51 protein-coding genes and 1 riboswitch (1 of these 52 running past the window's edge) are annotated in these 57,671 nt (G+C 62.3%); of the genes, 28 read left to right on the plus strand and 23 right to left on the minus strand.

What is annotated here, in order from left to right:
• Positions 1-2 precede the first annotated feature (2 nt).
• Positions 3-1,328, minus strand: a complete 1,326-nt coding sequence (locus HJ536_RS16855) for a sigma-54-dependent transcriptional regulator (RefSeq protein ID WP_177158624.1) — start codon at positions 1,326-1,328, stop codon at positions 3-5.
• The gene (locus tag HJ536_RS16860; protein WP_177158625.1) at positions 1,325-2,917 is read right to left on the minus strand and encodes a sensor histidine kinase; all 1,593 of its coding nucleotides are present in this window, start codon (positions 2,915-2,917) and stop codon (positions 1,325-1,327) included. Before HJ536_RS16860 ends, HJ536_RS16855 begins: the two co-directional genes overlap by 4 nt.
• Before the next feature lie 233 nt (positions 2,918-3,150).
• On the opposite strand from HJ536_RS16860, the gene HJ536_RS16865 reads away from it, so the two are divergent.
• From HJ536_RS16865 to HJ536_RS16875, 3 genes are all read left to right on the plus strand, one after another.
• Positions 3,151-4,482 (plus strand): dicarboxylate/amino acid:cation symporter, encoded by a 1,332-nt coding sequence (locus HJ536_RS16865; RefSeq protein ID WP_177158626.1) that lies wholly within the window; start codon positions 3,151-3,153, stop codon positions 4,480-4,482.
• 114 nt (positions 4,483-4,596) lie between these two features.
• Positions 4,597-4,893, plus strand: coding sequence for a hypothetical protein (locus HJ536_RS16870; protein ID WP_177158627.1), 297 nt, complete (start codon positions 4,597-4,599; stop codon positions 4,891-4,893).
• 39 nt (positions 4,894-4,932) lie between these two features.
• A complete protein-coding gene (locus tag HJ536_RS16875; protein WP_228028772.1) occupies positions 4,933-5,652 on the plus strand; it encodes a phosphatase PAP2 family protein in 720 nt (239 codons plus the stop codon).
• Positions 5,653-5,706: 54 nt separating this feature from the next.
• On the opposite strand, the gene katG is transcribed toward HJ536_RS16875, so the two are convergent.
• The 8 genes from katG to HJ536_RS16915 form a co-directional block, all read right to left on the minus strand.
• Positions 5,707-7,875 carry a catalase/peroxidase HPI gene (gene katG / locus HJ536_RS16880; RefSeq protein WP_177158628.1) on the minus strand — a complete coding sequence of 723 codons (2,169 nt, stop codon included), beginning with the start codon at positions 7,873-7,875 and terminating at the stop codon, positions 5,707-5,709.
• A 247-nt stretch (positions 7,876-8,122) separates the two neighbouring features.
• A complete protein-coding gene (locus HJ536_RS16885) occupies positions 8,123-9,076 on the minus strand; it encodes a dipeptide ABC transporter ATP-binding protein (protein ID WP_177158629.1) in 954 nt (317 codons plus the stop codon).
• Positions 9,073-10,050, minus strand: a complete 978-nt coding sequence (locus HJ536_RS16890; RefSeq protein WP_176856116.1) for an ABC transporter ATP-binding protein — start codon at positions 10,048-10,050, stop codon at positions 9,073-9,075. Before HJ536_RS16890 ends, HJ536_RS16885 begins: the two co-directional genes overlap by 4 nt.
• A gap of 3 nt (positions 10,051-10,053) precedes the next feature.
• Entirely contained in the window at positions 10,054-10,944 is an 891-nt protein-coding gene (locus tag HJ536_RS16895) for an ABC transporter permease subunit (RefSeq protein ID WP_177158630.1), read from the minus strand.
• Positions 10,944-11,951 carry an ABC transporter permease subunit gene (locus tag HJ536_RS16900; RefSeq protein WP_177158631.1) on the minus strand — a complete coding sequence of 336 codons (1,008 nt, stop codon included), beginning with the start codon at positions 11,949-11,951 and terminating at the stop codon, positions 10,944-10,946. Before HJ536_RS16900 ends, HJ536_RS16895 begins: the two co-directional genes overlap by 1 nt.
• Entirely contained in the window at positions 11,945-13,051 is a 1,107-nt protein-coding gene (locus HJ536_RS16905) for a M24 family metallopeptidase (RefSeq protein ID WP_177158632.1), read from the minus strand. Before HJ536_RS16905 ends, HJ536_RS16900 begins: the two co-directional genes overlap by 7 nt.
• Before the next feature lie 72 nt (positions 13,052-13,123).
• On the minus strand, positions 13,124-14,713 hold the full coding sequence (locus HJ536_RS16910; RefSeq protein ID WP_177158633.1) for an ABC transporter substrate-binding protein: 1,590 nt from the start codon (positions 14,711-14,713) through the stop codon (positions 13,124-13,126).
• Between the two features lie 103 nt (positions 14,714-14,816).
• A complete protein-coding gene (locus tag HJ536_RS16915; protein ID WP_177158634.1) occupies positions 14,817-15,446 on the minus strand; it encodes a helix-turn-helix domain-containing protein in 630 nt (209 codons plus the stop codon).
• Positions 15,447-15,625: 179 nt separating this feature from the next.
• On the opposite strand from HJ536_RS16915, the gene HJ536_RS16920 reads away from it, so the two are divergent.
• Complete coding sequence (locus tag HJ536_RS16920; RefSeq protein WP_177158635.1) at positions 15,626-16,453, plus strand: Rossmann-like and DUF2520 domain-containing protein; 828 nt, start codon at positions 15,626-15,628, stop codon at positions 16,451-16,453.
• On the opposite strand, the gene HJ536_RS16925 is transcribed toward HJ536_RS16920, so the two are convergent.
• The 6 genes from HJ536_RS16925 to HJ536_RS16950 form a co-directional block, all read right to left on the minus strand.
• Entirely contained in the window at positions 16,454-17,887 is a 1,434-nt protein-coding gene (locus HJ536_RS16925; protein ID WP_177158636.1) for a chemotaxis protein CheW, read from the minus strand. It abuts the gene before it with no gap.
• A gap of 9 nt (positions 17,888-17,896) precedes the next feature.
• Positions 17,897-20,659 (minus strand): methyl-accepting chemotaxis protein, encoded by a 2,763-nt coding sequence (locus HJ536_RS16930; protein WP_177158637.1) that lies wholly within the window; start codon positions 20,657-20,659, stop codon positions 17,897-17,899.
• Positions 20,660-21,150: 491 nt separating this feature from the next.
• Positions 21,151-22,098, minus strand: a complete 948-nt coding sequence (locus tag HJ536_RS16935) for a D-ribose ABC transporter substrate-binding protein (protein WP_177158638.1) — start codon at positions 22,096-22,098, stop codon at positions 21,151-21,153.
• Between the two features lie 106 nt (positions 22,099-22,204).
• Entirely contained in the window at positions 22,205-23,257 is a 1,053-nt protein-coding gene (locus HJ536_RS16940; protein WP_177158639.1) for an ABC transporter permease, read from the minus strand.
• Positions 23,258-23,278: 21 nt separating this feature from the next.
• Positions 23,279-24,820 carry a sugar ABC transporter ATP-binding protein gene (locus HJ536_RS16945; protein WP_177158640.1) on the minus strand — a complete coding sequence of 514 codons (1,542 nt, stop codon included), beginning with the start codon at positions 24,818-24,820 and terminating at the stop codon, positions 23,279-23,281.
• Positions 24,817-25,470 (minus strand): DUF2291 family protein, encoded by a 654-nt coding sequence (locus tag HJ536_RS16950; protein ID WP_177158641.1) that lies wholly within the window; start codon positions 25,468-25,470, stop codon positions 24,817-24,819. The genes HJ536_RS16945 and HJ536_RS16950 overlap by 4 nt, the downstream gene beginning before the upstream one ends.
• A gap of 632 nt (positions 25,471-26,102) precedes the next feature.
• On the opposite strand from HJ536_RS16950, the gene HJ536_RS16955 reads away from it, so the two are divergent.
• From HJ536_RS16955 to HJ536_RS16975, 5 genes are all read left to right on the plus strand, one after another.
• Positions 26,103-27,737 (plus strand): FGGY-family carbohydrate kinase, encoded by a 1,635-nt coding sequence (locus HJ536_RS16955; protein WP_177158642.1) that lies wholly within the window; start codon positions 26,103-26,105, stop codon positions 27,735-27,737.
• Entirely contained in the window at positions 27,734-29,242 is a 1,509-nt protein-coding gene (locus HJ536_RS16960) for a glycerol-3-phosphate dehydrogenase (RefSeq protein ID WP_177158643.1), read from the plus strand. The genes HJ536_RS16955 and HJ536_RS16960 overlap by 4 nt, the downstream gene beginning before the upstream one ends.
• 3 nt (positions 29,243-29,245) lie before the next feature.
• Positions 29,246-30,178, plus strand: a complete 933-nt coding sequence (locus HJ536_RS16965; RefSeq protein ID WP_177158644.1) for a sugar phosphate isomerase/epimerase family protein — start codon at positions 29,246-29,248, stop codon at positions 30,176-30,178.
• Positions 30,179-30,262: 84 nt separating this feature from the next.
• Positions 30,263-30,395, plus strand: a riboswitch (FMN riboswitch).
• Positions 30,396-30,468: 73 nt separating this feature from the next.
• Entirely contained in the window at positions 30,469-30,906 is a 438-nt protein-coding gene (locus HJ536_RS16970; RefSeq protein ID WP_177158645.1) for a 6,7-dimethyl-8-ribityllumazine synthase, read from the plus strand.
• Positions 30,907-31,013: 107 nt separating this feature from the next.
• Positions 31,014-31,961: a sugar-binding transcriptional regulator gene (locus HJ536_RS16975; RefSeq protein ID WP_177158646.1), complete on the plus strand. Its 948-nt coding sequence runs from the start codon at positions 31,014-31,016 to the stop codon at positions 31,959-31,961.
• A 75-nt stretch (positions 31,962-32,036) separates the two neighbouring features.
• On the opposite strand, the gene fsa is transcribed toward HJ536_RS16975, so the two are convergent.
• Both fsa and tkt read right to left on the minus strand, forming a co-directional pair.
• On the minus strand, positions 32,037-32,690 hold the full coding sequence (fsa, locus tag HJ536_RS16980; RefSeq protein WP_177158647.1) for a fructose-6-phosphate aldolase: 654 nt from the start codon (positions 32,688-32,690) through the stop codon (positions 32,037-32,039).
• A 14-nt stretch (positions 32,691-32,704) separates the two neighbouring features.
• Complete coding sequence (gene tkt, locus HJ536_RS16985) at positions 32,705-34,720, minus strand: transketolase (RefSeq protein WP_177158648.1); 2,016 nt, start codon at positions 34,718-34,720, stop codon at positions 32,705-32,707.
• Positions 34,721-34,890: 170 nt separating this feature from the next.
• On the opposite strand from tkt, the gene HJ536_RS16990 reads away from it, so the two are divergent.
• Genes HJ536_RS16990 through derI form a run of 3 tightly spaced genes read left to right on the plus strand, consistent with a single transcriptional unit; the run spans position 34,891 to position 36,900 of the window.
• The gene (locus tag HJ536_RS16990; protein ID WP_177158649.1) at positions 34,891-35,652 is read left to right on the plus strand and encodes a DeoR/GlpR family DNA-binding transcription regulator; all 762 of its coding nucleotides are present in this window, start codon (positions 34,891-34,893) and stop codon (positions 35,650-35,652) included.
• Positions 35,653-35,663: 11 nt separating this feature from the next.
• Positions 35,664-36,428: a triose-phosphate isomerase gene (locus HJ536_RS16995; RefSeq protein WP_177158650.1), complete on the plus strand. Its 765-nt coding sequence runs from the start codon at positions 35,664-35,666 to the stop codon at positions 36,426-36,428.
• 19 nt (positions 36,429-36,447) lie between these two features.
• A complete protein-coding gene (gene derI, locus HJ536_RS17000) occupies positions 36,448-36,900 on the plus strand; it encodes a D-erythrulose-4-phosphate isomerase (RefSeq protein ID WP_176856138.1) in 453 nt (150 codons plus the stop codon).
• 60 nt (positions 36,901-36,960) lie between these two features.
• On the opposite strand, the gene HJ536_RS17005 is transcribed toward derI, so the two are convergent.
• Together HJ536_RS17005 and yghU are read right to left on the minus strand one after the other, a co-directional pair.
• A complete protein-coding gene (locus HJ536_RS17005) occupies positions 36,961-37,938 on the minus strand; it encodes a class 1 fructose-bisphosphatase (protein ID WP_176856139.1) in 978 nt (325 codons plus the stop codon).
• 180 nt (positions 37,939-38,118) lie between these two features.
• Positions 38,119-38,958 (minus strand): glutathione-dependent disulfide-bond oxidoreductase, encoded by an 840-nt coding sequence (gene yghU / locus HJ536_RS17010; protein WP_177158651.1) that lies wholly within the window; start codon positions 38,956-38,958, stop codon positions 38,119-38,121.
• Positions 38,959-39,282: 324 nt separating this feature from the next.
• Here yghU and HJ536_RS17015 point away from each other — a divergent pair, with 324 nt between their 5' ends.
• The 10 genes from HJ536_RS17015 to HJ536_RS17060 all read left to right on the plus strand — a co-directional run bounded on the left by HJ536_RS17015 (position 39,283) and on the right by HJ536_RS17060 (position 49,007).
• Positions 39,283-40,263: a TRAP transporter substrate-binding protein gene (locus HJ536_RS17015; protein ID WP_176856141.1), complete on the plus strand. Its 981-nt coding sequence runs from the start codon at positions 39,283-39,285 to the stop codon at positions 40,261-40,263.
• 61 nt (positions 40,264-40,324) lie between these two features.
• Positions 40,325-40,846, plus strand: a complete 522-nt coding sequence (locus HJ536_RS17020; RefSeq protein WP_177158652.1) for a TRAP transporter small permease subunit — start codon at positions 40,325-40,327, stop codon at positions 40,844-40,846.
• On the plus strand, positions 40,846-42,123 hold the full coding sequence (locus tag HJ536_RS17025; RefSeq protein WP_176856143.1) for a TRAP transporter large permease subunit: 1,278 nt from the start codon (positions 40,846-40,848) through the stop codon (positions 42,121-42,123). Before HJ536_RS17020 ends, HJ536_RS17025 begins: the two co-directional genes overlap by 1 nt.
• Positions 42,124-42,128: 5 nt before the next feature.
• Positions 42,129-42,923, plus strand: a complete 795-nt coding sequence (locus tag HJ536_RS17030) for an NAD-dependent epimerase/dehydratase family protein (protein ID WP_177158653.1) — start codon at positions 42,129-42,131, stop codon at positions 42,921-42,923.
• A 111-nt stretch (positions 42,924-43,034) separates the two neighbouring features.
• Positions 43,035-44,549: an aldehyde dehydrogenase (NADP(+)) gene (locus HJ536_RS17035; RefSeq protein WP_177158654.1), complete on the plus strand. Its 1,515-nt coding sequence runs from the start codon at positions 43,035-43,037 to the stop codon at positions 44,547-44,549.
• 21 nt (positions 44,550-44,570) lie between these two features.
• Complete coding sequence (gene kdgD / locus HJ536_RS17040) at positions 44,571-45,476, plus strand: 5-dehydro-4-deoxyglucarate dehydratase (RefSeq protein ID WP_176855892.1); 906 nt, start codon at positions 44,571-44,573, stop codon at positions 45,474-45,476.
• A gap of 8 nt (positions 45,477-45,484) precedes the next feature.
• The gene (locus HJ536_RS17045) at positions 45,485-46,621 is read left to right on the plus strand and encodes a mandelate racemase/muconate lactonizing enzyme family protein (RefSeq protein ID WP_177158655.1); all 1,137 of its coding nucleotides are present in this window, start codon (positions 45,485-45,487) and stop codon (positions 46,619-46,621) included.
• The gene (locus tag HJ536_RS17050) at positions 46,621-47,484 is read left to right on the plus strand and encodes an amidohydrolase family protein (RefSeq protein ID WP_177158656.1); all 864 of its coding nucleotides are present in this window, start codon (positions 46,621-46,623) and stop codon (positions 47,482-47,484) included. Before HJ536_RS17045 ends, HJ536_RS17050 begins: the two co-directional genes overlap by 1 nt.
• 3 nt (positions 47,485-47,487) lie before the next feature.
• The gene (locus HJ536_RS17055; RefSeq protein WP_177158657.1) at positions 47,488-48,384 is read left to right on the plus strand and encodes a sugar kinase; all 897 of its coding nucleotides are present in this window, start codon (positions 47,488-47,490) and stop codon (positions 48,382-48,384) included.
• Positions 48,381-49,007, plus strand: coding sequence for an SGNH/GDSL hydrolase family protein (locus HJ536_RS17060; RefSeq protein ID WP_177158658.1), 627 nt, complete (start codon positions 48,381-48,383; stop codon positions 49,005-49,007). The genes HJ536_RS17055 and HJ536_RS17060 overlap by 4 nt, the downstream gene beginning before the upstream one ends.
• An 18-nt stretch (positions 49,008-49,025) precedes the next feature.
• Here the strand turns inward: HJ536_RS17060 and HJ536_RS17065 are convergent, their stop codons facing one another.
• The gene (locus HJ536_RS17065; protein WP_338082455.1) at positions 49,026-49,844 is read right to left on the minus strand and encodes a FadR/GntR family transcriptional regulator; all 819 of its coding nucleotides are present in this window, start codon (positions 49,842-49,844) and stop codon (positions 49,026-49,028) included.
• A 111-nt stretch (positions 49,845-49,955) separates the two neighbouring features.
• Between HJ536_RS17065 and HJ536_RS17070 the strand changes: the two genes are divergently transcribed.
• The 4 genes from HJ536_RS17070 to HJ536_RS17085 all read left to right on the plus strand — a co-directional run bounded on the left by HJ536_RS17070 (position 49,956) and on the right by HJ536_RS17085 (position 55,200).
• Entirely contained in the window at positions 49,956-51,203 is a 1,248-nt protein-coding gene (locus HJ536_RS17070) for a DUF2254 family protein (protein WP_177158660.1), read from the plus strand.
• 118 nt (positions 51,204-51,321) lie between these two features.
• The gene (locus tag HJ536_RS17075) at positions 51,322-51,921 is read left to right on the plus strand and encodes a heme oxygenase-like domain-containing protein (RefSeq protein WP_177158661.1); all 600 of its coding nucleotides are present in this window, start codon (positions 51,322-51,324) and stop codon (positions 51,919-51,921) included.
• Positions 51,918-54,485: an HWE histidine kinase domain-containing protein gene (locus tag HJ536_RS17080; RefSeq protein WP_177158662.1), complete on the plus strand. Its 2,568-nt coding sequence runs from the start codon at positions 51,918-51,920 to the stop codon at positions 54,483-54,485. The genes HJ536_RS17075 and HJ536_RS17080 overlap by 4 nt, the downstream gene beginning before the upstream one ends.
• 61 nt (positions 54,486-54,546) lie before the next feature.
• On the plus strand, positions 54,547-55,200 hold the full coding sequence (locus HJ536_RS17085) for a PAS domain-containing protein (protein ID WP_177158663.1): 654 nt from the start codon (positions 54,547-54,549) through the stop codon (positions 55,198-55,200).
• Positions 55,201-55,218: 18 nt separating this feature from the next.
• On the opposite strand, the gene gph is transcribed toward HJ536_RS17085, so the two are convergent.
• Entirely contained in the window at positions 55,219-55,872 is a 654-nt protein-coding gene (gene gph / locus HJ536_RS17090; protein WP_177158664.1) for a phosphoglycolate phosphatase, read from the minus strand.
• Position 55,873: 1 nt separating this feature from the next.
• Positions 55,874-56,560: a ribulose-phosphate 3-epimerase gene (gene rpe / locus HJ536_RS17095; protein WP_177158665.1), complete on the minus strand. Its 687-nt coding sequence runs from the start codon at positions 56,558-56,560 to the stop codon at positions 55,874-55,876.
• A 225-nt stretch (positions 56,561-56,785) separates the two neighbouring features.
• On the opposite strand from rpe, the gene HJ536_RS17100 reads away from it, so the two are divergent.
• Both HJ536_RS17100 and HJ536_RS17105 read left to right on the plus strand, forming a co-directional pair.
• Positions 56,786-57,562 carry an HAD-IIB family hydrolase gene (locus tag HJ536_RS17100; RefSeq protein ID WP_177158666.1) on the plus strand — a complete coding sequence of 259 codons (777 nt, stop codon included), beginning with the start codon at positions 56,786-56,788 and terminating at the stop codon, positions 57,560-57,562.
• Positions 57,563-57,579: 17 nt separating this feature from the next.
• Positions 57,580-57,671 carry the 5' portion of a glycosyltransferase family protein gene (locus HJ536_RS17105; RefSeq protein ID WP_176855905.1) on the plus strand. The gene runs 1,129 nt beyond the window's last position, so 92 of the gene's 1,221 nt are visible here — the first part of the coding sequence; its start codon is at positions 57,580-57,582; its stop codon lies off the right edge, out of view.

The following is a 57,671-nucleotide window of genomic DNA, read 5'->3' on the forward strand; positions in this document are numbered from 1 at the left end:
CCTCACCGGTACCGATCTGCCCTGATCCCATGCCTCAGCAGCTTCGAATAGAACGTCTTCCGAGAGACGCCTAAACGATCCATAGCCGCTGTGGCATTCCCTTTTGATACCTGCAGGGCATTGCGTAGTAGGGTTGCCTCATAGCGATCCATCATCTCGCTCAGACTTGCATCCGGCAGGTTGATTGAAGGTGCCACCTCGATCCCTGTACAAAATGCTTCGGCGTATTGCTCAAGTTCACGCAAGTTGCCCGGCCAATCGTGGCTGTCCAAATGCGCCTGTATTACCGGCGAAAGGGGGGGGACCTTGCGGCCGGTGCGCTCACTAACCCTCGTGGCAAAATGCCGGAAGATGTGCGGAACGTCTTCTCTTCGTGCTTTCAGTGGGGGGAGGGGCAGCGTTAGGCCACTGAGACGGTAATAGAGGTCTGCGCGGAATGTGCCTGCCGCGACCATCCCGGACACATCCTTCACCGACGAAGCGATCACCCACAAATCAACCTGCCTGGCTGCGTTGGCGCCTTGGGGCCAGATCCGGCCGGTTTCGATGGCTTCCAGCATGCGGGCCTGCATTTCCAAGGGCATCGCATCGATCCCGTCCAGATACAGCATCCCTCGCGAAGCCGTCTCGATCCGTCCATAAGTGCGCATCAGGGGGCCGCCCGCGCTGACTGTGCCAAAGTAATCAGCTTCATAACGATCAGGGTTAATCGCTCCGCAATGCACCGCTATAAAGGGTCGGGACCGCCGTGCGCTGATAGAGTGGATGTGACGGGCCAGACGTTCTTTGCCCACGCCAGTTTCGCCGGTAAAGAGCGCGTTCATTTCCGCAGCGGCGATGTGTTCTGCGGTTTGACGCAGGTGCTGGATCGCAGGGCTGGTGCCGATCAATCCCTCGGACAGGGCGGGAACGGTGGCTTGGGCCTCGCGGAGGCGGCGGTTTTCCAGGACAAGACGTCGGGCTGACAGGGCGCGGGCCAGCGTGGTTTCCAGAGTGGCGCGGCTCGTTGGCTTGGTCATGAAATCATAGACGCCATCGTGCAGGGCTTGCACCGCCATTTCCACGTCACCGTGGCCCGTCAGCAGCACCACCGGCAATTCGGGATCAATGGCGCGGATGCGTTTGGCCAGTTCGATCCCATCGATGCCGGGCATCCGCACGTCAGACAGCACGACACCGGGCCAATCGCGGCTTAACCCCTCCAAAGCGGGCAGGGGGGTGTCAAAGGCTTCGGTCTCGAACCCCGACAGGCGCAGGCCTTGGACGGTTGCGGCCAAGAGCGGTGCATCATCTTCCACCAGCCGGATCAGTCCTTTGGTTTCGGTCATGCGTCGCTCCATAGATTGAGGTTCAGCCGGAATGTGGTGCCGACCGCCGCGGGCTCGACCTGCAATGCGCCCCCGAAATCGCGCATGATGGTCTCGCAAATCACCAGCCCAAGGCCGAGGCCCTGTGGTTTCGTGGTCTGGAACGGGGTGAAGGGCGCGTTGGCCACCTCGAGCGGCAAACCGGGCCCGTTGTCAGAAAGGCGCAGGATCAGGCGCCCGCCCTCGATCCGATGGGTCAGCGTGATGCATGGATCGGGCGTGTCGGTCAGGGCCTCTCGGGCGTTCTGGATCAGGTTCACGAGCACTTGTTCCAACCGCACGGTCTCGGCCCTGACGCGCAGATCCTCGGGGATCGGGTCAGCGATGATCCTGATCCGGTCCGCAGCCCCCCGACTGGCCGCCAGCCGCAAAGACGCGCGCCAAGCCCCCGCCACACTCACCGGCCCCAGATCGCCGCGCGCCTTGCGGGCGAACCCGCGCAGGTCCGAGGTGATGGTCTGGATGCGTTCAGACATCCGCACGATCTGCGCCAGATTTTCTTTGACCACATCAGACTGCGCGCCCTTGGGCAGCATTTCTTGGCCGTATTCGGCCAACAGGCGGATGGTGGCGAGCGGCTGGTTCACCTCGTGCGCGACCCCTGCGGAAATCTGCCCCAAGGCGGCCAGTTTGTTGGCCTGAACCAAGGTCCCCTGCATTTCGGCCAGTTGCGCCTCGGCCACTTCGCGGTCGCGGATTTCCTGCGACAGGGCGGCGGTGCGGGTGGCAACGTCCTGCTCTAGCCGGGTGCGGTAGCGGGCGGCTTCGGCCTGACGGCGGGTATGGTTGGCTAGCACCAGCGCCGCGCCCGTCAGCACGAGGCCCACGATCACCACCGCCGCAACCCCTTGGCCGTAGACGGGCGCGGTGGGCAGGGTCATCACCAGATGCCAGTCAGAGCGGGGCACGGGCTGGCGGATGGTCCAGCGGGTTTCGGGCGGCTCTGGCAGAAAGCGCAGCGCAGGTTCCGAGGTCACGGTCACCGTGCCATCCGTGGCCGCCACATAGCTGGGACGCGCCGAGGCCCGCCACGTGGTTTCGAATTCGTTAAAGTCGAGCTTGACCACCACAACCCCCAAGGGCTGCCCCACGCCATCAATCCGACGCGACAGGTACAGGCCGGGCAGGCGGCTGACACTGCCAAGGGCATATTCTCGCCCTTCGCCCCCTGCCATCGCCTGCTGGAAATAGGCACGGTAATCATAGCTGCGCCCCACGAAACTGGTCGGCTCGCGCCAGTTCGAGGCAGAGGTCGTCTTGCCCGCCGCATCCATCACATACAGCACGGACGCGCCGATTTCAGCGTTCAAGGCCTCGAGCCGTTGCGACAAAGCCTGATTGGCGGCCTGCAAGGGCAGGGTCTGCGCGGCGATCACTTGGGGGTCACTCGACAGGACAGCGCCCACCGCCTGTTGCCGTGCAAGCTCGGACGATACCCCCAAGGCGCGGGTTTGGGCGTCGATGGCTGCTTCCTCTCGGGCGCGCTCCAGGGCCAGATGAACGGACCCGAACCATGTGCCCGCCAGAACGGCCAGCGCGGCGGCCCACATGGCCGCTCGGCGGGGGGAGGGAGTGTGAAAACGCGCCATAGAGAGTCGGGCCCCAACTGTTTCGAAATGGAAACTCCGGCCCTTTTAAGTGTTTCCATATGGTAACACAATTCCGCACCGCAGCAAGGAAATTCCAAAACTTAACAGCGATTTAACGTTTTTGCCGCAAAATTGGAGCCTAACCCGCCCCTTCCGTATCCTGCAGGGAAATCTCAACGCATGCGGAGGAGCAAATGCACTTCGAGACCGGCGCCCCTGTGCGCCATATCCCCTTTTACAAGCACCTGTATTTCCAGGTTCTGGTAGCCATCACCCTTGGCGCGCTGCTTGGCCATTTCTACCCCGGCACCGGCGAGGCGATGAAGCCCCTTGGCGATGCCTTCATCAAGCTGGTCAAGATGATCATTGCGCCGGTGATCTTTCTGACCATCGTGACCGGTCTGGCGGGCATGGGCTCGCTGAAAAGCGTGGGCTCGGTCGCGACCAAGGCGTTCGGCTATTTTCTGTTCTTCTCGACCCTTGCGCTGATCGTCGGTCTGGTGATCGCCAACGTGATCCAGCCCGGTGCGGGGATGAACATCGACCCGGCTTCGCTGAATGCCGACGCGGTCGAGACCTATACCTCGAAGATGCATGAAACCAGCATCACTGGCTTCCTGATGGGGATCATCCCGACCACGATCTTCTCGGCCTTTACCGAGGGCAACATCCTTCAGGTGCTGTTCGTGGCGATCCTGTTCGGCGTGTCCTGCATTCTGGTGGGCGATCACGCGGCCCCCGTCGTGAGCCTGTGTGAAAAAGCGTCCATCGTGATCTTCCGCATGGTCGGCATCCTGATGAAGGCCGCCCCCATCGGTGCCTTTGGTGCCTTTGCGTTTACCATCGGCAAATACGGCCTTGGCGCGATCACCAACCTTGCGATGCTGGTGGGCACCTTCTACCTAACCGCCGCCATTTTCGTCATCGGCGTTCTGGGGACGGTGTGCTGGCTGAACGGCTTCTCGATCTTCAAGCTGATCGGCTATCTCAAGGCGGAAATCCTGTTGGTTCTGGGGACCTCGTCGTCGGAATCCGCGCTGCCCGCCCTGATGGAGAAAATGGAGGCCGCAGGCTGCGCCCGCCCCGTCGTGGGTCTGGTGGTGCCGACCGGCTATTCGTTCAACCTTGATGGTACCAACATCTACATGACCCTCGCGGCGCTGTTCATCGCGCAGTCCATGAATATCGACATCGCGCTGGGGGATCAGATCCTGCTGCTGCTGGTGGCGATGCTGTCGTCCAAGGGTGCGGCTGGCGTGACCGGTGCGGGCTTTATCACCCTTGCCGCGACCCTGTCGGTGGTGCCGACTGTGCCGGTGGCGGGCATGGCGCTGATCCTTGGCGTAGACCGCTTTATGTCGGAATGCCGCTCGATCACCAACTTCATCGGTAACGCGGTGGCAACCATCGTCGTCAGCCGGTGGGAGGGCAAACTGGACCGCGACCAGCTGGCCAAAGCCCTGAACGGAGAGCTGCCCCCGCCGTCCGCCCCAAAGGACAACATCGCGATGGCCCCCGCCGAATAATCGCACCAAACCACCCCTCGGAAAACCGGAGCCCTCGTGCTCCGGTTTTTCCGTTTTGGCGGGGCGACATAGGTGCCTCTTTCCGAACGGCAGCGGGATTGGTAGGTCAGGCTTATGGATACTGATGCTTTGTTTGATAGCCTGTTTACCGCGCTGCCCTTGTGGGCGGTGGCCTATCTGCTGTTTGCGATGATTTGCGGCATCGTGATGCTTTTCAAAAATGACCCTATGCCTGTGACCGAGCGCGATCTGGATAGCCCGATCGTGGTTGTGATCTCGATGCTGGCGGGACTGCTCTGGCCGTTCATGCTGATGAAGTGGATCGGTGATCTGTTCTCTCGGCCTGAACCCGCGCCCGCACCGGCCAAGCCCAAACGCGCCCCCCGACCCAAGCGCCAGAAGCGCCGCTAGGGTGGAACAGTCGGGGCGCATCGGGCGTTTCCCGAACAGATGACCAGAAAGACCGCCATGTCCCGTTTGCCCATGCTGACCGCCCTGATCCACCGTTTTGAAACCCGCACGCTGATGATGCTGGCAGTGATTGCCGGGGCACTCTGGGCCTTTGTCGGGATCGCAGAGGAGATGACCGAAGGCGACCTGCACGCCTTTGACGAGGCGGTGATGCTGGCGCTCCGAGTGCCCGGTCAGCTGGACAATCCCATTGGCGGCCCGCAAATCGAGATTGCGATGCGGGACCTGACGGCTTTGGGCGGGGTCACGGTCCTGACCCTGATGACGGTGTCGGTGCTGGTCTATCTGCTGCTGGTGCGCCAACGGGGATCGGCGGCGCTGTTGGCGGTGTCCATCGCGGGCGGGCAGGCGCTGTCCCATCTGGCGAAACTGGGCTTTGACCGGCCGCGTCCCGATCTGGTGTCCCACGCGGTCGAGGTGTCGACCTCGTCCTTCCCCTCGGGCCATTCGATGATGTCGGCGGTGACCTATCTGACTTTGGCGGTGATGTTGGCGCGTGCCGATGACCGCCCCTCGATCCGTGCGTTCTACATCGTGGTGGCGGCGGTTCTGGCGATGCTGGTCGGGATCAGTCGGGTCTATCTGGGGGTGCACTGGCCCTCGGACGTGCTGGCAGGCTGGTCCTTGGGGGCGGCTTGGGCGCTGGGGGTGGCGATGGTCGCCCGATGGCTGGCCCGCCGAGGCAAGATCGAAAGCTGATCCACCGAAAATCAAAAGGCCCGCACCGGATGTCCAGTGCGGGCCTTTTTTGTCTTAGGCCAGATCGAAGCGATCGGCGTTCATCACCTTGGTCCACGCATCGACAAAGGCCTTCAGGAACGCGTCCTGCCCATCGTCTTGGGCGTAGATCTCGGCATAGGCGCGCAGGATCGAGTTCGAGCCGAACACCAGATCAACGCGGCTGGCGGTCCACTTCACCGCGCCGGTCTTGCGGTCACGGATTTCGTAGGTGCCATCGCCCACCGGATGCCAGGTGTTGGCCATGTCGGTCAGGTTCACGAAGAAGTCCGTGGTCAGCGCGCCTTCGCGGTCGGTAAAGACGCCGTGCTTGGTGCCGCCGTGGTTGGTGCCCATCGCGCGCATCCCGCCAAGCAGGACGGTCATCTCGTGCGCGGTCAGACCCATCAGTTGAGCGCGGTCCAGCAGCATTTCCTCGGCCGAGACGACATAGTCGCGCTTCTGCCAGTTGCGGAAACCGTCGTGGATCGGCTCTAGCGCGTCAAAGCTGTCGGCGTCGGTCTGCTCGTCGGTCGCATCGCCGCGGCCGGGGGCAAAGGGCACGTCGATGTCGTGACCGGCGGCCTTGGCAGCTTGCTCGATGCCGACGTTACCGGCCAGCACGATGGTGTCCGCAACGCTTGCGCCGAACTGTGTGGCCAGCGGCTCCAGCACCGACAGAACACGCGCCAAACGCTCGGGCTCGTTGCCGGCCCAGTCTTTCTGAGGCGCCAGACGGATGCGCGCACCGTTCGCACCGCCGCGCATGTCCGACCCGCGATAGGTGCGGGCGCTGTCCCAAGCGGTGTTGACCATGTCGGTCAGGCTCAGGCCACTGGCGGCGATGGCAGCTTTCAGGCCAGCCACGTCGTAACCGGTCGCACCAGCGGGGATCGGGTCCTGCCAGATCAGGTCTTCGGCGGGTACATCGGGACCGATGTAGCGCGCCTTGGGGCCCATGTCGCGGTGGGTCAACTTGAACCATGCGCGGGCAAAGGTCTCCGAGAAGTACTCGGGGTCCGCCATGAATTTGTGGCAGATCGCGTTGTAGATCGGGTCCACCTTCATCGCCATGTCGGCGTCGGTCATCATGGGCATGCAGCGGATCGAGGGGTCCTCGACGTCCACGGGCATGTCTTCTTCTTTGATGTCGACGGGCTTGTACTGCCATGCGCCTGCGGGGCTTTTGGTCAGCTCCCACTCATAACCGAACAGCATGTCAAAGTAGCCCATGTCCCACTGGGTCGGGTTCTTGGTCCACGCGCCTTCGATGCCGGAGACCACCTGATCGCGGCCGATGCTGCGGCCTTTGGTGTTCAGCCAGCCGATGCCTTGGTACTCAACATCCGCCGCTTCCGGATCGGGGCTCAGGTTGGCCGGGCTGCCGTTGCCGTGGGATTTGCCGATGGTATGGCCGCCAGCAGTCAGAGCGGCGGTTTCCTCGTCGTTCATGGCCATGCGGGCGAACGTCTCGCGGACCTGAGCGGCGGTCGCCATCGGGTCGGGTTTGCCGTTCACGCCTTCGGGGTTCACATAGATCAGACCCATCTGCACAGCGGCCAGCGGGTTTTCCATGGTGTCGGGCTTGGTCACGTCTTCGTAGCGGTTGTCCGACGGCGCCAGCCATTCACGCTCTGCGCCCCAGTAAATGTCTTTCTCGGGGTGCCAGATGTCTTCGCGGCCAAAGGCAAAGCCAAAGGTCTTCAGGCCGGCCACTTCGTACGCGATGGTGCCCGACAGGATCATCAGGTCGGCCCACGAAACCTTGTTGCCGTATTTCTTTTTGATCGGCCACAGCAGGCGGCGGCCCTTGTCGGTGTTCACGTTGTCGGGCCAGCTGTTCAGCGGTGCAAAGCGCTGGTTGCCGGTGCCTGCGCCGCCACGGCCATCGGCCAAGCGGTACGATCCGGCTGCGTGCCACGCCACCCGCGCGAACATGCCCACATAGCTGCCCCAGTCCGCAGGCCACCATTCCTGGCTGTTCTTCATCAGGTCGCGCAGGTCTTGCTTCAGCGCCTCGACGTCCAGCTTTTTCAGCTCTTCACGGTAGTTGTAGGTGGCGCCAAAGGGCTGCGTTTTGGTGTCGTGCTGATGCAGGATGTCCAGATTCAGGGCATTGGGCCACCAGCTGGTCACCGAGTTCTGGTTCGAGGTCTGGCCCCCGTGCATCACAGGACATTTGCCCGCGCTATGATTTCCGTCCATTTTTTCCTCCGCCTTCAATACGTTGGTCAGTGATCAAAGTGACCACAGCGGCGAAAGTTCCCCGGATTGCGGGGGGCCGCCGTGATTTCTTGAAAACGAAGATAGGAGAGGATTCCGATAAAATATAATCGTATGTTTTTTTTGTTGCGATAATTTCAGGTTATCGAAATGGCCGCAGTGCAGCATTGAAAAAGCCCCCGTCGCGCTGGGGCAATGGGGGCATGGGTCGTGTGGTGGATCGTTCGGGTCAGACGTAAAAGCACGCCGCCTGATGGGGGCCTGATGTCAGGTCCGGCCGCTCGGCGCGGCATTTGTCCGTGGCCAGCCAGCAGCGCGGCGCAAAGGCGCAGCCCGGCGGGACGTTCAGCGGGGACGGCAGTTCGCCGGTCAGCTTGATCCGTTCTTTGTGGTGCTCGGGGTCGGCGATGGGCGTCGCGGAGAGCAGCGCCTTGGTATAGGGATGAGAGGGGTTGTCGAACACCGCCTCCTTGGGGCCCTTTTCCACGGCGCGGCCCAGATACATCACGATCACATCGTCGGCCACGTGGCGCACAACGCTGAGGTCGTGCGAGATGAACAGATAGGCCAGCCCCAGACGCTCTTGCAGATCAGTCAGCAGGTTCAGCACCGAAGACTGGATCGACAGGTCCAGTGCCGACACGGGTTCGTCCAGCACCAGCACTTTGGGGTCCAGCATCAGGGCGCGGGCAATCGCGATCCGCTGGCGCTGCCCGCCCGAGAACATGTGCGGATAGCGGTCGAAATGCTCGGGGCGCAGGCCGACCATGTTCAGCATCTGGCGGGCGCGGTCTTCTTTCTCGGCCTTGGACAGATCGGGGCGGTTGATCACCAAGGGCTCCATCAGGATCTGCCCGATCCGCTGGCGCGGGTTCAGCGATCCGTAGGGGTCTTGGAACACGATCTGCACCGACTGGCGGACCGAGGCCCATTGGTCGGGCGTCACCGCTTGGCCATCAAGGGTCAGGGTGCCGCTGGTCGGCTCCTCGATCATGGTGACCATACGGGCAAGGGTCGATTTCCCGCAGCCGGACTCGCCGACCACGGCCAGCGTCTTGCCCGCGTAGAGTTCGAAATCCACGTCCTGCACGGCTCGCAGGGTCTGGGGTTTGCTGAACAGCCCGCCGCCCACCGCATAATGGCGGGCCAGATGGCTGGCGGTCATCACGGGGGCTTGGGTCATGACGCGATCCTCTGGTCGGTGTTCAGCGGGTAGTGGCAGCGGGCGTAGCCCAGATCAGCCCCGAGCGGGGCAGGGGGCACGCTGCGGCAGTGGTCGTTCGCGAACTGGCAGCGCGGGCTGAACAGGCACCCTGCGGGCCGGTCGAACTGTCCGGGGACGACGCCGGGGATGGTGGGCAGACGCTTTTCCGTGGCGCGTTCAGGCAGAGCGCGCAGCAGCGCATCCGAATACGGATGATGCGGGGCGCGGAACAGATCGCGCACGGGGCGCTCCTCGATCTTTTGCCCCGCATATTGGACGCTGACGCGGTGGGCGGTTTCGGCGACCACACCCATATCGTGAGTGATCAGGACCAGACCCATTCCGCTCTCTTCGCGCAGGGAAGTCAGCAGGTCGAGGATCTGCGCCTGAATGGTCACATCCAGCGCCGTGGTGGGTTCGTCCGCAATCAGCAGCTTGGGTTTGCAGGCAATCGCCATCGCGATCATCACGCGCTGGTTCATGCCCCCCGACAGCTGGTGGGGAAAGGACGACAGACGCTTTTCCGGCGCGGGGATGCCGACCTGCTCGAACAGTTCGATGGCGCGTTTGTGCCGCTCGGCGCGGCCCATGCCCAGATGTTTGCGCAGGGCTTCCTTGATCTGCCAGCCCACGGTGAAGCACGGGTTCAAGGACGACATCGGCTCCTGAAAGATCATCGCAAGGTCTTTGCCGATGATCTTGCGGCGGTCCTTGGCGTTCATGGTCAGCAGGTCGTGGCCGTTAAACGACAGCTCGTCGGCGGTCACTTTGGCGGTCCACGGCAAGAGGCCCATCAACGCCAGCATGGACACGGACTTGCCCGATCCACTCTCGCCCACGATGGCGAGAATCTCACCGCTCGCCACGTCCTGATCCACACTGTCCACAGCGCGGAACATGCCGGTCGAGGTCGAGAACTCAACGCTCAGATTTCGAATACGGAGGAGGCTCATGTCTCAGCTCCTTTTCAGCTTGGGATCAAGGGCGTCGCGCAGACCGTCGCCCATCAGGTTGATCGCCAGAACGGTGATCAGAATGGCCACACCGGGGAAGGTCACGACCCACCATGCGCGCAGAATGAACTCGCGTGCTTCGGCCAGCATGGTGCCCCATTCGGGGGTCGGGGGCTGCGCGCCCATCCCCAGAAAGCCCAGAGCCGCCGCATCCAGAATAGCGGTTGAGAACGACAGCGCCGCCTGCACGATGATCGGGGCCAGACAGTTGGGCAGGACGGTGATGAACATCAGCCGCATCAGGCCGGCACCCGCCACACGGGCCGAGGTCACGTAGTCCTTTTGCCGCTCGGACATGACCGAGGCGCGAGTCAGGCGCACATAGTGGGGCTGCAAAACGATGGCGATGGCGATCATGGCGTTGGTCAGCGACGGCCCCAGAACGGCCACCAGCACCAAGGCCAGCAGTAGCGAGGGGAACGCCAGAATGATGTCCATCAGGCGCATGATGATCGTGTCCAGCCAGCGCGGCGCAAAGCCCGCCAGCACCCCGATGACGATCCCGCCAACCGACGCAATCGACACCACCACAATTCCCACAAAGAAGCTGAACCGCGCCCCCACAATCAGGCGGGACAGCATATCGCGGCCCAAGGGGTCAGTGCCCAAGGGGAAGGTCCAGCTTCCGCCTTCTTGCCAGAACGGGGGCTGCAGGATGTGCTCGCGGTACTGCATGGTCGGGTCGTGGGGCGCAATGAACGGGGCGAATGCCGCCACGATCAGGAAGGCTCCGAAGACCCACAGGCCCATGACGGCCCCACGGTTTTCGCGGAAGTAGTACCAGAATTCACGCAAGGCGCTGGGACGGGACGGAGTGTTCGACATCTCGGTCATCAGCGTTTCCTAATCTTGGGGTTGATGATGCCATAGAGGACATCAACAGTCAGGTTCACGATCATCACCATCACGGCAATCAGCAGCAGGCCGCCTTGGACAACGGGGTAGTCGCGGCGGAAGATACTATCGACCATCCACTTGCCGATGCCTGGCCAGCTAAAGATCGTCTCGGTCAGGATCGCGCCCGCCAGCAGGGTGCCGACGGACAGGCCGATCACGGTGATCACAGGGATCAGGGCATTGCGCAGGGCGTGCACAGCGTTGACGCGGGCGGGGGACATGCCCTTGGCGCGGGCGGTGCGGATGTAGTCCTCGCCCAAAACCTCGAGCATCGCGGAACGGGTCTGGCGGGCGATCACCGCCAGCGGGATTGTGCCCAGAACGATGGTCGGCAGGATCAGGTGGCGGATGGCGGACCACAGCGCACCGGACTGGCCGGACATGAGTGCATCGTAAATCATGAAGCCCGACGCGTTCGGGAAGTAGTAAATCAGGTCGATCCGGCCCGACACAGGCGTCCATTTCAGGATGCCCGAGAAGACGATGATCAGCAGCAGCGCCCACCAGAAGATCGGCATCGAATACCCGATCAGGGCGGTAGACATCAGCGTGCGGTCAAAGAACTTGCCGCGGTTCACGGCAGCGATCACACCGGCGGGCAGGCCCAAGGCCACCGCAAAGATCATGGCGCAGATCGACAGCTCCAAAGTCGCTGGGAAAAGGGCAAAGAACTCGTCCCACACCGGTTTCTTGGTGACGAACGAGTTGCCCAGATCGCCGTGCAGAACGCCGGTCAGGTAGTTCCAGAACTGGATGTACATCGGCTGGTCAAAGCCGAATTGCGCGGTCAGTTCGGCGTGGCGCTCGGGGGACATGCCGCGTTCACCCGCCATCACGATGATCGGGTCACCGGGCAGCAGGCGGATGAAGGCGAATGAAATCAGCGTGACGCCAATAAAGGTCGGGATAAACGTCAGCAGACGAGAGGCAAAGTATTTCAGCATTCCAGTACCCGCAGTTCGGTCGGGAAGGTGGTCAGGGAGGTGCAGCCGCTTTCGGTGATCAGCACGTCATCCTCGAGCCGCACACCAAGGCGGCCGGGCAGGTACAGACCGGGCTCATTGGTGAACACGGTGCCAGCGGGCAGCACCATGTGGTTGCCGCGCATGACATAGGGGGCTTCGTGTACCTCGCGGCCAAGGCCGTGGCCGGTCTTGGTGCGGATGAATTCGGCAAAGGGAGAGGCTTCGAGCACGCTGGTCACGGCGTCGTCGATCTCGTGGGCGGTGACGCCATCGCGGGCAACCTCGTGGCCACGGCGATTGGCGCGCAGGACGGTGTTGTAAATCTCGGCGTCCTCGTCCGCGACATGGCCGACAAAGAAGGTCCGCGTGATGTCCGCACAGAACCCACCCCAGCGGGCGCCGAAATCGAACAGCAGCGCGTCACCGGGTTTGATCGGGACATCGCGGGCCTCGGCATGGGGGCGGGCAGAGTTCTCGGCGGCGGCAACGATGGGGCGGAAGGCGTGGTCGCTGGCCCCTTCGGCGAACAGGTTCAGGATCAGCGATTGCTCGATCTGCTTTTCGGTGTCGCCCATCTTGATCGTGCCGATGGTGCGCTCCAGTGCCCGTTCGGAGATCTGGATGGCGGTGCGCATGGCCTCGATGTCTTCGGGCGTTTTGATCATCCGCAGGGCAGAGATTTCGCGCTCGGCATCCACGATCTGAACGCCCGCGCGGGCGGTGGTCATGGCGTGGTGCACAAAGACCCGCATGACCTGACCTTCGACTGCGATGCTGCCTGCATTCAGATAGTCCATGAAGCCGGTGAAGGCGTCCGCATAACCGGTCTGATCGCGCCAGTCGAAGACCGGCCCGTCAAACCCGACCAAGCCCCAGCTTTGCAGCTCCAGATTGGGGACGATCGCAGCGGCGCGGCCATCGGCGCAGGCGGCCAGCACAAAGGGGCGCTCGTGGCTCATGAACGGATGATGGACGACGCGGGTGAAATTCGGTCCGGGCACCAGCGCGACTGCGTCAACGCCAAGGCTGCGTGCCACGGCGGAATAGTCGGCCAGCCTGTCAGAAAGCGTGCCAGTCATAGGACCCTCGGATGTTTGGATACGAAAGGGGGGACCGGCGCCAGAAACGCCGGTCCCGATGGGGCAGGGACCTTACTTCAGGCCGACCTGATTGAAGATGTGACCACCCAGCGGGTGCACGACATAGCCGTCAACTTCGGGACGGGTGACCATGAACACCACCGAATGCGCGATGGTTGCCCAAGGGGCCTGATCCTTGAAGATGGCTTGGGCTTCTTCGTAGAGCTTGGTGCGCTCGGCCTGATCGCTGGTGACTTTGGCGGCCTTGACGACCTTGTCGAAGTCCTCGTTGCACCACTGGGCACGGTTGGAACCGCCCACAGCGTCACAGCCCAAGAGAACGGCCAGGAAGTTGTCCGGATCACCATTGTCGCCGGTCCAACCCAGCAGAACCGCGCCGTCACGGGCGGTGTCCTTGGAACGCTCCAGATACTCGCCCCACTCATAGGACACGATCTCGACGTTCACGCCAACCTTGGCAAAGTCCGACTGCATCAGTTCGGCCATACGGCGGGCGTTGGGGTTGTAGGGACGCTGAACGGGCATTGCCCAGATCTTCATCGACAGGTCGCTGACACCGGCATCGGCCAGCATCTTCTTGGCGGCTTCGGGATCATAGGCGTCATCCACGGTCGCATCGCTGTAGGACCACATGGTCGGCGGGATCGGGTTCTTGGCGATCTGGCCAGACCCTTGGAAGACCACGTCGATGATCGCTTGCTTGTCGATCGCCATGTTCAGGGCCTTGCGGACCTCGGGCTTGTCGAAGGGCGCGACTTGGGTGTTGTAGGCCAGATAGCCCACGTTCAGGCCCTCTTGCTCCAGCACCTTGACGCCTTCGTCGGACTTCATCGCTTCGATGTCGGCGGGGTTCGGATAGGCCATGACGTGGCACTCGCCAGCCTGCAGCTTCTGGTAGCGGACCGATGCATCGGGGGTGATCGCAAAGATCAGCGCCTCGACCTTGGCCGGTTCACCCCAATAGGCCCCGTTGCGCACGTAGCGGACAACTGCGTCCTTCTGGTAGGCTTGGAAGACGAACGGACCGGTGCCGATGGGCGCCTGGTTCAGCATTTCGGGGGTGCCGGCGGCCAGCATGGCATCGGCGTATTCCTTGGACACGATCGAGGCAAAGTCCATCGCCATGTTCGCGATAAAGGGCGCCTCGGGGCGGTTCAGGTGGAAGACAACGGTGTAGTCGTCAACCTTTTCCATGCTCTTGATCAGCTCGGGCATGGACATGCCGGTGTAGTATTCCCAAGTGCCGCCCGAAACCTGATTGTAGGGGTTCTCGGGGTTGCCCTGACGGTCGAAGGTAAAGATCACGTCGTCCGCGTTGAAGTCGCGGGTCGGGGTGAACTGGTCGTTCGAGTGGAACTTCACGCCCTGACGCAGGTGGAAGGTCACCTTCAGGCCATCCTCGGAGACCTCATAGCTTTCGGCCAGACCGGGCTGGGTCTCGGTGGTGCCGACCTTGAATTCGACCAGCTGGTTGTAGACGGGGTGGCTGGACGCGTCGAACGTGGTGCCAGCGGTATAGAGCGCGGGATCGAAGCCCTCGGGCGAGCCTTCGGAGCAATAGACCAGAGCCTGCGCATGCGCGGCGCCTGCCGACAGAGCCATCGCTGCGGCCATGCCAAGCAATTTTGCCTTAAGTAACATTAGATCAACCTCCATGTTGGGTCTTTGATGGTGTCCGGTGTCTGGTGCACCGTTTGTCCGCCTGTGCGGATTTGCTCTCCGGCCGGGATTGGCCGGAAATTCGTCAGCCGTCGCCCTCAATCGTGGCGGGGGGCAGGCGGCGCTGGTCATCGGGGGACAGAACGCTAAGAGTTCCGGTCCACAGGATGCGCGCGGCTGTGTCGGTGGGGTTGGACCATGCATGGGGAACGGTGCCGCTATAGTGCAGGCTGTCCCCGACATTCATGGTGAACCGCTGGCCGTCGAGGGTCCATTCGACCTGGCCCTCGAGCATGTAGATGATTTCCTCGCCCTCGTGGGACACGGTTTCGGACTGGTAGCCCGCCGGAACGTGCATGATGTACGACGACATCTCAGAGCCCGAGTAATCGTTGCTCAGGGCTTCGTAGGTGATGGACGAACCGGCCAGCGAAAACTTCTCGCGGGTGTCGGCGCGGCTGATGGCGTCGGTGGGCTTGTGGGTCTTGATGAAGTACTCGAGCCGCACGTCCAGCCCTTCGGCCAGCTGCGCCAGCGTGCCCAAGGTCGGCACCGCCAGATCACGCTCGATCTGGCTGACATAGCCCACGGAAACCCCCGATGCCTCGCTTAGCCCTTGCAGGGTCAGACCCAGCCCCTTGCGGCGCTTGCGGATCAGCGCGCCGAGCTTGGGTCCAGTGGATTTGTCGTGGGGGGCGGGGGCCGTGATTTGCATGACCGGGATTATTTGACCACCTGATCAATAAACTCAATAAAAATTTTATCCCCCAGTAAAATTTTTTTACTCGGTCCTTTTTGGGGCCTGAAAAATAGGCACATCGCGGGCGGCCCCAGATTGCCCAAGGGCGAAAATTGGACCATTCTGCAATCGTTTAGACAGCGGTCGGAGGTCACATGGTGCGGGTCAATATCGTCGGGGCAGGCAAGGTCGGGCAGACCCTGATGTTGCTGATGGCGGGGCTGGACGGGGTGATCGTGCAGGACGTCCTGAGCCAGCGCCGCGAATCTGCCCTAAGGGCAACCGAGCTGGCCAAAACGGGCCGCGCGGTGGACCGGATCGCGGATATGGGGGCGGCTGATCTGTGGTTGCTGACCGTTCCCGATGACCGGATCGCGGGCGTCGCCGAACAACTAGCGGGCAGCGCCGCGCCGGCAATGGCGGTGCATTGCAGCGGGTTCCTGTCCTCGGCCGTGTTGGGGCCTTTGGGGGCGGCGGGCTGGCGGGTCGCCAGTTGCCATCCGGTCCTCAGCTTTGCCGATCCGCAAAGCGCCGCGCAGCAATTCGCGGGCACCTACTGCGCGGTCGAAGGGGACAGCGCCGCCGTTCAGGCAATCACCGATCTGGTCGAGCGGATGGGCGGCATCCCCTTTGCGGTGAACGCGCAGCAAAAGGCGCTTTATCACGCGGCGGCGGTGTTCTCGAACAACTTTGCGGTGGTGGTTCAGGGGATCGCACAAGACGCTTGGGCCGCCGCGGGCGTGCCGCAGGACGTGGCCAAGGCGCTGGGGGACAAGCTGCTAGGCGGGGCGGCGGCGAATGTGGCGCGGCTGGGCCCGCAGGCCGCGCTGACCGGCCCCGCTGCGCGCGGGGACACCGAGGTTCTGGACGCACAGGGCGCAGCCGTTGCCGCGTGGCACCCCGAGGCGGGGCAGGCTTACCGCGTGCTCAGTGATCTGGGTTGGCGGCTCAAGCAGACCGGCGCCACCAAGGGGGATGCCTGATCAGGCAGGCGTGTGCAAGCTGAGGTACATGTTCTCGGTATCGATGACCTCGAACAGGTTCCGGTTCCCGCGGTTCAGACGGCGGGCCATGGTGGTTAGCACGTTCGACTTCTGCTGGTAGAAGGAAATCGTCTCGACCGCGATCAGTTCCTGAATGGCAAGGCCGACGCGCTTGCCGTTCCGGCGCACCACGATGATCGCGGACTTGTTGCCATAGGGCGACGTTGGCTGCTTCATCACGGCAGCGAGGCCAAAGATCGGCAGCATCTCGTTCCGGTGGCTGATCGTGCCGATGTACCCTTCGGCATCCGCATCTGCCAGTTTTTCGCGCCACGGCACAATCTCGACCACTTGGGCCAGATCGATGGCAAAGGGCTTGCCCGCGTCGATCAGCAGGGACAGCACGCGCTTGCCCTGACTGTTGACGCCGGTTTCCTCGGGCACGGCGCTCTTGATGATGACCTTGCCCAGATCGGTGACGCGCTGTTCCTTGAGCATCGCGTCGTAGTCCAGCACAAGGAACTGGTCGTCGTCATTGCGGGACACGATCCCGCGGATCAGATGCGGGCTGGTATAGACGGTGTCCGGCACCGCCCCCAGATCGCTTTCGCTAATGTTGATGATGTCCACGGCACGGTCCACGCGCATGGCCACGCGGTCCGCCGCGCCGACACGGATCACAACGCCCGAGGCCTTTTTCAGATCGCGGCTGTGGTCGGTGATCCCGAGCAGGGTCAGTGGGTCCATCAGCGCCATCTCGAGGCCATGCGATTTGATGGTGCCGCAGCACAGCTCGCTGCGGGCGGTCCAGGCGTTTACCTCGGTCTCGGGGATGGTGGTTTCGATCTGGGTGATGGGCAGGCACATCTGCACGCCGTCGGTCTCGAACAGCAGGAAACGGTCGCTGTGATCCCAGCTGCGGGTGGCGGCGCGGGTGTCGCGGACCAGTGGCACGCTCTCGGCATAGAGCGCCTCGATATCCAGCAGTGGAAAGGACATGGTCCCGTCATGGGACATCCGCCCGACAATGCGAGAGGCCATCGCGTCGTTGTTGTGGCGCATCTCGTGGGTTTCGCAATCGGCCCGTTTCACCAACTTGACCGCATGGCGGGCCAGAATACCCAGCAGCATCTTTTCATGGGTCAGGATGACCACGACGCTTTCCTTGGTGGTCTCGTCCTTGTCGGTCAGCCCCAGAAAGCACGGCAGGTCCAGTGCAGGCACGATCTGGCGGCGCAGGCGAAAGCAGCCCAGAACGCCGTCCACCACCGACGGCAGCGGGTCAAAGACCTCGGGGCAGGGGACGACCTCGCGGACTTGGGTCACGGGGACGGCCACCTTGAAGTGCCCCAGATCCATGACCGCAAGGGTATCCTCGCCGCCCTTGGGGGCGGTTTGCTTTTGCTTGGGGCCGGGTGCGGTCTGGTCGGGCATGGGCGCGGCTTACTTGGCGGTGATCGACGACAGAGCTTCGATCAGGGCGACAACCTCGCGAGAGACGTTGTCCTGATCCCGTGCCAGATCCGAAATGGTGGTGATCGATTTCGCGGTGTCGTCCACCGCGTTCACGATGCTGCCAAAGGCCTGACGCGCGGACTGCGACCGTTCGGTACCAAGGGTCACGCGGCTCGCGCTTTCGGAAATCAGCTTGGTGATCTCCATTGCGGCGTTCGAGCTGCGTTCGGCCAGTTTACGGACCTCTTCTGCCACCACCGAGAAGCCGACACCGTATTCGCCAGCGCGGGCGGCCTCGATCGCGGCGTTGAAGGCCAGCAGGTTGGTCTGGTTCGCGATGTCCCCGATGACACGGACCATATCGCCGATCTCGGTCGAGGATTTGGCGATCAGCTCGATGCTCTGGATGGCGTTATCCAGTGCGTCGTTGCCGGCGGATGCGCTTTGCTTGGTGTTCTTCGATTGGGCCAGCGCACTGGTGGTCGAGGAATTGATCGCCTCGATCGAGCCTGCCAGACGCGCGACCGACTGGGTCATGGCGCGGGTTTTGTCCTTGATCGCTTCTTCCAGCATGACCTGTTCGGTGATGTCGTGGGCGTACTTGATCACCCCGATGGTCTGGCCGTGGGCGTCGATCAGGCGCGAATAGGTCGCCTGGATCCACACATCGCGGCCAAACTTGCCGATCCGGTGGAAGCGGCCGCTGCGGTTCTCGCCCTTGGCCAGCGCGATCCAGAACTCGCGATAGTGGTTCGAGCGGATGTAATCGGGCGAGCAGAACATCGAATGGTGCTGGCCTTGGATTTCCCGCAGCGAATAGCCGCAAACCCGCAAGAAGTTCTCGTTGGCGCGCAGGATGTTCCCCTCGAGGTCGAACTCCACAACCGACTGCGAGCGGTCGATGGCGTCGAATTTGGACTCGAATTCGGCATTCCGCTTGCGGCGTGCGGTGACGTCGGTGGCGAACTTCACGACTTTGATCGGGTGGCCGTCGATGTCGAAAATCGGGTTGTACGTCGCCGAGATAAAGACCTCGCGCCCGTTTTTCGCCTGACGCACATATTCGCCGCGGTCATATTCGCCGCGTCCCAGCTTGGCCCAGAATTCCGCATAGGCCGAGGAATCCGCTACCTGAGGCGTCACGAACATGCGGTGGTGTTTGCCGATCACTTCTTCGGGCTGATAACCCATCAAGGTCAGGAAGTTCTTGTTGGCGGTGATGATCACGCCTTCCATGTCGAACTCGATCACGCCCTGCGCACGGTCGATCGCGCGGACCTTGCCCTCGAAGTCGGCGTTGCGCATCCGGTTGGTGGTGATGTCCTGCGCGACTTCGACGATTTTCTGAACGCGGCCGTTCAGGTCATGCACCGGCGCAAAGGTCGACTGGACAAAGAAATCCTCGCCGTTCAGGCCGTATTTGCGGTATTCCCCAGATGTCGGACGCCCCGAGCTGACCTCGTTCCAGAAGCGGTTATAGGACAGGGTTTGTGTGCCTTCGGGCGACCACAGCGATGCCGCAGACAAGTCCGACAGATCGCCGCGGGTATAGCCGGTCAGTTCGAAAAACTTGCCGTTGGCCTTCAGGATGCGGCCATCGGGCGCGTATTCGATCATCATGTGGTGCTTCTGCACCGCCCCCAATACGCCTTCCAGCTCGTTGGTCTGCTTTTTGGTTTCGGTGACGTCCAGCGCGACCTTGATCACCTTGACCACGGTGCCGTCGGGCCCGAGGATCGGGTTGTAGCTGGCCTGAATCCAGACCATCTCGCCGTCTTTGGTATAGCGCTTGTATTCACCGGCATCGTATTCGCCGCGACCCAGCTTTTGCCAGAACGCCTTGTATGCGGGGCTTTCACGCTCGACCTCGTCGATGAAAATCTTGTGGTGCTTGCCGACGATCTCTTCTTTGCGATAGCCCATCAGCTGGCAGAAGTTCGAGTTCGCGCCAATGATCGTACCGTTCAATTCGAACTCGATCACGGCCATGGCTTTGCTCAGGGCCTTCAGGCGGCCAGCGTTTTCGGCGGCGTTTTCTTTGACCGCTGTGACATCCATCGCGTACTTGACGATCTTGGCGACTTTGCCGTCCGGACCAACAATCGGGTTATAGTTCGCGCGGATCCAGACCGAGCGTCCGGTGCGGGTCAGGCGCTCGAATTCGCCATCGCGAACCTCGCCTTTGCGCAGGGTTTCCCACAGTTCGTTATATTCCGCGCTTTCGACAAAACTTTTCTGGCAGAACATCCGGTGAGGGCGGCCAACGACATCCTCAAGCGAGTAGTTCATCAGCTTCAGGAAGTTTTCGTTGGCGTGGGTGACGCGCCCCTCGAGGTCGAACTCGATCACGGCCTGTGCACGGTGGATCGCCGAAATCTGTCCGACCAGATCGGTGTCCTGCGGGACCAGCGATCCCAGCAGCATCATGGTGTCATCGTTCAGGGTGCCCTTGCCCGCGATGACGTGGAAGGTCACGCCTTGATCGTCCTCTTTGAGATGGACGTGCAGTTGCTTGTGTCCACCATCGGTCATCGCCTTGCGGATGGCGCTTTCCAGATAGGCCCCCTCGCGGACAAAGCTGCTGATGGTGGCGCCCGTCAGGTCCAGTGCACCGGGGGCCAATGATTTTTCGGCCACGTCGTTTGCAGCAATAATCACGCCGTCCTTGGCGCGAACCTGCATCACAAGGCAGGCCTGCATCATCAGTTCGGACGCCGCGCCATGAAGGTGGGTCGAGAGTTCTCCGGCCATATGTCTGTCTTTCCGCAGGTGCGAGGCCAAGGGCCCCGGTCGTGAGTGTGGTACCTAGAAAGGCGTGTTCGTCGGGTCTTTACGCGCGGTCTGAGAGCCGAGTTTCGGCCCGTGCGCATTTTTGTTCGTAGGCCTCATGCAGAAACCGTGCCGATTTCCGTGGCTTACAGGCGCAGGGGCCTGCATCAACGTCAGCCAACGCGCGTGAGGTGGTCGCGCAGGCTGCGGTATTGCCAGAACGGAAGGTTTTCATGGTTTGGTCCGCACATTCTAAGCCGTCTGACAATTATGAACGGCAAAATAACCGGATGGTTAGGGTATCTTGCGGTGAAAATTCGCGACTTCCGGTCAGGTTCTGGCAGGGCGTGTCCGGGGGCGCTCTTACCAAGGGCTGCCCCTTCATCGCCGGTGGTGCGGCAGGTTCCCCGTTCGGGAACGAAAAAGGGGGCACACATGGCGCCCCCTGAATGTTTTCGCGATGTTAGACGGAATTATTCCGACAGAACGAACGGCGCGGTGTACTTGTCCGCGTTGTCCGAGGTGATGATCAGGCAGTCGAACAGCTGCTTTTCGTCAGCCACTTTCAGCTCGCCGGTGTTGATGAAATGGTCGGCCTGACGCACGGCTTCTTCCGAGAAGATCGCGACGGGCTGCAGAACGGTATAGGCCATTTCGCCTGCTTTCACCGCTTCGACCGCATCGGGCGAACCGTCAAAGCCGCCAACGACCATGCCGTCCAACTTGCCTGCTTCTTTCAGAGCGGCAATCGCACCCAGAGCCATCTCGTCGTTGCCCGAGATCACAGCTTTGATGTCGCCGTTGGCCTGGAGCATCGACTGCATCTTGTTGTAGCCTTTGGTGCGGTCCCAGTCGGCCACTTCCATCGCGGCTTTTTCCAGATCGGGGTACTGGCTCAGGACGGTTTCATAGCCGTTCGAGCGGGTCTGCGCGTTGTTGTCCGACGGAGCGCCGAAAAGTTCGACGTATTTGCCGCTGTCACCCAGAACTTCGACCCACTGCATCGCACCCAGGGCCGCGCCCTGTGCGTTGTTCGACACCAGCTGCGCCTTGGCCAGACCCGACTGGTTGATCTCAGCGTTCACAAGGAACACGGGGATGCCTGCGTCGATCGCTTTTTTCACCGCGCCGACCGAGCCGTCCGCGTTTGCGGGGTCAAGGATGATCGCTTTGGCTTTGTTGGTGATCGCGGTGTCGATCAGGGTGCTTTCGGTGTTGGTGTCGCCTTTGTGAGCGCCAACGGTGGTGGTGTAGCCCAGTTCCTCGGCGGTGGCTTTGGCGACCTGGCCTTCGGTGAACCAGTAGGGGTTCGAAGGATCGTTAACGATGATGGTCATCAGGCCGTCGGCCCACGATGCGCCTGCCATCAGGGGCAGGGTGGCAACAGCGGCGAGCAGTATCTGCTTGGCTTTGGTGGTCATGGAAGTCTCTCCCTTGGGTGTGGTTGGTGTAACTGTGCCGGTCAATCCGGCGTTGCTCTTGCGGGGGCGGGCTCCTCCTTTGGCCCGTGGCTCCCCCACGAAGAATTCAGGATTTCTTGGGTTTGGCCTTGTACTGGATGCTGTTCAGCAGCACGGCCAGAACGATCACGGCGCCAGTGAAAACCGTTTGCCAGTAGGCACTTACCCCGATGATGACGAGCCCGTCAGACAGGAAGCCGATGACGAAGGCGCCCAACATGGTACCGCGAATTGTGCCGCGGCCACCCGTCAGGGCTGCGCCGCCGATCACAACGGCTGCAATCGCCGTCAGTTCGTAGGTGGTGCCAGCGGTCGGACCCGCCGAGGTCAGCTGCGAGGACAGGACCAGTCCCGCAATCGCCGCACAAACGCCGGACATCATGTAGACAGCGATCTGCACACGCTTGACCGGAACGCCGGACAGTTCGGCGGCGCGGGCATTCCCGCCCGAGGCATAGAGCCAGCGCCCAAAGGCCGAGCGCGACAGCATCAGGCCAGCGGCCACGGCCAGCACCGCCAGAATGATCACGCCGATCGGCACATTGGCGATCCGATTGAAACCAAGCCAGTCAAAGCCGGTGTTCCCCAGATCCGCCTTGCCGGCGAGGTTGTTGAAGGTCAGGCCGTTGGTCATCAACAGCGCCACGCCGCGGGCCACGTACATCACGCCAAGGGTCGCCACAAAGGCAGGCACCTTGAAATACGCGATCAGCACGCCGTTCACCGCACCAACCGCCGCGCCAAGCGCCAGCGTCAGCACTACCACAGCCCAGACGGGCGGATAGAGGATGACGCCAGCGCCCTCGACGGTGATGCCTTGCATCAGCCAGCCCGCGACCACGCCGCACAGGCCAAGTGTGGACCCTACGGACAGGTCAATCCCGCCGTTCAGGATCACCAGCAGCATCCCGATGGCCAGAAAGCCAAAGATCGCCACGTGGCTGGACATGGTCAGAAAGTTGCTGACCGAGAAATAGAATGGCGACAGCATCGAGAAGATCACGATGATCGCGATCAGGGCAAAGAATGCGCGGCCTTCCAGCAGCAGGCGGCCAAGGTCAAAGCCTTCGCCGAACAGACCCGAGCGCGAGGATTTCGAAGAGGAACTGAGTGCAGACATGATCTGGGGACTCCGTATTGGTTAAGCTGCCACGGACTCGCCAGAGGCGGCCATGATCTGTTCTTTGGTGGCGTCGGGACCGAATTCGGCGCTGATATGGCCCTTGTGCATGACGATGATGCGGTGGGCGATGGACAGGCATTCGCTGACTTCGGAGGTCGAATAGAGCACGGCGAGCCCGTCTCGGGCACGCTCGGCAAGCAGGCGGAACACCTCGGCCTTGGCACCGATGTCGATGCCGCGGCTGGGTTCGTCCAACATGATGACGGTGGGGTGGGTGGCCAGCATCTTGCCGATCACGACCTTCTGCTGGTTCCCGCCCGAGAGCGACCCGATCGCCGCCCCGCCGCCATCGGTTTTCACCGTGACATCGCGGATGGTGTCGTCAATCAACCGGCTCTCGTCCTTGCGAGAGGTAAAGAGCCCCCGCGTGAAATTCCGGATCGATGCCAGCGAAAGGTTCTGCCCCACGCTCATGGTCTGCACGAGGCCGTCGCGCTGACGGTCCTCGGGCACCAGACACAGGCCGGATTCGATGCGTTGGGCAATGGTCAGGTGGCTAACCTCGTGCCCGTGCAGGCGGATGGCGCCGCCGGCCTTGGACAGACGGCCCGCCACGGTTTCCATCAGCTCGGTCCGACCGGCGCCCATCAGGCCATAGATGCAAACGATCTCACCAGCTTTGATGTCCAGCGACAGGTTGTCGACGACAGCAAAGCCTGCGCCAGCCTCGTCCATCACGGTCAGGTTCTGGATCGACAGGGCAGGGGCGCCGAAATCATAGCCCTCGGGCGGGGAGCCTAGATCAAAGTTCTCGCCGACCATGTTGCGGACGATCCATTCCAGATCAATTTCGGCGCGGGGGGCATAGGCGGTCATGTTGCCATCGCGCAGAACCACGGCGTGGTCGGTGATGGTCAGCGCCTCTTCGAGGTGGTGCGAGATGTAGACGATGGACACGCCGCGGCTGGTCAGGTCTCGGATAACCTTGAACAGCACTTCCACCTCTGTCGCGGACAGGGCCGAGGTCGGCTCGTCCATGATCAGGATGCGCGATTTGACCGACAGAGCACGGGCGATTTCCACGATCTGCTGCTGGCCCAGACGCAATTCCTCGACCGGGGTGAGGGGATCGATGTCCTCTTCCAGTTCCTCCAGCAGCAGGCGGGTCAGACGCTCTTCTTCGGCATAGTCCACGGCCGAGGGGGTGCGGATTTCACGCCCCAAGAAGATGTTGTCCCGCACGTTCATGTTGGTGGCGAGGCTGAGTTCCTGGTGGATGATCGAAATCCCCAGCGCCTGCGCGTGGCTCGACGAATGGAAGCTGACCGGCTGACCGTCCAGCAGGATTTTCCCCGTGGTCGGCTGGATGACGCCCGACAGGATCTTCATCAGGGTGGACTTACCCGCGCCATTCTCGCCGAACAGGGTGGTGACCTGCCCGCGGTGGATGTCAAAGTTCACACCTTTCAGCGCGTGGACGCTGCCATAGGACTTGGCCACATTGCGGGCGGCCAGAACGACCTCGCGCGTGTCGGGTTTTGCCTGAGGGATATCGTTCATTTGACCGACAGCTCCACGGGCGTGACCAGCCAGTTCTTGGCGCTCATCATGGTAAAGACGCCGGTGACCTCGACGGTCTTGCCGGTCAGGGTGTCGCGATCCAGATCGGCCAGCACGTCGGCCTTCATGGCGTTGTTAATGCCCGCGCCTGCGTTCTGGTATTCGATCTGGTTGGTGAAATCGCCAAAGGCGATGGTGCCGGTGGCGTCACGAAGATCGGTGCCGTTCACGGCGGGGCCGGTCTGGACGCGGACCTTGGCGTCCTGCATCCCGTCGATGGCCACATAGAAGGTGCCGGATTTGCCTTCGCCGACGACACCTCTGAATTTCACGGGCATCACGGGGGCGATCCCGGCCATCACGCCGTACCTCTCGCCCGCGGCTTTCTTGTCTGCGGTGGCCGCGTCGAACAGGGTCTTGGCGTCAACTGCGTGCTCGACCACATAGCTGCGAATTTCGGGGAACTTCTCGGCCCCGAACCGCTCGGGCGAGAATCCCTGCTGGCGGGCGTCCTGCTCGGACCCGATGCGAACAACGGTGGTATCGAGGGCAATCGCCCCCAGAACGGCCAGACATAGCGCCCCCATAATGATCGGAGTGCGCTTGCTAGGGCGGGCCAAATGACCCGAGGCTTCGGACTGATAACCCATGTCGGTCGGTCCTTTCACTGGAATGCGTGGATAGGGGCGACGGCCAAGAGAGCCGTGCGAACGGTCACAGGCGCACCGAATGGGCGTATAGGGGCGTGACCCGAGGCGGGCGTATGGTTTGCGTCATGTTTTCCTCCCTCTTCCGACGGGGCCACGCCCTCCACAGCGTATCCGGTCCCATCGGTCACCAACCCGAAGTCGGCGATATAAATGTGTTATAAATCCCACGAATGGGGATATCCCTACGATGGAAATGTGGCGCGCTGCCGGGTCTGACGCGCTGCTTCGGTCTCCGTGATTCCACGGGCGGGGCAGCGGTGTGTCGGTCCGGATCGCGCCGCATCACGATAAAATCCCAATATATTATGGGAAATATCGCGGTATCTCGCGTCGATGGGCCAAGGGATTGCTCCTTTGGTGACCCTGACCTTACATGAAATTTTTTACGGATAAAGAAAAAAATTACATGTACAGATCCGAAATGCTGAGTTATGTCTGTGATAAGAGTGATCGCCCCTAAGGGGTGAAGTAGGTTTTGCGCCTGGTTTGCGGGACTACGGGCCAGAGGAGGGCCCGCCGCCAAGGAGCAGAGAGGAGGGTGACATGCACATGACCCAAGTGGGGTGCATCCGATGAGGGACATCATCATCGGGATCGACGCCGGTACATCGGTGATCAAGGCCGTGGCCTTTGATCTGCGCGGACGCCAGTTGGCGGCCGGTTCGGTGCTGAACCATTACCTGAGTGGGGCCGATGGCTCGGCCTGTCAGTCCTTGGATCAGACATGGGCCGATTGCGTTGCCGCGATCCGTAGCCTCGGGGACAAGCTGCCCGATCTGGCGGCGCGGACGGCGGCAGTGGCCGTGACGGCCCAAGGGGATGGCACTTGGCTGGTGGGGGCGGGGAACCGTCCTGTTTCGAATGCTTGGCTGTGGCTCGATGCGCGGGCCGCGCCGACGGTGCGCGATCTGGCAGCAGGCCCCTTGAACCGTGCGCGGTTCGAGGCAACAGGCACCGGCCTGAACACCTGCCAGCAGGGCACGCAGATGGCCCACATGGATCGTTACGCCCCCGAATTGCTGGATCAGTCGCAGGTCGCTCTGCACTGCAAGGATTGGCTCTACCTGTGCCTGACCGGTGAACAGGCCACCGATCCGTCCGAGGCCAGCTTTACCTTCGGCAACTTCCGCACCCGCCAATACGACGACACGGTGATCGAGGCCTTGGGCCTGTCCCACCGTCGCCACCTGCTGCCCCAGATTATTGACGGCACCCAAGTCACCCATCCGCTGTCCTCCGAGGCCGCCGCGCAAACCGGTCTGTTGGCCGGAACGCCCGTGTCGCTGGGATATGTGGACATGGTGATGACGGCGCTGGGTGCGGGAGTGCATACAGGCACCGTTGGCGCGGCCTGTTCCACCATCGGCTCGACCGGTGTGCACATGCAGGCGAAACGGTCCGGCGACGTGCACCTGAACGCCGAAGGGACGGGGTATGTCATCGCGCTGCCCGTGCCGGATGTGGTCACTCAGGTTCAGACCAATATGGCCGCGACCCTGAACATCGACTGGGCCCTGCGTCTGGCCGCTGATTTGATGAGCGATACCGGCAAGCCCGTGGAATACTCCGATCTGGTCGGCCGGATCGAAGGGTGGGTCAGCCGCGCCAAACCGGGTGCGCTGATCTATCATCCCTATATCTCGGAGGCCGGTGAACGCGGGCCGTTCGTGAACGCCAACGCCCGCGCAGGGTTCGTCGGTCTGGCCGCGCATCACCGCTTTCCCGACATGCTGCGCGCTGTGATCGAAGGGCTGGGGATGGCCGCCCGCGATTGCTATGCCGCGATGAACGCCGAACCGACCGAGCTGCGGATCACCGGTGGCGCGGCCCGTTCGCAGGCGCTACGCCAAATTCTGGCCTCCAGCATCAAGGCCCCCGTGCGCGTGTCCCAGCGCGAAGAGGCGGGCGCGGCGGGCTGTGCGATGATGGCCGCCGTTGCGATCGGCGCCTATGACACGATGGACGATTGCATCGGCGAATGGGTCACCCCGCTGCTGGGGCAGGCCGAACAGCCCGATGCCGATCTGGCCCGCGTCTATGATCAGGTCTTTCCGGCCTATGTCTCGGCGCGGCAGAGCCTGCCTCCGGTTTGGGATGCTCTGCAAGGCGACCCACGCGCCCCGTGGACCAAGGCCACCGACCCCCATGATGAACATACTGAAATGACTTTGGACGCCACCTTTGTGTCCGAAAGGAGCGAGCGATGACCGAGAATATGGTCGATCTGTTTGTAATCGGCGGCGGCATTAACGGCGCCGGCGTGGCGCGGGATGCGGCTGGTCGCGGCCTGTCCGTGGTGCTGTGCGAAAAGGATGACTTGGCCCAAGGGACCTCGTCCCGTTCTGGCAAGCTGGTCCATGGCGGTCTGCGCTATCTGGAATACTACGAGTTCCGCTTGGTCCGCGAGGCGCTGATCGAGCGTGAGGTTCTGATGAACGCCGCGCCGCACATCATCTGGCCGATGCGTTTTGTCCTGCCCCACTCGCCCGATGACCGGCCCGCGTGGCTCGTGCGGTTGGGCCTGTTCCTGTACGATCACCTCGGGGGCCGCAAGAAACTGCCCGGCACCCGCACTCTGAACTTGCGCCGCGACCCCGAGGGCGCGCCGATCATGGATCAGTACACCCGTGGCTTCGAATATTCGGACTGCTGGGTCGATGATGCGCGTCTGGTTGTGCTGAACGCCGTGGACGCCGCCGAACGTGGCGCGACCGTTTTGACCCGCACCGCCTGCACCAGCGCCCGCCGCGAGGATGGCGCGTGGACGATCACCACCCGCAATTCGCTGACCGGTGAGGAACGGACCTTCCGCGCGAAATGTATCGTGAACGCCGCTGGCCCTTGGGTCACCGAAGTGATCAACAATGTGGCCGGTTCGAACTCCAGCCGGAACGTCCGGTTGGTCAAGGGTAGCCACATCATCGTTCCGAAATTCTGGGAGGGGCAACAGGCCTATCTGGTGCAGAACCACGACAAGCGCGTGATCTTCATCAACCCCTACGAAGGGGACAAGGCCCTGATCGGCACCACCGACATCCAGTATGAAGGCCGCGCCGAAGAAGTCACCGCCGACGAGTCCGAGATCGACTACCTGATCAAGGCCGTGAACCGCTACTTCAAGGAAAAGCTCCGGCGCGAGGATGTGATCCGCAGCTTCTCGGGGGTGCGTCCGCTGTTTGATGACGGGCAGGGCAACCCTAGCGCGGTGACCCGAGACTATGTGTTCGACATCGACGACCAGAACGGCGCGGTGATGCTGAACATCTTTGGCGGCAAGATCACCACTTTCCGCGAATTGGCCGAGCGGGGTCTGCACAAGATCGCCGACTACTTCCCGCAGATGAAGGGCGACTGGACCGAACACGCAGCCCTGCCCGGTGGGGACATGCCGAACGCCGATTACGAAGCGTTCCGCGAGAAGATGAAGGCCGACTACCCGTGGATGCCCCGCGCCCTGCGCAAGCATTATGGACGGCTCTACGGTACCCGTATCGCGCAGATCGTGGGCGGGGTCACTGCGCTGGACGGGCTGGGGCGCCATTTCGGCGGCAACCTCTATGAGGCCGAGGCCCGCTATCTGGCCACCCACGAATGGGCCCAAAGCGCCGAGGATATCCTGTGGCGCCGGACCAAACACCGCCTGCACCTGACCGAGGCCGAGCAGGCAGTCTTCTCCGAATGGTTCGAAGCAAACATGGCAAAGGCGGCGTAACCGATGGCTCTGACTCTGTCCCTGAACACCAACCCTTTGGTGAACCGTTTCGCAGACCCCGATGATTTCATCGAGACCGTCGCCCGTGACCTGCGCATCCGCGACCTGCAGTTGACGCACGAGTTCATTAACCCCAGTTGGCAGGCGGGCACCATCCGCCGCCTGACCCGCCAGATGAAGGCCGCGATGGACCGCACCGGCGTGCGCGTGACCAGCGGGATGACCGGCCCCTATGGGCGGCTGAACCACTTTGGCCACCCTGACGCGGATGTGCGCCGCTACTATCTGGACTGGTTCAAAACCTTTGCCGATATCACCGCTGATCTGGGGGGTACCTCGGTCGGGACGCAGTTCGCGATCTTCACCTATCAGGATTACGACAACCCGAACCGCCGCGAAGATCTGATCAAGATTGCCATCGACTGCTGGGCCCAAGTGGCCGAGCACGCCAAGGGCGCGGGCCTCGATTATGTGTTCTGGGAACCCATGAGCATCGGTCGCGAATTCGGCGAGACCATCGCCGAGTGCATGAAGCTGCAGGACCGTCTGACCGCCACCGATATGGCGATCCCCATGTGGATGATGGCGGACATCGACCATGGCGACGTGACCAGCGACAACCCCGATGACTTCGACCCCTATGCGTGGGCGCGGGCCGTGCCAAAGGTTAGCCCGATTATCCACATCAAGCAGTCGCTGATGGACAAAGGGGGGCACCGTCCCTTTACCGCTGCGTTCAACGCCAAGGGGCGCATTCAGCCAGAACCCCTCCTGGCGGCCTTTGCCGAAGGGGGCGCGCAGGACAACGAAATCTGCCTCGAGCTGTCCTTCAAAGAGCGAGAGCCCAACGACCGCGAAGTGATCCCGCAGATCGCCGAAAGCGTCGCCTTCTGGGCCCCGCATATCGATACAGGTGTGCAGGATCTGCACATTTAACACCGACGCTACGACGTTTGCCGCATTTGTCGCGAAAAAGTCGCCTGTGGCGCTTGCACTTGCCCTTCGCCGCGGGCACATCTGTACTGTTCTCAGGGCGGGGTGAAATTCCCCACCGGCGGTGATAGCCCGCGAGCGCCTGCCACAGCGGCAGGGTCTAGCAGATCCGGTGAAATTCCGGGGCCGACGGTTAAAGTCCGGATGGAAGAGGATGGTCAGTGGTGCCGCTACGTGCGGGGCCAGTGGCTTCTATCGCCTTGGGACCATTTGATAATACCAAGGATGGTTCCATGACTGAAAAACTGAATATCGCCTTCATCAAAGCACGTTGGCACTCGGACATCGTCGATCAGGCGCTGGTCGGGTTCAAAGCTGATATGGATGCGTCGGGCGTCGCTTATGACGTGACCGCAATCGACGTGCCCGGTGCGTTTGAAATGCCCTTGCTGGCCAAAAAGCTGGGAGAAAGCGGCAAATACGACGCGATCGTCTGTGCGGCCTTGGTCGTTGATGGCGGCATCTACCGCCACGATTTCGTTGCCCAAGCCGTTGTGTCGGGCCTGATGGACGCTCAGATGGCAACCGGCGTGCCGACCTACTCGGTCTCGCTGACCCCGCACCACTTCCAGCCGTCGAAGGAGCACACCGGCTTCTACTTCGACCATTTCGTCAAGAAGGGCGCCGAGGCGGCGCAGGCGGTCCGGATGGTCGCGGAAATCCAGATCTAAAGACTTCGGCGGGGTGGCAAAGCGATTTGCCACCCTGTTTTCTGTCATGCCAGTGCTGTAAGATGGTTCGTGACCTGTAAAAAATAACAAAGCATCCGGGGGACATCATGGCCAGAGGCACCGCAAACGACGAAGCAGAGATGTCTATGGCGATCCGCGCCGCTTGGCTGCATTACGCGGGCGGGCACACGCAGGCCGCTGTCGCGAAAAAGCTTGGTATCCCGTCGGTCAAAGCCCATCGCCTGATTGCCCGCGCCGTGGCCGAAGGGGCGGTGAAGGTCACCGTCGAAGGAGACATCGTAGAATGTGTCGACCTTGAGGTTCGGTTGGCCGAGAAGTTCGGGCTGGAGTTCTGCGAGGTGGCCCCCGACTTGGGCGAAGAGGGGCTGCCCCTGCGCGCGCTCGGGCTGGTCGGGGCCAGCTATCTGAAGCGCGAGTTGGAGCGGGGCGAGTATAACGTGATCGGTCTGGCCCACGGGCGGACCTTGGCGGCGGCGGTGCAGTTGTTGCCTCGGATGGATACGGGCGATCAGCGCTTTGTCTCCCTGCTGGGTGGCCTGACCCGCAACTTTGCCGCCAACCCCCACGAGGTGATGCACAAACTGGCCGAGAAAACCGGCGCGCCGGCGTATATGATGCCGGTGCCGTTCTTTGCCAACACGGTCGAGGATCGCGAGGTCATGCTGACCCAGCGCGGTGTGTCCGAAGTGTTCGAGATGGCCAACAAGGCCGATCTGAAATTCGTAGGCATCGGCACCGTCGAGGCGGGCGCGCAGCTGGTCAATTCCGGCATGATCGAGCCCCAAGAGATCACCCAGATCGCCGCCGCAGGCGGGCGGGGCGAGATGCTGGGGCATTTCTATAACGCCGAAGGCCAAGTGATGGAGACGGACCTGACCCAGCGCACTTTGGGCGCGCGGGTGAATGACGGGGATTGTGTGGTCGCCATCGCTGGCGGTCCGGGCAAGGTCGAGGCCATCGCCGCGATCCTGCACAGCGGCCAGCTGAATGGCCTGATCACCGACGAGATGACAGCCCGCGCCTTGTTGGCGTAACCGTCCCGACAGGATGACCAAAAGGAAAAGCGGCCCGAGGGCCGCTTTGCTGTTTTCTTGGATTGTCGCCCGAAATTACAGGACCGACTGACCGGTTGCGGCCCAATCCTTGGCGAACTGCTCCAGACCTTTTTCGGTCAGAACGTGCTTGGCCAGACCCTTGATCACGGCAGGGGGGATGGTCGCAACGTCTGCGCCAACCAGAGCCGCATCTTTGACGTGGTTGGGGGTGCGGATCGACGCGGCCAGGATTTCGGTCTCGAAGCCGTAGTTGTCGTAGATGTCACGGATTTCCGAGATCAGCTCCATGCCGTCGATGTTGATGTCATCGAGACGGCCGATGAAGGGGCTGATGTAGGTCGCGCCTGCTTTGGCAGCCAGCAGCGCCTGGTTTGCGCTGAAGCACAGGGTCACGTTGGTTTTGATGCCCTTCTGCGAGAAGTAGCGGCATGCCTTCAGACCATCGAGGGTCAGCGGCAGCTTGATCACGACGTTGTCGGCGATCTTGGCCAGGTGCTCGCCTTCGGCAACCATGCCGTCGTAGTCCATGGCTGCGACTTCGGCAGAGACGGGGCCCTCGACCAGAGCGCAGATTTCCGCGATCACTTCTTTGAAGTCACGGCCCGACTTGGCGATCAGGCTGGGGTTGGTGGTGACACCGTCCAGCAGACCGTAGTCGTTCAGTTCTTTAATGTCCTCGACAACAGCGGTATCGACGAAGAATTTCATGGGCTTTCTCCTGATTAGGCGGTCAGTGCGGTTGCACGGGCGACGATCGCCTCTTTGGTAATTCCGAATTGCTCGTACAGCTCCTCTGCCGGAGCCGACGCGCCGAAGCTGGTCATGCCGATCACATCGTCTTCGCTGGCCACATAGCGGGTCCAACCGAACTTGGCTGCGGCCTCGATGGCGATACGCGGAGCATTGCCCAGAGTCGCGGCCTTATAATCATCATCTTGGGCTTCGAACAACTCCCAGCTTGGCATCGACACAACTGCTACCGATTTTCCGGCCTCATGCAGGGCTTCGGCAGCCTCGACGGCCAAGGCAACTTCGGTGCCGGTGGCGATCAGGGTGACATCGCGCCCCTCGCCAAATTGGCGGAGGACGTAGGCGCCTTTTTCGGACAGGTTCTCACCAGTTTCCTCGAGGCGCAGTTGCGGCACGCCCTGACGGGACAGGGCCAGCAGCGACGGGGTCTTGGCGCTGCGCATGGCGATGTCCCAGCATTCCAGCGTTTCCACCACGTCCGCAGGGCGGAAGGTGTAGAGGTTCGGCATAGCGCGCAGCGAGGCCAGATGTTCGACCGGCTGGTGGGTCGGGCCGTCTTCGCCAAGGCCGATCGAGTCGTGGGTCATTACGTAAACGGTCGGGATCTCCATCAGCGCGGACAGGCGGATCGCGTTGCGGACATAGTCCGAGAACACCATGAAGGTGCCGCCATAGGGGCGCAGGCCGCCGTGGACCAGCATACCGTTCATGGCCGCGCCCATCGCGAATTCACGCACGCCGTAGCCAACATAGCGGCCCGATTTCGCTGCAGTGAACTGGCTGTTGACCGCAGGCACACGGGTCAGGTTCGAGCCGGTCAGGTCCGCCGAGCCGCCGATCATTTCAGGCAGGACGGGGGTGATGGCCTCGAGCGCGATCTGGCTGGCCTTGCGGGTCGCGACCTTTTGCGGGTTCGCGAACAGGGCGGCGCGGGCCTTGGCGATGGCGGTCTTGTAGGCGTCGGGCAACTGGCCGGTCAGGCGGCGGCTGAACTCGGTGCGGGTGGCGGTGTCTTTGCTGGCAAGGCGGGCTTCCCACGCCTGACGGGCATCCGCGCCACGAGAGCCAATGGCGCGCCACTGGTCCAGCAGGGCCGCAGGGATTTCAAACGGTGCGTTGTCCCAGCCCAAGGCCGCTTTGGTCGCCGCCGCTTCGTCCGCGCCAAGGGGCGAGCCGTGCGAGCTGGCAGTGCCTGCCTTTTTCGGGGAGCCGAAGCCGATGACGGTCTTCATCGCGATCAGGCTGGGTTTCGCGGTTTCCGCTTTGGCTGCGGTGATCGCGGCATCCAGTTCTGCGGGGTTGTGGCCGTCGCAGGACTGGACGTGCCAGCCGCAAGCGGCCAGACGGGCAGGGATATCTTCGCTGAAGGACACCGAGGTCGGGCCGTCAATGGTGATCTCGTTGTCATCGTAGAGCACGATCAGCTTGCCGAGGCCAAGGTGACCGGCCAGCGAAATCGCCTCTTGGCCGATGCCCTCTTGCAGGCAGCCGTCACCAAGGAAAACGTAGGTGTGGTGATCGACAACATCGCTGCCGAATTCGTCGGCCAGACGGCGCTCTGCCATGGCCATGCCGACGGCGTTCGCAATGCCTTGGCCAAGGGGGCCGGTGGTGGTCTCGATCCCTTTGGCATGGCCGTATTCGGGGTGGCCTGCGGTGATCGCGCCCTTTTGGCGGAAGTTCTTGATCTGCTCCAGCGTCATGTCCGCATAGCCGCTCAGGTGCAGCAGCGAATAGAGCAGCATCGACGCGTGGCCGTTCGACAGCACAACGCGGTCACGGTCGGGCCAATCGGGGTTGGTTGCATCGAATTTCAGGTGATTCTTGAACAGCACGGTCGCTGCATCGGCCATCCCCATGGGCGCGCCGGGGTGGCCGGAGTTCGCAGCCTCGACCGCGTCGATCGACAGGGCGCGAATGCAGTTGGCCAGAGCAAAGGTTTCGGGATCAATCGCAGCCTTTTCGGCCACCAGAACGTCTTTGGGCATGGGAATCCTCCTTCGTTGTGGTGGGTGTTAGCGCCCAAAATGAATCGTAACAACATAAAATCACAAAATCACAAAAAATGTGTTGATCATGTTATGTTTGATGTTACGACTGCATCCGACGCTACACTGGGGTATTTGATCCCAAAGTGAAGCAGACGAAGGTTAGAGCGATGAAACGCGACGAGCGCCAACAAGCGATCATGGACCTGCTGGTCGAGCAGGGATCGGTGGATCTGGATGATCTGGCGACGCGCTTTGTTGTGTCGAAAATGACCATCCACCGCGATCTGGACGAGCTGGAGCAAGCGGGCGTTCTGCGCAAAATCCGAGGCGGCGCCACGACCGAGGCAGGCACCCAGTTCGAATCCGATTTTCGGTTCCGCGAACGGCGCAGCGGCGCGTCCAAGGACCGGATGACGACCGAGGCGCTGAAGCTGGTCGAGCCGGGCATGACCGTCATGGTCAACGATGGATCGACCGCCGCCGTTCTGGGCCGCCGTCTGGTGGAAAAGCGGCCGCTGACCGTGATCACCAACAACGCGGCTGTGATTGACGCCCTGCGGGATGAGGCGGGCATCACCCTGATCGCCCTTGGCGGGACCTATTCGGCCAAGTTCAACGCCTATTTCGGGGTGGTGACAGAGTGCGCGCTGGAACGGCTGCGGGCGGACATCGCCTTTATCTCGGTCCCGGCTGTCTCGGGGATGCAGGCGTTTCACATGGATGACGAGGTCGTGCGGGCCAAGCGCGCCATGCAGGCCTCGGCCACCCAAAGCTGCCTTCTGGTGAACCACGCCCGCTTTGACCGCACGGCGCTGCACAAGCTGTGCGACCTGACCGACTATGCCGCGATTATCACCGATGACACCCCCTCTGACGCGGCGCGGGATGCGCTGACGGCGGGCGGGGTGACCCTGACCATTGCCAACTAAAGGACACTGACATGACCGCCCCATTCTGGATCGGCACAAGCTGGAAAATGAACAAAACCCTCGCCGAGGCGATGGTCTTTGCCGAGGCTCTGGCCGCCGCAGATGGCGGGCGCGACGAACGCATCCAGCGCTTTGTGATCCCTTCGTTCACCAACGTCCGTCAGGTCAAAGACGTGCTGGCAGGAACCTCGGTGAAGGTGGGCGCGCAGAACATGCACTGGGCCGATCAGGGCGCGTGGACCGGCGAAGTGTCGCCCTTGATGCTGAGGGACTGTAACCTCGACATCGTCGAACTCGGCCATTCCGAGCGCCGCGAGCATTTCGGCGAGACCGACGAAACCGTTGGTTTGAAAACCGAAGCCGCCGTGCGTCACGGACTGATCCCGCTGATCTGCATTGGCGAAACCCTGCCCGAACGCGAAGCAGGCCGCGCCGCCGAAGTGCTGGAAACGCAGGTCCGCGGTGCCTTGGGCAAGCTGTCGGACGAGCAGAAACAGGCACCGATCCTGCTGGCCTATGAACCCGTCTGGGCCATCGGCGAGAACGGCATCCCCGCGACCTCGGACTATGCCGATGACCGTCAGGCCGAAATCATTGCCGTTGCGCAGGACGTTCTGGGCCGCCGCATCCCCTGCCTTTATGGCGGGTCGGTAAACCCAGGAAATTGCGAAGAACTCATCACTTGCCCGCATATCGACGGGCTGTTTATCGGCCGCAGCGCGTGGAACGTCGAAGGGTACCTCGACATTCTTGCGAAATGCGCGGCCAAGATTTGATCCCAGAGGAGAGATCCACATGAAAGTTGCAGTAGCAGGCGATAGCGCGGGCGAAGGTCTGGCCAAAGTTCTGGCCGATTACCTTGGCGACAAATACGAAGTGTCCGAAGTTTCGCGCACCGACGAAGGCCCCGATGCCTTTTATGCGAACCTGTCGGACCGTGTGGCCAACGGCGTTCTGGATGGCACCTATGACCGTGCGATCCTGTGCTGTGGCACCGGCATCGGTGTGTGTCTGTCGGCAAACAAAGTGCCCGGCATCCGCGCCGCGCAGACCCACGACACCTACTCGGCCGAGCGCGCAGCCCTGTCGAACAACGCGCAGATCATCACCATGGGTGCGCGTGTGATCGGTTCGGAACTGGCCAAGGCGATTGCCGATGCGTTCCTGTCCAACAGCTTTGATGAAAACGGCCGTTCGGCCAGCAACGTCAACGCGATCAACGATCTGGACGTGAAATACCGCAAGTAACTCCCAAGGCTTGCGATATCGAGGCGCGGCACCTTCCCAACAGGTGCCGCGCCTTTTTTATTACTTCTCGGCGTCCATGCAGCGCAGGTAGGCCTCGACCTCTTCTTTGGCGCCGAAGATCAGGGCCGAATGCTCGTGACCGTCGGTCGCGACTTTGTCGAGGATCGGCTGGTGGCCATCGGTGGCCAGACCGCCCGCGGCCTTCATCAGATAGGCCATCGGCATCGCCTCATAGACCAGACGCAGGCGGCCGTTTTCATAGCCCTCGCGGCGGTCACCGGGATAGAGGAACATGCCCCCCTGCAGCAGGATGCGGTGCAGGTCGCCCACGGCGGCTGCGGGCCAGCGCATGTTATAGTTCTTGCCGCGCGGGCCGTCCTTGCCTGCCAGAATCTCGTCGATATAGGCGGTCATGCCTGCGCCCCAGTGGCGGGCGTTGGATGCGTTGTAGGCGATGACTTTGGTGTCGGGCGCGATGGTCACATTCTCGGCCGAGACGCGCAGCATGTCGCTGGCGCGGTCATAGACGGCGATGGTCACGCCTTCGTCCATGGCAAAGCCGAAGTCCAGCGAATGGCCGAACGACGCATAGCCCGCCGCGACGATGGTGTGACCGTCCTGAAGGAAGCCTTTGTCCGAGGCGGGAACCACGGTGAACAGCATGCCCAGGATCGCGCCAACGCCGATGCTGCCCGACCCGTCGATGGGGTCGATGGCGACGTCATAGGCGCCGTCTTCGTTCAGGGTCAGGACTTCTTCGGATTCCTCGGACAGCATCAGGCGCACGCCTGCGGCCTTCAGGACATCGACCATGTAGACATGGGTGCCCAGATCCAGCGCCTTTTGCTTGTCTCCGCTTTCGTTGACCCCCACGATGGCCGCCGGATCACCATAGAGAGCCCCTGCTGCCAGACGGTCCGCGATAGGCATCAGCGAATCCGCGATGGCCTGAATGATCTGCGCGGGCCCCGAGCGGCGCGCCAGATAATCGTTCAGCGGCTCTGCGGTACAGGCGGTGTGGTTGGTCAATTCCAGCATAGTGAACCCTTCTAGAAATCCTCTGGGGGCTCAAAACACATGCGCCCCGAACATCGTCGCGACACTAGCCATAGAACGGCATTGCAACAACTGTGCAATCGGCCCAAGGGGCGTTGAATTTCAGTTGGTTGCGCAAACATGCAGGGTCGGGGCCACATCGGGCGGCCCCGACCGGCGGGATTACAGACCCAAGGGCGCAAAGTCCGCGGCGCTGTGACGCTCGGGCAGGGCGCCTTCGGCGGTGCGGTTCACGATGCTGCCGCGCTTGACGGCGGGGCGGGCGGCCAGATCGGCGGCCCAGCGCAGGACGTTCTTGTATTCGGTGACGTTCAGGAACTCGGCCGAACCGGAGTAGAGACGGCCTTCGACCAGAGCGCCATACCACGGATAGATCGCCATATCGGCGATGGAATAGTCGTTGCCTGCCACGAACTTGCGATCAGCCAGATTGGTGTCCAGCACGTGCAACTGACGCTTGGTTTCCATAGTGAAACGGTCAATGGCGTATTGGATCTTTTCGGGCGCGTAGGCGAAGAAGTGGCCGAACCCGCCGCCCACGTAGGGGCCTGCGCCCATCTGCCAGAACAGCCAGTTGAACACTTCTGCACGGGCACCGGCATCAGTGGGCAGGAATGCTCCGAATTTTTCGGCCAGATACGTCAGGATCGAGCCGCTTTCAAAAACACGCTGGCCGTTCGAGCGGTCCAGCAGGGCGGGGATCTTGGAGTTCGGGTTGATGTCGACAAAACCGCTGCCGAACTGGTCGCCGTCGCCAATCTTGATCAGCCAAGCGTCATAGTCCGCTGCGGTGTGACCGGCCTCGAGCAGTTCTTCGAGCAGGATGGTCACTTTCTGGCCGTTCGGCGTGCCCATCGAATAGAGTTGCAGGGCATGGTCGCCGACGGGCAACTCTTTGTCATGGGTGGCGCCCGAAACGGGGCGGTTGATGCTGGCGAACTGACCGCCATTGCCCTGTTCCCAAGTCCAGACGGCGGGGGGCGTGTATGTCTCTTCGGTCATATCAAATCCTCTGTGTTCGTACGCGTTTGGCCGCAACCTAAGGCGCGCCAGCGCAAATGTGCAGTCGGGAAGGCGCAGAATTCTGTGTGCTCGGGCGGAATCTTATGTGCGCGACCGCCGATCAATTTGGTGAAACCTGTCTGATGTATTTGGCGGGGTGATGTGATTCTGGGCCTGTTCGGGTGGCGGAAAATCACCGCCGCACCGCAGAAATCCCAATAAAACCTGCAATTTCAGCATTTATCATACGGGTTGACAGCTTGTCCGATAATTTGTCATACAACTTGGCGTCAGGCGCGCTTCGGGCGCCATAGGGAGGACAACATGACGAAATTTACAAAGATTGCTTCGGTATCGGTTCTGGCGCTGATTGGCGCTGTCACCATGGCGCAGGCCGACGAATGGCGCGGTTGGGCCATCCACCCCGAGGACTACCCGAACACCGTCGCGATGCAGTCGTTCGCCGACAAGGTCAAAGAAGTGACCGAAGGCCGGATCGAACCCACCGTCTATGCGAACGGCATTCTGGGCAGCCAGCCCGACGCGATCGAGCAGGTGCGCAGCGGCGCTCTGGCTTGGGCGAACTTCAACATGGGCCCCATGGGCGAGATCGTCCCCGCAACCAACGTTCTTTCGCTGCCGTTCATCTTCCGCGATGTCGAGCAGATGCACCACGCCATGGACGGCGCCGTTGGCCAGCAGTTCAGCGATGCTCTGAGCGAGGCAGGCATTGTCGCTCTGTCGTGGTTCGATAGCGGCTCGCGCAGCTTCTATAACACCAAGAAGGCGATCCATTCGCCCGCCGACATGGACGGCCTGAAGTTCCGCGTGATGAACAACGATCTTTACGTGCAGATGGTTGATGCGCTGGGTGGTAACGCGACCCCGATGGCCTATGGCGAGGTTTACCAGTCGCTCCAGACCGGCGTGATCGACGGCGCGGAAAACAACTACCCCTCGTTCGAAAGCTCGAACCACTACGAGGTGGCCAAGTACTACTCCGTCACCAACCACCTGATCATCCCCGAGTGCCTGTGCGTTGCCGCCAGCGTGTGGGAAGGCGTGTCGGACGCGGACAAAGCCGCGATCAAGGACGCCGCGATGGAAGCCGCCAAGCAGCAGCGTGAACTGTGGGCCGCCCGCGAGACCGCCAGCCTTGATAAGGTCAAGGCAGCCGGCGTCGAGGTGAACAACGTGGATGATCCCGCAGCGTTCCAGTCTGCGATGGCCCCCATCTACGCGAACTTTATCGCTGCCCACCCCGATCTGGAGCAGCTGATCAAAGACATTCAGGCCACTGAGTAATCGCGTATCGGGTCGCGCGTCCCCAATTGCGCGCGGCCCATTTTCGGGCAGGGAGACCGCTGTGAATATCCAATCCGAACCAGAGGCACATGGACCCGTCTACCGGCTGCTTGCCGGTGTGTCCTATGGCTGTCTGGTGATCGCGGGCGTGCAACTGGTCACGCTCATTGCAATTTTCGGCTGGCTTGTCTGGGGCCGCTACGTGCTGAACGACACCCCCACGTGGGTCGAGCAGCTGGCCCTCTTGTTGGTGGTTTGGATCACCTTTCTGGGGGCGGCGGCCGGTGTGTGGAACAAAAGCCACCTGTCCATCGACTTTGTCCGCGAAATGCTGCCCGACCCGCTGCGTGTTCCCATGCGCTGGGTGGCGGTGATTGCGGTCGGTGTGTTCGGTGCCTTTCTGGCGTGGCAGGGCTGGACGCTGGCGGCCAAAACGTGGCCCCGCGTGATCCCGATGCTTGGCATCACCGAAGGCTGGCGCGCGATGCCCATGGCGATCTGCGGCGCGCTGACGGTGGTATTTTCCCTGTATCACGTGGGCGAACTGGCTCGCGGTGACAACAAGATCACAGGAGAGCTCTAGTGGGCCTCGCGGTACTTTTCGGAATTTTCGGCTTTGGTCTGTTTTGCGGGATGCCGGTGGCATTCGCACTGGGTCTGGCCGCTGTCGGGGGCTTTTTCTACGAAGGTCTGCCCCTGTTTATCGGGTTCCAGCGCATCCTGTCCGGTGTGTCGGTGTTTTCGCTGCTGGCGATCCCGTTCTTTATTTTCGCGGGCGAGCTGATGATGCAGGGCGGTATTGCGAACCGTCTGGTGCGGCTGGCGGCCAGCGCGGTGGGATCGCTGCGAGGCGGGCTTGGCGTGGTGAACGTGCTGTCGTCGATGCTGTTCGGCGGGATCTCGGGCTCTGCGGTGGCGGATACCTCGGCCCTAGGGTCGATCCTGATCCCCGTGATGAAAGACAAGGGCTATGATCCCGACTACGCAGTGAACGTGACGGTCACGTCTTCGGTCGCGGGTGTGGTGATCCCGCCCTCGCATAACATGATCCTCTATGCAGTGGCGGCGGGCGGCATGTCGGTGTCCAAGCTGTTCATTGCAGGCATCGTGCCGGGCGTTCTGATGTGCCTGTGTCTGGCGATTGTGGCCTATTGGGTTGCTGTGCGCCGCGGCTATCCGGCGGAAACCTTTCCGGGGTTCAAGGCGCTGGGGATCGCAACGCTGGTCGCGCTGCCCGGTCTGATGACGGCGGTGATCATCGTGGGCGGCGTGCTGTCGGGTGTGATGACAGTCACGGAGTCCGGTGCCTTTGGTGCGATCTGGGCCATTCTGGTCACAACCTTTGTCTACCGCGAACTGACGTGGCCTGCGTTCAAGAACGCTGTGCTGACCTCGGTGCGGACCACGGCGCTGGTGATGATGCTGGTCGCGACGGCCTCTGCCTTTAGCTACATGCTGGCGCTTTACCGCGTGCCCGAACTTCTTGGAAATTTCGTTACCGGTATCAGCGATAATCCGATAATCATTCTCTTGCTGATCAATTTGATCCTTCTGGTTCTGGGAATGATTATGGACATGGCCGCGCTGATCCTGATCTGTACGCCGATCTTTCTGCCCGTGGCAGTGAGCCTTGGCATGGATCCGATCCAGTTCGGTGTGATCCTGATGATGAACCTGGGCCTTGGTCTGTGCACCCCGCCCGTTGGCGCCTGCCTGTTTGTGGGCTGTGTCGTGGGCAAGGTGCGGATCGAGCAAGCGGTCAAGACGATCATGCCTTTCTACCTCGCAATTCTGGTGGCGCTGATGCTCGTCACCTATGTCCCGGCGTTCTCGATGACCTTGCCGGGCCTGATGGAGTGACCCTGATGATGAAACGACTTCTGATCACTGGCGCGGCCGGTGGGCTGGGAACCATGGCCCGCAAGCGCCTGTCCCATCTGGCCGAAACCCTGCGTCTGTCCGACATCGTCCCCATGGGCGAGGCCGCCCCCAACGAAGAGCACGTGGTCTGCGATCTGGCCGACGGCGCCGCGGTCGAGGACTTGGTCAAAGGCTGTGACGGCATCATCCACTTGGGCGGTGTATCGGTCGAGAAGAGCTATGATCTGATCGAGGCCGGCAACATTCGCGGCGTTTATAATCTGTACGAAGCGGCGCGGCTGCACGGTTTGCCCCGTATCGTCTTTGCCAGCTCGAACCACACGATCGGTTTCTATCCTCAAAGCCAGCGCCTTACCGCCGACATGCCGACCCGCCCCGATGGCTGGTACGGGATTTCCAAGGTCTACGGCGAGGCTGTCGCCCACATGTACCACGAGAAGTTCGGCCAAGAGACGGCGATCCTGCGCATTGGGTCCTGTTTCGAGAAGCCGGTGGACCGCCGGATGATGGCGACGTGGCTGAGCTATGACGATTTTGTTTCGTTGATGGAGCGCGTGTTCACCGTGCCGAAACTGGGCTGCCCGACGATCTGGGGCGCTTCGGCGAACACCTGCGGGTGGTGGGACAACAGCCACATCGGCTGGCTGGGGTGGAAGCCCCAAGACGACAGCGAGGTGTACCGCGCCGAGGTCGAAGCCCTGCCGCCGCGGCCCGCGGATGCGCCGGACGTTCTGTATCAGGGCGGGAAGTTTACGGCGGACCCGGTGTTTCGGGACTGATCGCCTCTGGCCGAGGGTGTTTGCCTCCGGCGGGAGTATTTTGGCAAAGAAGAATGATGGAGTGTGCGGGGATCGGGGTTTGGGACCGGTGGCCCGTGCGGAGGAGACGAGATGGGATTTCAAGCACACGGCAAGCATTTGATCGCAGGCGAGTGGGTGGGTTCGGACAAGGTGTTTGTCAGTGAGCCCGCGCACGGGACCGCGTTCGAGTATTCGGTCGGCACGCCGGAATTGGTGGATCAGGCCTGCGTGGCAGCCGAGGAGGCGTTCTGGGAGTTCGGTTATTCGAGCCGCGAAGAGCGCGCGGTTTTCCTTGAGGCGATTGCCGAGGAGATTGATGCGCGGGGCGATTTGATCACCGAGATCGGGTGCTCCGAGACCGGTCTGCCCGAGGCGCGTTTGGTGGGCGAGCGGGGGCGGACGGTTGGTCAGCTGCGTTTGTTCGCGAGCCATATTCGCGCGGGGGACTATCTGGATCGCCGCTATGATGCGGCACTGCCGGAGCGGGCGCCTTTGCCGCGGCCTGATCTGCGGATGATGCAGCGGCCCATCGGGCCGGTCGCGGTGTTCGGGGCGTCGAACTTCCCGCTCGCATTCAGTGTGGCGGGCGGCGATACCGCGTCGGCTCTGGCGGCGGGCTGCCCCGTGGTAGTCAAGGGCCACAGCGCCCATCCCGGCACCGGCGAAGTGGTGGCCGAGGCGATCCACGCCGCGATCCAACGCTGCGGTTTGCCCAAGGGCGTCTTTAGCCTGATCCAGGGGGGCAAGCGCGATGTGGGCACGGCCTTGGTCCAGCATCCGCTGATCAAGGCGGTTGGCTTTACCGGATCCCTGGGGGGCGGTCGGGCGCTGTTTGACCTCTGTGCGCAGCGCGATGAACCCATTCCGTTCTTTGGCGAGCTTGGGTCGGTGAACCCGATGTTCATGCTGCCTTCGGCTGTCGCCAGCCGTGGGGCCGCTTTGGGTGAGGCTTGGGCTGGATCACTGACCATGGGCGCAGGGCAGTTCTGCACCAACCCCGGAATTGCGGTCGTGCTAGAGGGGGCCGAGGGCGAGGCCTTTGCCGAAGCGGCCCGTTCGGCGCTGTCGGAAAGCGGCGCTCAGGTCATGCTGACCGATGGGATTGCGGCGGCTTACCGCGATGGCGCGGCGCGGATGCAAGAGGCGGCCGGGGTGCAAGAAATGCTGACCTCGATGTGCGATACCCGTCAGGCGAAACCGTTCCTGTTCCGTGTGTCGGCCGAGGATTGGCTGGGGAACCATGTGCTGAGCGAAGAGGTCTTCGGGCCTTTGGGCTTGGTGGTTGTGGCCAAGGACGAGGCGCAGATGATCGCCGTTGCCAAGTCGTTCGTCGGCCAGCTGACCGCGACCCTGCACATGGATGATGGCGATGCCACTCTGGCGCGCCGTCTGCTGCCGGTGCTGGAGCGCAAGGCAGGCCGAGTTCTGGCCAACGGCTTCCCCACGGGGGTCGAGGTTTGCGACAGCATGGTGCACGGCGGACCCTATCCGGCGTCCACCAACTTTGGTGCGACCTCCGTCGGCACCCTGTCCATCCGCCGCTGGCTGCGCCCCGTCTGTTACCAGAACATCCCTGCCTCCGTCCTGCCGGACGATGTGGCCTAAGACATTCCAAGGAGAAACAAGATGACCCCCAACGAGATCAAAGCAGCCCTTGGTTCGGGCCTGCTATCGTTCCCCGTGACCCATTTCGACGGCAATGGCGCGTTCCAGCAGGACAGTTACCAGAAGCATATCGACTGGCTGGCGGGCTTTGATGCGCCGGTTCTGTTCGCGGCTGGCGGTACGGGCGAGTTCTTTTCGCTAACCCCGTCGGAAATCCCGACCATCGTGCAGGCGGCCAAGGAAAGCGCGGGCAAGACGGCTATCGTGTCGGGCTGTGGCTATGGCACCGAAATGGCGGTCGAGATCGCTCAGTCCGTTCAGAAGGTCGGCGCGGATGGCATCCTGTTGCTGCCCCACTACCTGATCGACGCCCCCCAAGAGGGCCTGTTCGAGCACGTCAAGAAAGTCTGCCAGTCGGTCGATTTCGGCGTGATGGTTTACAACCGTGACAACGCGGTGCTGCAGCCCGATACCTTGGCGCGTCTGTGCGACGAATGCCCCAACCTGATCGGCTTCAAGGACGGTACCGGCGATATCGGTCTGGTCCGCCAGATCACTGCCAAGATGGGCGACCGTCTGATGTATCTGGGGGGCATGCCCACCGCAGAGCTGTTTGCCGAAGCCTACCTCGGGGCCGGTTTCACCACCTATTCCTCGGCTGTGTTCAACTTTGTCCCCGCGCTGGCGAACAAGTTCTACAACGCGCTGCGGGCCGGCGATCGCGCCACTTGCGAAGAGATCCTGAAAGGCTTCTTCTATCCCTTCATGGATTTGCGCTCGCGCCGCAAAGGCTATGCGGTTTCGGCGATCAAGGCGGGTGTCCGTCTGGTTGGCTTTGACGCGGGCACCGTGCGATCGCCCTTGTCGGACCTGACCCCCGAAGAAGAGCAGATCCTGCAGCAGATCATCGACGCCAACCCCGTCTGAGGCCCAAAATGAAGATCACCGACGTTCGCACCCACCTGTTGGAACACCGCCTCGAGACGCCGTTCGAGAGCGCGTCGATGCGGTTCGACCGCCGCGCCCATGTGCTGGTGGAGGTCATCTGCGACGATGGCACCATCGGGTGGGGCGAATGTTTGGGGCCTGCGCGCCCCAACGCGTCGGTGGTCGCGGCCTACAAGGGGTGGCTGATTGGCCAGAACCCGATGGAGACCGAGAAAATCTGGGCCACCTGCTATAACGCTCTGCGCGATCAGGGGCAGCGCGGGCTGGCGGTCACGGCCTTGTCCGGCATCGATATCGCCCTGTGGGACATCAAGGGCAAGGTGCTGGGGCAGTCCGTGTCGATGCTGCTGGGGGGGCGCTTCCGCGAGAGCGTTCGCGCCTATGCCACCGGTAGCTTCAAGCGCGATGGCGTGGATCGGGTCGAGGATAACGCCAGTGAAATGGCTGCCCACAAGGCCGCCGGTTTCCACGCGGCCAAGATCAAGATCGGCTTCGACGTGGACGAGGATCTGCGCGTCATCCGAGCCGTCCGCGACGTCATGGGCGACGACATGCGCCTGATGATCGACGCCAACCACGGCTATGACGTGGTGGATGCGGTACGTCTGGGGAACAAGGCCGCCGACTATGACATCGACTGGTTCGAAGAGCCTGTCGTCCCCGAACAGCTGGGGGCCTATGCCGATGTGCGCGCCCGTCAGCCGATCCCCGTGGCAGGGGGCGAGACATGGCACACCCGTTGGGGCTTTGCCGAACCGTTTGTCAAACGTCTGGTGGATATCGCGCAGCCCGACCTGTGCGGGGTGGGCGGCTTTACCGAGATGCGGCGCGTGGCCGATATGGCAGCGACCAGCGGCATCCGTCTGGTGCCGCACGTCTGGGGCACTGGCGTTCAAATCGCGGCGGCGCTACAGTGGATGGCGGCGCAGATCCCCAGTCCCGTGCGCCCCAATCCCGTCGATCCGATCATGGAGTTCGACCGGACCCACAACCCCTTCCGTCAGGCCGTCCTGACCACGCCCATTGAACACCAGAACGGCGTCGTCCAGATCCCGAACGCCCCCGGATTGGGGATTGAGGTGAACCGCGACGCGCTGCGTGAATTTGCGATGAAGGACGCGTGATGATTGACCGCAAACTGACCGGCGAGCCGCCGAAAACCATCCTGCCGCGCGGCACGATCGACACCCAGATGCACATGTACGTGCCAGGGTATCCGGCGGTGGATGGCGGGCCGGGCCTGCCGCCCGCGCCCTTGCCGACGCCCGACATGTACCGCCAAGCGATGGACTGGCTGGGGATTGACCGCGTGGTGATCACCCAAGGCAACGCCCATCAGGCGGACAACGCTTGTCTTCTGGCCTGCTTGGCTGAGATGGGCGATCTGGCCAAGGGTGTGGCGGTGATCAGCAAAGACACCTCGGACGCGGAAATGGAACGCCTGACCGCCGCCGGTATCGTTGGCGCGCGGATCATGGACCTGCCCGGTGGGGCAGTGGGGCTGGACCAGCTAGAGGCTGTCGATGCCAAGGCTGCCGATGCGGGCTGGATGACCGCCGTGCAGTTCGATGGCACTGCCTTGCCCGATCTGGAGCCGCGGCTGAAGGCCCTCAAATCCCGCTGGGTTCTGGACCATCACGGCAAGATTTTTGGCGGCGTCACCCCCGCTCATGTGGACACCATCAAGCGCCTGATCGACACCGGCAACGTCTGGTTCAAATTCGCGGGCTGCTACGAGGCCACTTTGGTCGGCGGCCCCGATTACCCTGATATCGCCGAGGTCGCGCGGGACATCGCCGCCTATGCGCCTGAACGCATCATCTGGGGCACCAACTGGCCCCATAACCTCGCCAAAAAGACCGAGGATTACCCCGACGATGCGGCCCTGACCGACACGGTTCTGTCTTGGCTGCCGGACGAGAAATCCTTGCATTTGGCACTGGTCGAAAACCCGCAGGAGCTTTACGGTTTTCCCAAATGGGAGTGAGGCATGAGACTGGTTTCTATCGGTGAATGTATGATTGAGATGTCGGGCGCCGGAGAGAACCTCTGGCGTTCGGGTTTTGCGGGGGACACGTTCAACACCGCTTGGTACGCGCGGGCGACTTTGCCCGCCGGATCAGTGGATTACGTGACCTGCGTCGGCACCGATCCGGTGTCCCAGCAGATGCTGGATTTCATGGGGGCAGGCGGCATCGGCACGGACCACGTGATGCGCCACCCGACCCGCGTGGCGGGCCTATACATGATCACGCTAAAGGACGGCGAACGCAGCTTTACTTACTGGCGCGATCAGGCGGCGGCGCGCTGTCTGGCGGATGATCCGGCGGCTTTGACCGCGGCTGTGGACGGGGCCGATCTGGTGTATTTCTCGGGGATCACCTTGGGCATTCTGACCGCTGATCGCCGCGCCGCTTTGCTGGATGCCTTGAAGGGGCAGAATGTGGCCTTCGACCCCAACCTGCGTCCGCGCCTTTGGCCTGACACCCAGACCATGTGCGAGGCCATTATGCAGGCGGCCGCCATCAGCCGGATTGCCTTGCCAAGCTATGAGGACGAGGCGGATTATTTCGGGGACGCGGACCCTCAGGCGACTTTGCAGCGCTATTCCGATGCGGGCGCGACCGAGATCGTGGTCAAGAATGGTGGCGGCGAGATGCTGGTGCTGGCAGACGGTCAGACCCACCGGATCGATCCGGGCCCCAAGGTGCAGCCCATCGACACCACCGGTGCCGGCGACAGCTTTAACGGCGCTTATTTCAGTGCCCGTCTCCAAGGGATGCCCGCGCCCGAGGCGGCCCGCTATGCCCACGGCATCGCCCGCCAGGTGATCGGCTATCGCGGTGCTCTGATGCCCATGGACCAGATCGCAAAGGACGCCGCATGACCCGCATTCTTGCCTTTGGGGACAGCCTGACGTGGGGCCACAAGCCCGAGGATGGTACCCGCCATCCCGCGGAATTCCTATGGCCTAATGTGCTGCAGCAGGAGGTTGGGGTCGAGGTGATTTCCGAAGGGCTCGGGGGCCGGACCACGGTCTTCGACGACCATTCCGGCCCGACCTGCCGGAATGGGGCCAAGGTTCTGCCGATCCTTCTGCATTCTCACAGCCCGCTCGATCTGGTGATTGTGATGCTGGGGACCAACGACTTGAAGCCCACCATCTGTGGCCGCGCCGAAGGGGCAACAGCGGGGATGAAGCGTCTAGCGCAGATCATCCGCACGCACCCCTATGACGGGATCGGGCAGGTGCCGAAGGTGCTGCTGGTATCACCCCCGGCCTGCGTGATCGGGCCGGACGGGGTGACTGGCGGCGGGCGCGATGTGGCGGAAACCCAGCGCCTTGCGCCGATGTATCAGCAACTGGCCTTGGATCTTGGCGTGGCGTTTTTCGATGCTGGTAGTGTGGCGACCACGTCGCCCATCGACGGTGTGCACTTACCGGCCGAGGATACGGCGGCCATCGGGCGGGCCCTTGCCGGACCCGTTCGCGATCTGCTGGGGCTCTGAAGCCTCGATAACTTAACGCTACTGGGCCCCGCGCAGCAGGGACCGGTAGCGCTGCTGGCTACCTTTCAGGTGCTGGCGCATGGCGCTGCGGGCGGCTTCTTCGTCGCCATTCAGGATCGCGGTGACGATCGTGTCATGCTCGGCGTTAATCATATCCACATAGGTCTGCGGAAACGCCTGAGGCTCTGATGGGTCCAGCGCGCGGCGCGGGATGCTGTTCGGGCCAACCATCTGCAAAAACTCGCAGAATCGCGGGTTGTTGGTGGCCTCGGCGATCGCCAGATGCAACGCGAAATCCGCCTCGGACGAGGGTTCCTGCCGGGTGTTTTTGTCGGTGACGGTGCGCAACGCCTCGATGATGCGCTCCTCTTGCGAGGGGCTGCGGCGCTGTGCGGCCAGACCGGCGGCCTCGACCTCGACGGCGGTGCGCAGTTCCAGCAGTTCGATCATCGAAGACAGGCGCGCGTTGTCGATATTGGTAAAGGGCGCGGGCACTTCTTCGGCGGGTTCCAGCACGTAAACGCCCGATCCCTGACGCGGTTCGACCAGCCCATCGGCGCGCAGGGCGGCAATCGCCTCTCGCACAACAGTGCGGCTGACGGCGTGTTCGCGGGTCAGCTGGGCTTCGCTGGGAAGGCGGTCGCCGGGCTTGTACTGGCCGGCTTCGATCTTGGTGCGCAGAACTTCGCGGAGGGTCGCGACCAGTGTTTTACGGGCAGGGGTGGGAATGGGATCGCTCCGTCTTGACGTGGGCCAGAGATTATCCTGATGGCCTGCCGCGTCAATCGCCCTGAAGTCGGGGGGTGAGCGGTTTTTCTGGTTTACATGTTCCCGCACAGGAAGCGCAAACCCCAATCCGCCGGACCAAAGGCGCAAAGTGCTGGTCCAAACGGAACCGGGCCCCATATTTTCGTGTTGATCCACCAAACGGACAAAGGGCGCGAACGGGTGCTGGGAAAATATTTGTGGAAACTGCGGCAGGTTCTCAAGGAAATCTGGGTGCGGGTGTTGGCTTACGGGGCGGTTGCGGTTCTGGCTGCGATGGTGTCGCCGCGATTGGCGCCCTATGTCCCCCAGAACCTGCGGTTCGAGCCCGGTGACGGCGCGGTTGAACAAGTGCTCCAGATCATTGCGTCGTCGATGTTGGCGGTGACCACGTTCTCTTTGTCCATCGCAGTGCAGGCCTATTCGGCGGCGGCCACGTCGGCGACCCCTCGGGCGACGGCGCTGCTGCAACAGGACACCACCACCCAGAACGTGCTGTCGACATTCCTTGGGGCGTTTTTGTTCAGTCTGATGGGGATCATCGGGCTGGAAGCGGGCCTTTATGGCGATGACGGCAAATTCGTTCTGTTTGTTTCCACCATTCTGGTGGTCGGTGCGATCATTCTGGCGCTGCTGCGTTGGATCACCCACCTGATCAACTTTGGCCGGATGAGCGACACGCTGGCGCGGGTCGAGCAGGCGACCACGGATGCGCTGCTGGCGCGGCTGGATGATCCCTTTCTGGGGGCTACACCGCGCCGTGGGGCGATCCCGCCAGAGGCGCGGGCGCTTTATCCCGATCAGGTCGGCTATGTGCAGCACATCGACATCGCGGGTCTGCAAAAGCTGGCCGACAGTCTGGAATTGCAAATCTGGGTGGCCGAGACGCCGGGCAGTTTTGTGCATCCCGACATGCCCCTGATGTACGTGTCCGGCCCGCGACTGGAGGACGACCAAGAGGCCGACCTGCGCCACGGACTGACTATCGGGGCCGAGCGCAGCTTTGATCAGGACCCGCGCTTCGGTCTGGTGGTTCTGTCCGAGATCGCCTCGCGCGCGCTGTCCCCTGCGGTGAACGATCCGGGGACGGCCATCGACGTGATCTCGCGGCAGGCGCGGGTGCTGTCCTTGTGGACCCCCAAAGACCCCGAAGTGCCCCCCAGCCCGCGCATCCACATGCCCCCCATCGCCGGCGAGGACCTGATCGACGACTCCTTTCACGCGCTGGCCCGCGACGGCGCGGCCTTTGTCGAAGTGCAGATTAGGCTGCATCAGGCGCTGAACGCCTTGGCCGCGACGAACGCCGATGAATTCAGCCAACCCGCCGAGGCTCTGGCCGCCCTAGCCATGACCCGAGCCACCGGAGCGGGCATGTGCGACGAAGACCTGAGCCGACTTCACCGACACGCCCGACTGGCCCGCCGTGAATGAAAGACAGACGGCCACAATTTTTCTGGTCCACTGCGATTTTTTTGTGGAACCAAAGTGAACCGAGCGGATTTCTTGGTAGAAGGGGCACGGGCCCTTTGTCGTGGGTGGAGCTAAGTTTTTGAACCAAAATCCGAATTGGCAGCAAGCTCGTCAGAGCGCGCAATCCGTCGCCCCTAATAATCTGCTGGCGCGATTGCGGGCAGACACGCGCGGTGCCCACGAAGCACTGGATCAGGCCTTTGCGCCGTTTCAGGCGGACCCCGCTGCACATCTTCGGTCATTCTTGGCGGCGCAGATGGCTGGCCTGACGGCTCTGTCCAGTTCCGCAAAGCTTCCCCACAATCCGGCGTCGCTGTCGCTGCTGTCCGAAATGCTGGACCGACTGGCGCAAGACTGCCAGCAGATGGCGATCCCCGTGCCCGTTGTGCGCCCCCGTTCTGGGCTGCATCCCTTGGCCGTGGCCTATCTGGTGATCGGCTCCAGACTGGGGACAGAGGTGCTGCGCCGCACTCTGGTCGCCTCCGGCACCGAGCGTATCCCCCTATATTTTGCCCCGCAGGACTACAAAGTCGCCTGGCAGGGCCTATGCGCCGAGCTCTCCGCCCAATCTGCGGCGGGGGCCTTGGCAGATGACGTATGTGATGGTGTTATTGCCGGGTTCGAACTGTTCCACAGTGCGGCGCGACTGACCCGTGAGACTACAGGAAAACTAGCGTGAGTGACCCGCAACCCATCGTGACCCCTGACACTCAGGTGGACCTGACGACCTGCGACCGAGAGCCGATCCACATTCTTGGCCGTGTGCAATCTTACGGGGCGCTGATCGCGGTGTCCTCGGACTGGATCATCCAGCACGTTTCCGAAAACATTCAGCCGTTTCTAGGCCAGCCTGCGGCCGATCTGGTGGGGCAACCCTTGGACGATGTACTGCCGCGCAACACGATCACGCGCCTTCGGGCCAAGATGATCGAAGGGCGCGACGCCGTGAACCGTCTGTTCGGTGTGCGTCTGCTGGACCCCTTGGCCCGCTACGACATGTCGATCCACAACAGCGGCCGCCATCTGGTGATCGAGTTCGAACCCAAGGACCGCTCCCGCATCGAAGAGGACACCCTGTCCGACGTCTATCCCCTGATCCAGCGCATCCGCGGGGCAGGGAGCCTGGCCCGCTGCACTGCCGAGGCTGCGCGTGCCATGCGCGCTCTGTCGGGGTTCGACAGTGTGATGGTCTACCAGTTCCAGCCCGACGGGTCCGGCTCGGTGGTGGCCGAGGACAAGCGCGGCGATCTGCCCAGTTATAACGGCCTGCGCTTTCCGGCCTCTGACATTCCGGTGCAGGCGCGGGCGCTGTACAAACGCAACCTGCTGCGTCTGATCGCCGATGTGAATGATCCGGGCGCGGCGCTGGTCCCTCAAGTCTCGCCCGAGGGCAAGCCCTTGGACCTGTCCCTGTCGGTTACACGGGCGGTGTCGCCGATCCACATCGAATACCTGCGCAACATGGGGGTCGAGGCCTCGATGTCCGTGTCGATCATGCGCAACGGGGAACTGTGGGGCCTGTTCGCCTGCCACCACCGTAGCCCCCGCTATCTGGAGTTCGAGCGCCGCACTGCGATCGAACTGTTTGCGCACCTGTTCTCCTACGAACTCAGCCATCTCGAGGAACAGCAGCGCGCCCGCGCCCAAGAGGACATGTCCCGCCTGCAAACCCGCCTGATGGCCCTGATGGCCGAAGGGGACCGTCTGTCGGACAGTCTGATGAAGGTGTCCGGCGATCTCAAAGAGGTCATCCCCCATGACGGGATGGTTCTGTATGCCGAAGGGAAGTTCCATGCCATTGGCGCCGCCCCCACCGCCGAAGAATTCGTGGGCCTGTCGCGGTTCCTGAACACCACGGCGGCTTCGGGCGTCTTTGTGACCGACAGCATCGGGGCCCAATATGCCCCCGCCGCCGATTGTGTGGACCGTTTCGCAGGCCTCATGGCGATCCCGATTTCGCGCCGCCCGCGCGACTATCTGGTACTCTTCCGCCGAGAGATTGCGACCGCCGTGACTTGGGCCGGTGATCCCACCAAACCCGTCACCCCCGGTCCGAACGGCCTGCGCCTGACCCCGCGCAAAAGCTTTGAGGCATGGCGCGAGATCGTCGCCGGTCATTGCGCCCCATGGAGCAAGCATTCGCGCCACTCGGCTGAACTGCTCCGGGTTCTTCTGCTGGAAATTTTCCTCAAGATCACCGACGCCGCCGCCGAAGAGCGCAAACGCGCCGCCGAGCAGCAGGAACTGCTGATCTCGGAACTCAATCACCGCGTGCGCAACATCCTGAACCTGATGCGCGGCCTGATCAAACAAAGCCGTCAGGAACGCGACACGGTTGGCGACTTCTCGTTACGGCTCGATGGGCGCATCCAGTCCTTGGCCCGCGCCCATGACCAGCTGACCGAGGACGACTGGGCCTATGCCTCGCTCAAGGATCTGATCTTCCTTGAACTGGCCGCCTATGTCGACAAGAACACTGATCGGGTCGAGATGCTGGGGGCCGACGTCCAGATTTCCCCCAAGGCGTTCACCAACCTTGCGCTGGTCATGCACGAGCTGGTCACCAACTCGGTCAAATACGGTGCACTGGGTCAAGAGGCTGGCCGCGTGATTATCGCGCTGGGCCAAGACACCAGCGGCAGCCTGACCATCGACTGGCGCGAACGGGGCGGCCCGCCTGTGACCCCGCCCAAGCGCAGGGGATTCGGCACCGCCATCATCGAACGCTTTGTCCCGTTCGAGCTGCAGGGCGAGGCCGAAATCCACTACAAGATGACCGGCGTCGAGGCGCGTTTTGTCATACCTTCGTCCCATGTGGACTTCACCGAGAAAGAGCACGAGATGCCCGATGCCCCCGAAATCGAGTCAGGTCCGGTGGTCCTGAGCGGGGTCGCGCTGGTGCTTGAGGACACGATGATCATCGCGATGGACGCGGCCGATATTCTGACTGAGATGGGCGCAAGCGATGTGCGTATTGCCTCGAATGTGGGGGACGCTCTTCGGGAAATCGACGCAAATACGCTAGAAATTGCGGTGCTCGATGTGAACCTCGGGTCCGAGCAATCTCTGCCCGTTGCAGAGAAATTGTACAAATTGGGCGTACCTTTTATCGTGGCCACCGGCTATGGCGAGCGCGAAGATCTGGCGGGCCTGTATCCCCCCTGTCCATTCGTGCGCAAACCCTTCTCGAACGAAACACTCGCATCAGCAATTTCGAATGCATTCCAAGGTGTTAGAAAGTGATTTCTTTTTAGAGCCGTTAGTATATAAGCTTGGCCCATTCGACAGTTCGAGTGGGCCGAGCATGAATATTTTCCTTGGTGATCTGCAGATCGATCCGGCAGCGATGGGTAAGGTTCTTGGAACCGTGGCCGAGCGCGCCGACTTGTGCGTCAAAGTTCTGGACCGCGAAGGGGTGATCCGCGCGGTCAACGACCGTGGTTTGGCCTTGCTGCAAGTCCAGAAAGAACAGTTCTGCGGCCGTGTCTGGACCGACCTGTGGGACGGCACCGGCCAAGAGCGTGCTCTGGATGCCATTTCACAGGGTTTCTCGGGGAATCGCGCGTCCTTTTCCGGCACTTTCCGGACCGGTGACGGCATCCTGCGTACTTGGGTAGTCGAAGTGGTGCCGCTGGATCATTCCGGCCCCGATGTGGCGTCGCTACTGGTGATCTCGGCGGATGTGACGGCCCGCGCCATTCCGGTGGATCAGGATCTGTCCAAGAAAGACGCGATCGAGGCCCTGATCGCTGCCAACAAATCCATGCTGCACAACCTGAACAACGTGGTCAGTTCGACCGCCGGTGCGGCGCGCATTCTGTCGCGCAATCCGAACGCGGACAGGATCGACCAGTTGTCCAAGCATCTGCACGATTGCAGCGTCCGCTGCCACGAGGCTATCGGCAACCTTCAGAGCGCGCTGGACGCTCTGGAAGGGAACACCAACACCTCGAACTAAGGGGCAGGGCAGGGGCGATTACGCCCCCGCCAAAGTCTCTTCGACCAGTTCCACGAAATCGCTATAGCTGTCGAACCGTGCGGTCTGCGGAATGCTGGCCACGTCGGTCTTGTGATAGCCTTGGGTGAATAGCAGGAACGGAACGCCCGCGTTTTGAGCGGTTTCTGCGTCCACTTCGCTGTCGCCCACATACACCACCGGACCGTTGCCAAGCTGATCCAATGCGGCGTGCAGCATGGCCGGATCGGGCTTGTGCACGGGCAGGCTGTCGCCGCCGATGACCACGTCGAACAGGCGGGTCATGTCCAGATGGGCCAGAACCGATTGGGTCGGCTTGAAGGGTTTGTTGGTGCAAATGCCCAGACGGTGCCCCTTGGCCTTCAGCGCCTCGAGCGCGGGGATGGCGCCTGCGTAAATCTCGGTCAGTTCGACCGCGCTGACATACCCGATTTTAAAGGCCGTCAGCAGACGGTCCTGTTCGCTGTCGGGAATGTCCCGCGCTGCCCGCATTCGCGCCACAAAGGTGGGCGCCCCATTGCCGATGAACTTGCGGGTCTGTTCCAAGGTGATGGGCTGCTGCCCCTCGGCCCCCAGAACGCCGTTGGCCACAGCCTGAATGTCCGGGGCGCTGTCGATCAGCGTCCCGTCCAGATCAAAGACGATGCGCGCCATATCAGAAAGCGCTTTGCGCTGCCGCGCGGATGTTGCGGATGTTTTCGCCGTAAACCTCGGGGTTGCTGACCGAACCGCCACGGAACACCGCAGAGCCCGCCACCAGAACGTCCGCGCCAGCACCGGCAACCAAAGGCGCGGTGGTCGGATCAACGCCGCCGTCAATCTCGATATGGACGGGACGGTCGCCGATCATCTCGCGCAGTTTGCGGATCTTCGAGGTCATGTCGATGAACTTCTGCCCGCCAAAGCCAGGGTTCACGGTCATCACGCAGACCAGATCGGTCAGGTCCAACAGGTGCTCGATCGCATCCGCAGGGGTGCCGGGGTTCAGTGCCACGCCCGCTTTCATGCCTGCGCCGCGGATCGCTTGCAGGGTGCGGTGGATGTGAGGGCCTGCCTCGATATGGGCGGTCAGATAGTCGGCACCGGCATCCGCATAGGCGTCGATATAGGCGTCAACGGGGCTGATCATCAGGTGCACGTCCATCACGGTTTTCACATGGGGACGGAAGGCTTTGACGGCGGGCGGGCCAAAGGTCAGGTTCGGCACAAAGTGGCCGTCCATAACGTCCACATGCACCCAGTCGGCGCCTTGCGCCTCGATGGCCTGAATTTCCTGCCCGAAATTGGCGAAATCCGCCGACAGGATCGACGGTGCGATCTTGATAGACCGGTCAAAGCTCATTTGGCGTCTCCTTGGATGCGCAGGCGGTGCTGCGCCAATGCTGTCGCGGACGGGTCTAGCGTATTTGCCAAACCTTCGCAGCGGCAAAATTGCGTTCTGATTGGCAAGCGGGGCTAAATGGTGTGCTTAATTTTTGGGCGGCGCCCCCGTGAATGGGGAATTTTTGCGCGTGATTTCATTGAGGTGTCATCCCCCGCCCTAGATAGTTGCCCATAGGAGGCCCGAATGAAGACCCCGCCACTGATTGTTTTTACCGATTTGGACGGAACGCTGCTGGATCACGCGACCTATGACTGGTCGCCCGCCGCGCCGGTTTTACAAGACCTGATCCAGAACGATATTCCCGTGATCCTGACCAGTTCCAAAACGGCACCGGAAATCGCCGATTTGCGCAGTGCGATGGGGCTCGATGCCTATCCGGCGATTTGCGAGAACGGCGCAGGGGTGATGCCTGCGGGGCAGGGGGCGATGCCCGAGCGCGATGCCTATTGGCGGTTGCGAGAGGCGCTGGATTCCCTGCCGACTGCCCTGCGTGCGCCCTATCGGGGCTTCGGGGATATGGATGTGGAGCATGTGGCCAGCAGCACCGGCCTGCCGCTGGAGGATGCCGCCAAGGCGGCGACCCGCGCCTTTTCCGAACCCGGCCTGTGGTCGGGCGATGATCAGGGACGCGCGGATTTCATCGCGGCGATGGCCGAGCGCGGGGTCCACGCGCGGGATGGCGGACGGTTCCTGACCCTTGGCTGGGGACGCCGCAAATCTGACGCTATGGCCGAGGTTCTGGCCCAATACGGCAATCCCCCCAGCATCGCCCTTGGCGACGCGCCCAACGACATCGAAATGATCGAGGCCGCGACCCAAGGCGTCATCATCCCCAATCCCCATCGCGACCCGCTGCCCCCGCTCAAGGGCGAGGGAGATGGACACATTCTCAGGGAACAAATGCCCGCGCCGAACGGTTGGGCGAATGCGGTCAGCACGCTCATGCGCCGCTATATTTAAGAAAAAGGATCAACACCTTGGCCGATTTCCACCAGAACGGACATATTGCAACACTGCATAACCTGCGTGCCAAAACAGCCGAGGAGATGAGCCACGAGCTGACCACCTT

This window comes from Donghicola mangrovi (assembly GCF_013377535.1).
GTDB lineage: Bacteria > Pseudomonadota > Alphaproteobacteria > Rhodobacterales > Rhodobacteraceae > Donghicola > Donghicola mangrovi.

Bases quoted from the DNA above. Each gene is read 5' to 3' on its own strand.
- HJ536_RS17035 (WP_177158654.1), top strand. From the start codon at position 43,035: ATGGGATTTCAAGCACACGGCAAGCATTTGATCGCAGGCGAGTGGGTG.
- HJ536_RS16935 (WP_177158638.1), bottom strand. From the start codon at position 22,098: ATGACCACCAAAGCCAAGCAGATACTGCTCGCCGCTGTTGCCACCCTG.
- HJ536_RS16950 (WP_177158641.1), bottom strand. From the start codon at position 25,470: ATGGGTTATCAGTCCGAAGCCTCGGGTCATTTGGCCCGCCCTAGCAAG.
- HJ536_RS16920 (WP_177158635.1), top strand. From the start codon at position 15,626: ATGGTGCGGGTCAATATCGTCGGGGCAGGCAAGGTCGGGCAGACCCTG.
- derI (WP_176856138.1), top strand. From the start codon at position 36,448: ATGAAAGTTGCAGTAGCAGGCGATAGCGCGGGCGAAGGTCTGGCCAAA.
- HJ536_RS16960 (WP_177158643.1), top strand. From the start codon at position 27,734: ATGACCGAGAATATGGTCGATCTGTTTGTAATCGGCGGCGGCATTAAC.
- HJ536_RS16895 (WP_177158630.1), bottom strand. From the start codon at position 10,944: ATGACCGAGATGTCGAACACTCCGTCCCGTCCCAGCGCCTTGCGTGAA.
- HJ536_RS16925 (WP_177158636.1), bottom strand. From the start codon at position 17,887: ATGCCCGACCAGACCGCACCCGGCCCCAAGCAAAAGCAAACCGCCCCC.
- HJ536_RS17015 (WP_176856141.1), top strand. From the start codon at position 39,283: ATGACGAAATTTACAAAGATTGCTTCGGTATCGGTTCTGGCGCTGATT.
- HJ536_RS16990 (WP_177158649.1), top strand. From the start codon at position 34,891: ATGAAACGCGACGAGCGCCAACAAGCGATCATGGACCTGCTGGTCGAG.
- HJ536_RS16940 (WP_177158639.1), bottom strand. From the start codon at position 23,257: ATGTCTGCACTCAGTTCCTCTTCGAAATCCTCGCGCTCGGGTCTGTTC.
- tkt (WP_177158648.1), bottom strand. From the start codon at position 34,720: ATGCCCAAAGACGTTCTGGTGGCCGAAAAGGCTGCGATTGATCCCGAA.
- HJ536_RS17005 (WP_176856139.1), bottom strand. From the start codon at position 37,938: ATGCTGGAATTGACCAACCACACCGCCTGTACCGCAGAGCCGCTGAAC.
- HJ536_RS16865 (WP_177158626.1), top strand. From the start codon at position 3,151: ATGCACTTCGAGACCGGCGCCCCTGTGCGCCATATCCCCTTTTACAAG.
- HJ536_RS16945 (WP_177158640.1), bottom strand. From the start codon at position 24,820: ATGAACGATATCCCTCAGGCAAAACCCGACACGCGCGAGGTCGTTCTG.
- HJ536_RS16900 (WP_177158631.1), bottom strand. From the start codon at position 11,951: ATGCTGAAATACTTTGCCTCTCGTCTGCTGACGTTTATCCCGACCTTT.
- yghU (WP_177158651.1), bottom strand. From the start codon at position 38,958: ATGACCGAAGAGACATACACGCCCCCCGCCGTCTGGACTTGGGAACAG.
- HJ536_RS16875 (WP_228028772.1), top strand. From the start codon at position 4,933: ATGACCAGAAAGACCGCCATGTCCCGTTTGCCCATGCTGACCGCCCTG.
- HJ536_RS16955 (WP_177158642.1), top strand. From the start codon at position 26,103: ATGAGGGACATCATCATCGGGATCGACGCCGGTACATCGGTGATCAAG.
- HJ536_RS17030 (WP_177158653.1), top strand. From the start codon at position 42,129: ATGATGAAACGACTTCTGATCACTGGCGCGGCCGGTGGGCTGGGAACC.
- HJ536_RS16995 (WP_177158650.1), top strand. From the start codon at position 35,664: ATGACCGCCCCATTCTGGATCGGCACAAGCTGGAAAATGAACAAAACC.
- HJ536_RS16890 (WP_176856116.1), bottom strand. From the start codon at position 10,050: ATGAGCCTCCTCCGTATTCGAAATCTGAGCGTTGAGTTCTCGACCTCG.
- HJ536_RS17060 (WP_177158658.1), top strand. From the start codon at position 48,381: ATGACCCGCATTCTTGCCTTTGGGGACAGCCTGACGTGGGGCCACAAG.
- HJ536_RS16855 (WP_177158624.1), bottom strand. From the start codon at position 1,328: ATGACCGAAACCAAAGGACTGATCCGGCTGGTGGAAGATGATGCACCG.
- HJ536_RS16930 (WP_177158637.1), bottom strand. From the start codon at position 20,659: ATGGCCGGAGAACTCTCGACCCACCTTCATGGCGCGGCGTCCGAACTG.
- HJ536_RS16915 (WP_177158634.1), bottom strand. From the start codon at position 15,446: ATGCAAATCACGGCCCCCGCCCCCCACGACAAATCCACTGGACCCAAG.
- rpe (WP_177158665.1), bottom strand. From the start codon at position 56,560: ATGAGCTTTGACCGGTCTATCAAGATCGCACCGTCGATCCTGTCGGCG.
- HJ536_RS16975 (WP_177158646.1), top strand. From the start codon at position 31,014: ATGGCCAGAGGCACCGCAAACGACGAAGCAGAGATGTCTATGGCGATC.
- HJ536_RS16885 (WP_177158629.1), bottom strand. From the start codon at position 9,076: ATGACCCAAGCCCCCGTGATGACCGCCAGCCATCTGGCCCGCCATTAT.
- HJ536_RS17050 (WP_177158656.1), top strand. From the start codon at position 46,621: ATGATTGACCGCAAACTGACCGGCGAGCCGCCGAAAACCATCCTGCCG.
- HJ536_RS16870 (WP_177158627.1), top strand. From the start codon at position 4,597: ATGGATACTGATGCTTTGTTTGATAGCCTGTTTACCGCGCTGCCCTTG.
- HJ536_RS17045 (WP_177158655.1), top strand. From the start codon at position 45,485: ATGAAGATCACCGACGTTCGCACCCACCTGTTGGAACACCGCCTCGAG.
- HJ536_RS16910 (WP_177158633.1), bottom strand. From the start codon at position 14,713: ATGTTACTTAAGGCAAAATTGCTTGGCATGGCCGCAGCGATGGCTCTG.
- HJ536_RS17055 (WP_177158657.1), top strand. From the start codon at position 47,488: ATGAGACTGGTTTCTATCGGTGAATGTATGATTGAGATGTCGGGCGCC.
- HJ536_RS17100 (WP_177158666.1), top strand. From the start codon at position 56,786: ATGAAGACCCCGCCACTGATTGTTTTTACCGATTTGGACGGAACGCTG.
- katG (WP_177158628.1), bottom strand. From the start codon at position 7,875: ATGGACGGAAATCATAGCGCGGGCAAATGTCCTGTGATGCACGGGGGC.
- HJ536_RS17085 (WP_177158663.1), top strand. From the start codon at position 54,547: ATGAATATTTTCCTTGGTGATCTGCAGATCGATCCGGCAGCGATGGGT.
- kdgD (WP_176855892.1), top strand. From the start codon at position 44,571: ATGACCCCCAACGAGATCAAAGCAGCCCTTGGTTCGGGCCTGCTATCG.
- HJ536_RS16965 (WP_177158644.1), top strand. From the start codon at position 29,246: ATGGCTCTGACTCTGTCCCTGAACACCAACCCTTTGGTGAACCGTTTC.
- HJ536_RS16970 (WP_177158645.1), top strand. From the start codon at position 30,469: ATGACTGAAAAACTGAATATCGCCTTCATCAAAGCACGTTGGCACTCG.
- fsa (WP_177158647.1), bottom strand. From the start codon at position 32,690: ATGAAATTCTTCGTCGATACCGCTGTTGTCGAGGACATTAAAGAACTG.
- gph (WP_177158664.1), bottom strand. From the start codon at position 55,872: ATGGCGCGCATCGTCTTTGATCTGGACGGGACGCTGATCGACAGCGCC.
- HJ536_RS16905 (WP_177158632.1), bottom strand. From the start codon at position 13,051: ATGACTGGCACGCTTTCTGACAGGCTGGCCGACTATTCCGCCGTGGCA.
- HJ536_RS16860 (WP_177158625.1), bottom strand. From the start codon at position 2,917: ATGTGGGCCGCCGCGCTGGCCGTTCTGGCGGGCACATGGTTCGGGTCC.